Source organism: Candidatus Omnitrophota bacterium, from assembly GCA_028716165.1.
GTDB lineage: Bacteria > Omnitrophota > Gorgyraeia > JABMRG01 > JABMRG01 > JAQUQI01.
Genome location: JAQUQI010000002.1, coordinates 57672 through 115342, shown reverse-complemented (window position 1 = coordinate 115342; position 57671 = coordinate 57672). Strand labels below are relative to the sequence as shown.

Here is a 57671-nt window from a genome sequence, read left to right as displayed (position 1 = left end):
CGCCATAATACTTCCGGGCAATATGCCGTATTTTGAAGGCTTCAAGTTTGAAGAAGAAATGGACACCACGGAATCTATGGTCACAAACTTTCTGTTCATAAGAGGCATACGCTTTCCGTCATACAAATATAACAATACGGTCCAGTCTCTGGACGTGATGGAAGCAAGCCTCAAAAAGGCCGAGGATAAATTCAGGCAAAAATTACAGAAAAGAGAAGACGTGCATACCGGCCTTATTATGGGGCCCGAGGATTGCTGGCAATTCTCCGTTCTTATTTACATCTGCAATATGGCCGCGCGGTCGGCAGACAGAGACATCAAAAACATATTAGACGATATTGACAGAAAAAGAAGGTCATCATAAGGCGCATACCATGCAGACATTTAAGGCGATAAAGAAAAGAAGAAGCGTCAGGGAATACGCCAAAAAGGCCGTCCCCCGCGGGCTTTTAAAAAAGCTTGTTGACGCGGCCAGGTTCGCGCCCACTGCCAGAGGCGTTGAGCCGTGGGACTTTGTGATAATCCAACAGCAAAAAACACTTGATGAAATATCACGGCTCGCGCCAAACGGAGCATTTATCAAAAACGCCGCCGCCGCTATTGTAGTATTTTCGCAAGACACCAAATACTATATTGAAGACTGCTCCGCCGCCAGTGAGAATATACTGCTTATGGCATCTGATTCCGGCATAGGGGCCTGCTGGATAGCCGGAGATAAAAAAGACTATGCCGCTGTTATTGAACGCCTCTTGAACTGCCCAAAAGGCCATAAACTGGTAAGCATCATATCGCTGGGTATTCCGTCCAAAAAACAAGCCCCGGGCAAAAAGAAAAGAGCCCTTGACAGCGTTATCCATTGGGAAACGTTTTAATGGACACGGACAATTATGCCGCGTATCTGGAATTGAAAGAAAAAGAACATGAATCGTTATGCTTAAGGTGCGGCAGATGCTGCGGCATACCGGATGATCCGTGCGCGCACCTTGAAAAAATTGGCGAAAGTGTTTACGCGTGCAATACATACGCGAACAGGCTGGGCAGGCGCAAAACAATATCCGGAAAAGAGTTTACTTGCGTGCATATTAAAGAACTTATAAAAAAAGACGCTCTGCCCGAAAACTGCGCGTATTTGGAGAGAAGACAATGAGTTTACTCGCGGTAATATCTCTAATCGCCGGCATAATGCTTCCTTTCTGGAATATACCGCTTATCGCGCGCGTCATAAAAAGAAAGTCCGCGGAAGATATCAGCCTGTTATGGGGCGCGGGGGTATGGACATCATTACTGCTTATGCTCCCGCACGGACTTGTCACGGATGAAATAGTTTTGCGTTCTTTTACCATATCAAATTTTATATTGTTTACAATAACGTTTGCTATCGTGTTAATATACCGCAATCCGCGCCGAGGACGCGAAAAGAATGATTAAACTGATATTATTATCCGTCCTTTTGATTGCTCTGTTTCCTGCCGTGTCAGGCGCCGTGACATCGGGCTCGCAAGAAACATGGGAATCAATGCTTACAGGCATCAGGCGATACAGTTCTGACAGAAAGCTCAATGAAGAGTATGAGCAGTTGGTTAAGGACCATCCGACGGCATTGGTAAACGGTAAGGTCCATACAGGCGACGGGCTGTATATGGACATGGACATAACCGTATATAATTACCCCGGCGGGGCCAAGATGACACAGCTTGCGCCTGACACCATAGTTGTCCTGACCGGCCAGAAGCGGGAATTTGAAGCAAGCCTCTGGAAAGAGATAAAGTTTCTTTACACATCCCGCTACACGGAAACAGCCGTAGGAATTGAAAAGGCGTGGATTCCGGACTCGTGCCTGAAACATGAAAACAACGGGCCCCGCTGATGAAAACCGTAATCCTGGCATCAGGTTCAAAGAGGCGGTCTCAAATACTTTTTTCCTGCGGGATACGGCACAAAATTCATATTACCAATGCCGAAGAGGCCCATTGTCAAAACCGCCCGTTACGATGGAATGTGACGGAAAACGCCCGTAGAAAAGCCCTTGCCTGCGCTAAAATACACAAAAATAATATCATTATCGCGGCAGATACCCTTGTCATGTCGGGCAAAAAGCTCATAGGCAAGCCGGAGGGCAAAGAAGAGGCAAAAAAACTTTTCCGTGATTTCAGCGGTAAGAAACTGGCCATCTGCTCCGGAGTCTGCGTTTTGGATACGCCTTCCGGTAAAAAAGCGTGCGGGGCAGAAACAAGTTATTTATACGCCCAAAAGCTCCGGCAAGAAGAGCTTGTCAGGTATTTTAACGCCTTAAAACCATATGACAAGGCTGGAGGATTTTCAATAGAAGGCATAGGATCAATACTTTATGACGATATCAGGGGTTCGTATTTCAATATTTTAGGCCTGCCTATGGGGCTCTTGAACAAACTTTTTGAAAAGATAGGGCTTAATATTCTTGATTTCTGTAAAGCGCGCGGGCGCGGACTTCATTCATAGGCATGCCAGGCCCGCGTTTGTTCGCGGTTTAAAATAATTCATAACCGGCTGATTTAACTTTAATGTCAGCCGGTTTTTTAATATAATAATTCCGGAGGTGGTATTTATGACGGGTGATAAGAAACCAAAATTGCTTATGCTTTATGCCTCGGCAGGGGCAGGCCACATGCAGGCGGCAAAGGCCTTAAAAGCCGTATGCCTGGAAAACGGTTATACCGGCGCGGAGGCCATAGATATACTTGACTATACTCCGTCGTATTTTAAAAAATTCTATAAAGGCAGTTATCTTCAGATAGTAAAAAGAATACCGGAATTGTGGGGCTATCTTTATGACCGTTCTTATAAATTCAAAACGCCTACTATAACAACCCGCCTGCACCATGCTGTCGGCAATATGCATCTTGCCCCTTTGTTAAAATACGTAAAAGAGTTCAAGCCAGACGGTATCATATTCACGCATTTTTTGGGATGGGACGCGCTCGGAAGTTTAAAAAGCCTGAAACTGTTTGATATACCGTTTTTCTGCGTGGTAACCGATTTCGCCGTGCACGCCCTATGGATCAATAAACATGTTTATAAATACTACGTGGCAAGCGAGGGCGAAAAGAGGCTGTTAAGACTGCATAATATCGCGGAAAATAATATACTGATATCGGGCATACCTGTCAGCCCTTTGTTCGCGGCTGATTATAATAAGCAGGTCCTGCGCGAAAAATTGGGCATTGACCAGGAGGCGCCCTGCGCGCTTATGATAAGCGGCAGATATAACCTGCGCGGCTATGAACAACTGCTGGAATCTTTTAAGGATGTGGACGACTATTGCCATATAATAGTCCTGGCGGGAAAAAATAAATTACTTGAGCTTAAGATGAAACAAATTGCCAAGGGCTTAAAAAACAAAAAAATTTCCGTCTTCGGCATAGTTGACAATATGCATGAATTCATGGCAGCCTCTGATATCGTGATATCTAAGCCCGGCGGGCTTACCACATCCGAGGTTTTGGCAAGCAAGACTTTAATGGCTGTCATAGACCCTATACCCGGACAGGAACAAAGAAACTCCGATTATCTGCTTGAATCAGGCGTGGCCATAAGAATACACGATATGGAAACAGGCGGCAAAAAAATTGCCGACCTGCTCACCAATAAAAGAAGGCTGGCAATAATGCGCGGGCATTTAGAATACGTATCCAAACCCAGGGCGGCCTATGACATCATTAAAGACATAACCGCGGAGCTTGCCCTGCGATGAAGGCATTTTTCGCCATATGCGCGATTATCACAGCCCTTGCCATAGCTTTAGGCATTTATGCCTATGCCGAAAGGCAAAAATTGCTTAATGCCGGCCTGGACAGGATAATACGCGCGTCCATACCCAGCTATGCCCGGATACAGGAATTAAGCCTTGATATGCCAAATCGCTTGATTACTGCTAAAGGCCTTACGGTAGCCAATCCTTACGGGTTTAAAAACGATATTTTTCTACAGATAGAAAACATCAGTTTATCCTATGAGCAGACCGACAGCCGGAATATATTGAGCGGCATCACGCTAAAAAACATTAAGGCCTCGGGCGTAAAGGTGTTTCTTGAGAAAAACAGCTTAGGCCTGTTCAACGCCGCAAAAATGGAGGCTGTTTTAAATAGCAAAAACCACGGCAAGAGTGCCGTCGGAATATGGGCAAATATAACCGCCCGCGCGGCGGGCTTTTTTGCGCCTAAGATTGACATAAATCAGCTTTTGCGCCTGGAACCCGTCTTTGACATAGATAATGGCGCCGTTTTCTTTAACGATTATTTTATTGACAGCGAAGGCTATAGGGCCAGCGTGGAAAAGATAAGCGCGAAGGCAAGCGCGGTTTTAAAACGCGGGGGGCGTGATATAAGCTCAATTAATTTTGACGGGTCAGGCATTATAAACAACGAGCCGGGCCGGATACTATCGCTGTCGGCAATGTATGATTTTTCCAAATCTCATCCGGTATTAAACAATAATATAAATATAAAAAATGCCGATATAAAATCGTTCGGCCCTTATTATGATGAATTTTCTCCGTTCATATTTCACGCCGGCACAGTAAGCGGCAGGCTTGTGATCAATATTGATAATGAGCTCATAGATTCTTCAAATGAACTGGTATTTTCAAACCTTGAATTGGAAAATAAAAAAAACCACGGCTTCAACAGATTCTGGCCGTCCGGGGCGGATGACCTGTATAGTTATTTTTCTTCGGAACAAGGCGATATCCTTTTTGACTTTAAGGTAAAAGGCGCTATTGATAAGCCTGAATTTTACTTAGGCCCAAAAACAAAGCAGGCCCTGGCATACATGGTCATAGACAAAATAGCGGGCGTTATTTCGGGAAAGGACGAGGAGGCGGAAGGAGAACAGCCGAAGGAAGATGAATCCGTCTTGAGCCGTGTAATTAACGCCATAAAAGGCCTTTAACTTTTCGCGGGCGTTAATCAAGCGCGGGGCAGTTGTTTCGGCCGCATTAATTCGGGGGAATTAAATGAATCCGGTATTGGCAATCGGCATTATTGTTGTCGTCGGTTTTATTTGCGGCGAGCTGGCACAAAAGGCAGGCCTTCCAAGGGTCACGGGTTTTATATTGGCGGGCATATTGTTAAACCCGGACATAATGAAGTTTATGCCCCACGCGGCCGCGAAGGCGACTAATCTCGTCATAAACCTCGCTTTATGCTTCATAACGTTTTCCATCGGCGGGACACTGTCCCTGGCAAACCTTAAAAAGCTCGGAAAGGGCATACTCTGGATAACGATACTTGAAGCGCAGTTCGCTTTCCTTTTTGTCACATTCGGTTTCCTCGCGCTGACGCAATTGTTTTTAAAAGGGCCCGGCATAGGCTGGTTTAATACATATATACCTTTCAGCATACTGATAGGGTGTATAGCTTCGCCGACTGATCCTACGCCAGCGCTTGCCATAACGCATGAATACAATGCCAAAGGCGATGTTACGTCAACAATACTCGGCGTATCAGCACTGGATGACGCGGTCGGCATCATGAATTTCTGCATAGCCATGGTATTGGCAGGCACTTTTGCCATGCACACAAACTTCAGCCTGTATCAATCCATAGCGGTTCCTGCCGGCATAATCGCGGGTTCTGCGGGATTCGGAATACTCTTCGGGCTTTTTCTCAATGCCATATCCATATTCCTTGAGAAAAGGCCTGACGGCACTCTTATCGCCGCCCTTTTGGGCCTGTTAACGCTGTGCTTCGGGATCACGGAGTCATTAAAGCTTGACGCTTTGCTGGCAACAATGGTCATGGGAGTTGTCGCGGTGAATCTTAACCCGATACAGCAAAAGATATTCAAGGTCCTTGAGCAAAGCACGGAAGAGCTCATATTCCTGATGTTTTTCGTGGTAAGCGGCATGCAGTTGAACTTTTCCGTAATACCAACGGCCATGGTGCTGATAATATTTTTTGTCGCGTTCAGGATAATGGGAAAAACCGCCGGCACGCTTTGCGGAGCGGCCGCGGCCAAGGCAGGAACTAACGTAAAAAAATACACATCGGCAGGACTAATACCTTACGGCGGCATTGTAGTGGGCCTGGGGCTTTTAATGAAACAAGAACCGGCTTTTTCCGGATTCGCGGACATCATAATAGCCGTGGTAATCGGCGGCACCATACTCTCGGAAATAATCGGTTCAATTTTCGTCAAATTGTCACTTAAGGCGGCCGGGGAGATATCCTGATAATGGACAACTTCAGATACTGTTCTCCGACAACGGTATATTTCGGAAAAGGTCAGATAGAATCGCTTTCGCGCGAAATCATAAACAGGGGTTTTCGCAATGTCCTTATCGTAACGGGCAAGGCAAGCGCGAAAAAATACACCGCGTTTAAGGACGTCGTTTCGCAGATAAATAAAACCGGCATCCGTTATTCTGAACTTTCCGGCATAAGGCCAAACCCAAGGATAAAAACGGTCTATGAAGGCATACGGATATGCAGGCGTGATAACATAGACCTTGTCCTGGGCGTGGGAGGGGGCAGTGTAATTGACGCCTCAAAAACAATAGCGGCAGGGGCTGTCTATGACGGTGATTGCTGGGATTTTTTTGATAAATTGGCCCTGCCGCAAAAAACGCTTCCCACAGGCTGTGTCCTGACCCTCGCGGCCACGGGCACGGAAACAAACGGCAACGCGGTGATTACGCATGAAGAACGTCAGAAAAAATTGGCGCTATGCGCTGACATACTGCGCCCGGTATTCGCGATATTAGACCCTGTCTATACTTTTACGGTGGATGAATTTAATACTGCCGCCGGCATTGTTGACATTATGGCCCACGTTTTTGAGCAGTATTTCAGCCGCACCCCGGCATGCGACGTCCAGGACAGGCTCTGCGAAGGCATACTTAATGTGTGCATAAAATACGCTCCGGTAGTCATTAAAGAAAAACAAAACTACGATGCCAGGGCGAATATCATGTGGGCGGGAACACTGGCATTAAACGGCCTTCTCGGCGCCGGCAGGATAACAGACTGGTCGTCTCACGGCATAGAGCATGAGATAAGCGCTGTTTATGATATCAGCCATGGCGCGGGGCTGTCCGTCATAGTGCCAAACTGGATGCGGCACGTGCTTAGCAAGGAAACAGCCTGCAGGTTTGCCGATTACGGACGGAATATCTGGTCTGCTGAAACACGAAACAGCTTACCGGAGATAGCCAACTATGCCATTGATAGAACAAGAGAGTTTTTCAATTCGCTTGGCATGCCGTCTAATCTTCGGCAGATGGGTATTGATGAACGCGGACTTGAAGAAATGGCAAAGAACATAGCGGGTAGAAACGCTCATTTGGGTTCATTTGTGCCATTGGATCAAGACGATATATTATCCATACTCAAGACATCGCTATAAAAGCATTGCGTTCATTTTTTTTCATCAACATTGCTGATGGCGCTTGACAGACTACCGGCTTAGGGGTAAAATTACATTAAGGATCATTTACATAAATGCTTGTCCGCTGATGGCGCGGCCGTGACGCAAAACGATGAAACGACTGTTTTTGGCTCAAACTCTGGTAAGAATACCAAAATAAAAAATTTTTGGGAAAAACTGTTTTTTTTGTTGACAGAACCACTTCAATACAGTAAAATGATAATGAAAGTAAATAAGGCAGTAGAAATGTTTGTAGCCGCAAGGTAAAGAAACAGTTCGCCTTGCGGATTTTTAGTCTGTGCCATTATTTACTAGCATTAAATTCTTATGAAAGGAGGTTAGTGAGTAATGGCAAAAGGCAAAGTTAAATGGTTTAATAACCAAAAAGGCTATGGTTTCATTACTCCTGAAGACGGTAAGGACGTATTCGTTCATTACAGCGCTCTTCAGGGTGAGGGATACAAGTCGCTTGAAGAAGGCCAGGATGTTGAGTTTGAAATAGAACAAGGCCCAAAAGGCGAACAAGCCAAGAATGTGGTAAAGATATAACCGGGTAAAGTATTTCCGGTTTTGTAAAGACGGTTGCGCGGTTCAGGATACCCTGGACTAAACAGCCGTCTTTATTTTTTTGCTTGAAAGCGGGCCGTAATAGCGGTATATTATCAGGAAACACGAAGCAAATAAACGGAGGCAATATGTTCAGAGACAAGATAAAGGTGCTTGACTGCACTATCCGCGACGGCGGGCTCATCAATAACCACAATTTCAGCATAGATTTCGTAAAAAAAATCTACCACGCCCTTTCCGCGGCGGGCATTGATTACGTTGAACTTGGATACAAAAACTCAAGGAGGCTGTTTCCCGGTAATGAATACGGGTTATGGAAGTTCTGCGAGGATGAAATAATAGAACAGGTCATAGGCCTCGCGGGCAAAGGCTCAAAGATATCTGTCATGGTTGACGTCGGCAGGGTGGACCTTGATGATGTCAAGCCAAAAGACAAGAGCCCCGTTGACATGATACGCGTTGCCTGTTATGTAAAAGACATTGATAAGGCCATATTCATGGTCAACCATTTCGCCCAGAAAGGGTATGAAACCACTTTTAACATAATGGCCATATCCAGGGACCAGGGGGCGGCCCTGGATGAGGCGCTGGACCAGATTGAAGCTGAATCAAGCGCCGACGCGGTTTATATCGTTGACAGCTTCGGCGCGCTTTACCAGGAATCCACCGAAGACCTTGTAAAAAAATTTAAGGCACGGCTGAAAACCAAAGAAATCGGATTCCACGGGCATAACAACCAACAGCTTGCCTTTGCCAATACCATAGAGGCCATTATACATGATGCCAATTTCATGGATGCTACAATATACGGCATCGGAAGGGCCGCCGGCAACTGTCCGCTTGAATTGCTTGTGGGATTTCTGAAAAATCCCAAGTTTGACATCAGGCCGGTGCTTGACATAATATCCGAAGAATTCATCGCTCTCAAAAACACAATAGAGTGGGGCTATATTATCCCATATGCCATCGCCGGCATGTTTAACGAACACCCCAAGGCGGCTATGGCATTCAGGAAAACGCCCGAAAAAGACAATTACAGAAAATTTTACGAAGCGGTAAGAGACACGGCCGCTGATTAACACAAGGCCACATGGATATCGCGGTTTTTAAAAAATACCCTCTTTTGGGCATACTTCGGGGCATACATTACAGCGCGGTTGAACCGGTAATTGAGGCATCGGCCGCGGCGGGATTGCGGGCCATTGAAATTACAATGAACACGGCCGACGCGCCTCTTTTGATAAAGCACGCCCGCGATAAAGCCCGCGGCAGGTTATTTGTCGGAGCAGGAACGGTCCTGGATACGGGCGCGTTAAACGAGGCGGTGAAGGCGGGGGCAGAGTTCATAGTATCGCCATGCCTTATAAATGAGGTTTGCGATTATTGCGCCAAAAATTCAATACCTCATTTCCCGGGAGCGCTGACTCCCGCGGAGGTTTATGGCGCCTACAAGTCGGGATGCGCCATGGTAAAGGTCTTTCCCGCGAGAACCGTGGGCGCGGCATATTTTAATGACCTCAAAGGCCCTTTTAACCATATTGAACTGCTCGCCTGCGGCGGCATTAATAAAGATAATATAAAGCAGTATTTCGCCAGCGGGGCCTCCGCGGCTGCCTTCGGAGAAAGCATCTTCAAAAAAGACCTGATTGCCGCGGGTGATTTTAAAAAAATATTCTTGATGATAGAAGAACTATTCCGCGCGATAAAAGATTAGGCAAAACGGGCAAACCGCTCTTTTAGAGGTTGTTATGATAATCAGGATTATCGGATGGGCATGGCTTCTCTTAGGCATTGCGCTGTTTTTATTTCCGCAAATTTTACGCTGGCGTATCCAAAAAAAGAGCAAAAGAATAATAAGAAATTATCTGTTTGCCTTTACGGCTGTTTTGATAGCGGTATTCATAAAAATATGGTTAAAGGCTGACGGGGTATGGATTAAATTCATAATAATTATCTGCGTTCTCCTGATAGTTAAGCTTGCCTTTTTTGTAAAATCTAAATTTTCACAAAAGATATCCGGATTTATCCGAAAACAACCGGTTCTTTTTTTTAGGCTTATGGCGCTTGCGCAATCAGCCTGCGGGTTTTTTATGATACTTTACGCGTCATGATCCGTCGTCCTAAACAAAGGGCCCATATGAACGCCTACGAGGCTATATTAAACAGAAGGTCAATACGCAGTTTTGGCAATAAGCCGGTCGGCATAAAAAACCTGCGGCGCATGGTAAATGCCGCGAGACTGGCGCCAAGCGCGGGTAATATGCAAATACTGGAATTTATCATTGTCACATCGGCATCCTTGCGCGAAAAAATATTCAAACACCTGCAATGGGCAGGATATCTTAGCCCAAGGCTAAACCCCGGTCAAAAAGACAAGCCTAAAGCATACATCATAATACTCGTTAATTTATCCAAATTAGCCTTACCCGGCGCCAAAAACCTTGCGCCTGACCTGCGTGATATAGGAGCCGCGGCGGAAAATATCATGCTGACAGCGCAGGCGGATAATATAGCCAGCTGTTGGCTGGGAGCTATTGATAAAGAAAAATTAAGGCGCCTGTTCAAACTGCCCGGAGGCATAAACCTTGATTCTGTTATAGCCCTGGGCCAGGCCAATATGCCTTCAAAGCCGGTAAGATTCAACGGCTGTGTTAAATATTTTCTTGATAATAATAATGTCTTAAATGTCCCCAAAAGAAGCCTTAACAGCATAACACATTTAAATGGCTTTAAAGCGAAAACCTGAATTAACGGTAAATCATGAGAAAAAAAATCCAGTCAATAAAACCAAAAAGGGTGGAACTTTCAGCGCCCGCGGGCAACTGGTGCTGTCTTAGAACAGCCGTCACAGCCGGAGCTGACAGTGTTTATTTTGGGGTTAAAGGACTGAATATGAGGCAGGGGGCTGATAATTTTGATATACTTGAACTCAATAAGGTGATGGATTTTTTGCGTTCCAAAGATAAAAAAGGCTATCTTGCCCTTAATACAATAATTTTTGACCGTGAGATGGAGAAAGCCGAAAAGATCCTCATCCAGGCGAAAAAATGCGGTGTCCATGCCGTTATATGCTGGGACATGTCGCTTATTCCGATAGCAAATAACATAGGCCTTGACATACATCTGTCTACGCAGGCAGGCATTGCCAATAAAAACGCCCTGCGATACTATGCCCTGGCGGGCGCTAAACGAGTTGTCCTCGCAAGAGAGTGCGGCCTTGACAGCATAAGGGAGAGCGCTGATTTTATGGAAAAAGAGAAAATACCATGCCAAATAGAGGTATTCATACACGGCGCCATGTGTGTAAGCGTATCGGGCAGGTGTTTTTTGTCGGATGAAGCGTTCAAAAAATCGGCCAACAGAGGCCAATGCCTACAACCCTGCAGGCGCATGTTCTTTATCCAGGACATTGACAATGAAAGCAGTTACAGGATAGGCCCTGATTATCTGCTAAGCCCCAAGGACCTGTGCGTTATGCCTTTTTTTGAAAAAATGATGGAATCAGGAGCGGATGTATTCAAGATAGAAGGCAGAAACCGTTCTCCGGAATACGTCAAGGAGACAACTCTTTGCTATCGCGAGGCAATGGAGGCATATTATGGGCACCGGCTGGATGACGGATTGAAAGAAACACTTCTTAAACGCCTTAACTCAACATATAACAGAGGCCTGGACGCGGGGTTTTATCTTGGCAAACCCCGGGGATTGAACAATGGCCCGCGTAAAAGCAGTGAAAAGATATACGCCGGCAGGGTAATGCGTTTTTTTCCAAAGATAAGCGTAGCTGATGTCTTGATAGAAAAAGGCCCCCTTATAATCGGAGACAGGATACTGATATCGGGCAAACATACGCCCGCCGAATATTGCCTGATAGAAGAGATGCAGTCGGAAAAAAAGCCCCTGCATACAGCGTTAACAGGCCTGCGTGTGGGCATAAAGGTCCCCTTCAAAGCGCATAAAAATGATAAAGTATTTTCCATCAAAAGCCTTTAACTTAAAACACACAAGTATATAACCCGGCAAATACCCTTGACAATCCGCATACAATAATGTAAGCTGATATTCCATTTAATAAAAAAGGAGGAAAAAATGCCGTATGACAGCAGTTTAGACCAGCAGTTATTCACAAAATCATGCGAAACAGACAATGGCAGGTTAAGCGTAAGCGTTTATTCTTACAACAATGGGCCGAAAAAAATACAGATCTCAAGAGAGTCCAGGGACCAGCAGGATAATTTAAAATTCGCCAAATTAGGCAGAGTGTCAAAATCCGAGATGCAGTGCCTTTTGCCCATTATACAAGAAGCCCTTTCCAATATGGACTAAACTAAAACAGCCGGTAAGGCGCCGGCAGGTTGGCCATAATTCGTCAAAAAAACACAGGCGCGCGATAGACAAGGCAGGCAAATGGCCCGCAATAAAACATTTCTATACGGTAAAAATTCAGTTTATGAACGTTTGAGGGTCAATCCCAAATCCATTAAAGGCGTGTATGTGCAGGACAATTTTAATGGCCCTCATATAATCCAGCTTTTGAAGGCAAACGGGATACCTTACAGGGTAGTCCGTGAAAAAGAGCTTTCAAGGATAAAACACGCGGACAGACTGCAGGGAATTGTCGCCGAAGTGCCGGGTTTTGAATACACCCCCCTTGAGGCTATCGTAAACCCGGATAATCCCGTCAGGCCGTGTATATTATTCTTAGACGATATAAATGATCCCCATAACCTTGGCTCTATTTTAAGGATTACCGCCTGCCTTGGCGGTTTTGCCGTTGTCATTCCAGCTCATTCAAGCTGTCAGGTAAACGACACGGTTATACATGTCGCCTCGGGAGGAGAAAATTTCACGCCTGTGGCTGTCGTAAGCAATCTGTTCAATGCTATCACGAAAGCTAAATCAGCCGGTTATTGGATGGCGGCGGCGGTTGTAGAGGGCGGCCACGACATCACGAATTTCACGTTTCCCGTTCCGTTCGCGCTTGTGCTCGGTTCCGAAGGCAAAGGAATAAAACAGGCCATATTAAAACACATTGACCTGCTCATCACGCTAAACATGAAGGGCGAACCCCTTTCGCTTAATGTGGCCATGGCAAGCGCCATATTCTGCCACGAGATCTCTAAACAGGCGGCAGGCTCAAAATGACCCTGTCTTTGAAAAGAGGTCTCATAATAAAAACCTCATTAATCATTATACTCCTGGCATCCATATCAGCGGTATCTCTTCATTTCTTCAGGGAGTATAAAATAGAGAGGGGGCGGTGGTTACAGCTTGAAAAATCCATATTTGAAAAAAGTGAAAATTTCCGCGGACAGGCATGCATTGTTATAAAAGACTATAACCGGGGCTGGCAGATTAAGAGAAACCCCGAGATAAAAATTGCCGCCGCCAGTATTGTAAAAATCCCCATTATGGCGGCCATATTGTCCTGCCAGCAGGAAAAAGGTTTTTCATTATGCGATAAGGTAAAACTTAAAAGAAGCGATATAACAGGCGGTTCCGGCATCTTAAAAAATCAGCGTCCGGGAAAGGAATTCAGCGTAAAGGAACTTATAGAGATGATGGTCTCTATAAGTGATAATACCGCGACAAATATCCTGATAAAGCTTCTTGGTTTTGACTTTCTCAACTCATGGATGAAAGAGGCCGGATTAAAAAATACGAATATATCCAGATTGATGATGGATATGGCGTTAAGGGATAAGGGTATTGAAAATTATACTACGGCAGGCGATATCGCCTTAATGCTTGACAAAATATACCTAAACCGCCTCTCTGACAAGGATGCCTCTCTTGAATGCCTGCGCATATTAAAAACGCAAAAAACCCGCAACAGGATACCGGCAAAACTGCCCAAAGGCACGGTAGTAGCGCACAAGACAGGCCTTGAAAACGGCGTCTGCCATGACGCCGGTATAGTATTTACGGAAAAAGGCAATTTTCTCATATGTGTCCTTACCGGACACAAAAACAGAGATTCTTATAAATCACGAAAATTCATAGCGGCCCTGGCAGAGATGGTATACAAATATTATATGCCATAAAAAAACCGGGCAGGTAACTGCCATTTATATTACGCTTATGACGGAATTTTCTTGTAAATCGCGGAATACGAGGGTAAAATATCTTATAAAATTAAACCAAGGAGGGTGTATGTTTAAAAAAACCTTTGCTGTCGTTTGTATGCTGTTGTTCGGCATGGCTTCCTATGCCTTATCACAGAACGATTATACGAGCGAACTGGAGGCGGCAAAAAAAGAACTTGCCGAGCTTGAAGAAAAAATAACGGTATATAAGGAGAGGATCAAAGCGCTAACAAAGGAATTCAATGAAGCGGATATATCATTAAGGCAGGATCTTATATTATGCAAATCTCACATGGATGAAAAGACGTTTATCCGCGAGTCCAAAAGAAGGCAATCACAGTTAAAACAGGATTTCCACGTCAAATACGCGCCTGTCAGGCAGGAATACAATGGATTTAAAGAATCACACAAAAAATGCTCTAGATCCATAAAGGCCCTGAATAAAAGAATAGACCGCCTTGCCGGTGACCCCGGATACGAAGCATATAATGAAGAGATAAACGTATGCAGGGCGGATGTGCAGGCGGCGAAAGATAAATTGCACGCCGGTATTGCCGCGATATATGAAGACGCAAACAGCCAGATAGAACAGATTACCGATATGGCCAATAAAAGCAAATTAAAAAACCAGATACTCTCCGACGCCCAAGTCAAAGAACACGCGTTGAGAATGGAGTATCAGAAGGAAAAACAGGCTATTGAGGCCCGCATAGAACAGATAAGATCAAGCTACAAAAAAAGCAGGGCGGAATTCAGGATGAATCAACCACAAGAGGCGCCTTATGCCCCAGAAGAGGGCTGTGTTGAAGCCAAAAAGGCTGAACGCGCGAATAAAAAACCTTGCGCCAAAAAACAACCATGCTCTAATTTCTCGCCCGCCAATAATTAAACTGGTATTATTTATAGGCAAATTTATGAAACTTTTACGATATAGCCTGTGCAGAAAGCGCTATAGGGCTCAGATCAGAATAAGGCGCTGGTTTGCCGCGGTAAAAGGCATCGCGTTAAAAAGGAGGTCAGGAACATGATGAGATCAGGCAATCCCGCGCTTAGAGGGGATGTTTTCGGCCATTCGCCTGCGTTTGCAAAAACATCCGGAGTGATGACCATACAAGGAACAGTAAACAAGGCTTTTTTAATGGCCCTTATTGTTATTTTGTCAGCCAGCCTTGTATGGAACAGGCCCGCGGCCGCGGCCGCTTTCTTACTGCCTTCAGTCATTGCCGGATTAATAATAGCGATTATAACGGTATTTAAAAAAGAATACTCCGCTTATACGGCGCCTATATACGCCTTAACGCAGGGTATTGTATTGGGTTCTATATCCGCGTTTTTTGAAACAAGTTATCCGGGTATAGTAATACAGGCCGTAGGGCTGACTCTATCAACCCTGCTGTGCATGTTGATAGCTTATAAGACCGGTGCCATCAGGGCTACTGAAGGATTTAAGCTCGGGGTAATGGCGGCGACGGGCGGAATAGCGCTTTTTTACGCGGCGAGCCTGATTATGGGTTTTTTTGGGTTCAATATGGGGTTTATTTACAGCACCACCCCGATGGGAATAGTTTTTAGCGCTGTTGTTGTAGTTATAGCAGCGCTTAATCTTGTAATTGATTTTGACTTTATCCAAAAAGGCGCCGCGTATAATGCTCCGGGGTATATGGAGTGGTATAGCGCCTTTGCCTTGATGGTCACGTTAATATGGCTTTATCTTGAAATCTTGAGACTGCTCTCAAAAACGCGCAACAGATGGTAAAAGCTATGGAAAATATTTACCTGACACAACAAGGCTATACCAAGCTAAAAAATGAGCTTGAATATTTGAAAACAAAAAAAAGGCGCCAGCTGTCTGAAGAGATAGGCAAAGCCCGCGCTCTCGGAGATATAAGCGAAAACGCCGAATACGACGCGGCGAAAGACGCCCAGGGCATGAATGAGAAAAGGATATTTGAGCTGGAAAATCAATTGGCCAGGGCCAGGATAATTGACCAATCGCGCATATCCTCAAACGAAGCCCTTATCGGGGCCACTGTGACTGTTAAGGATATTGACACCGGCGAAAATGAATCCTATACCCTTGTTTCCGAAGCTGAATCCGATTTTTCAAAAGGAATGATATCGGTATCCTCACCCGTAGGCAAGGCCCTTCTTGGCAGAAAAAAAGACGAAACCGTTGAGATTAATGTGCCTGCTGGCACTTTAAAATACAAAATAATAAATATTGAAAGGAGGTGAACCTGTTATGAGAATTTTGTTAGCGTGTATTACTGTTACGTTTTGCTTCTGCGTAGGATATCTCCATGCCCAGACGGAAAACACACCTGCTCCGGCTGTTGAAGAGGCGCAGTCTTTTTATGCTTACGGTGAGGTATTGAGCGTTTCTCCTGAACAGATACTTATAAGAGAATTTGACTACGCGACAGGGGAAGATCAGGAAGTCGCCTACTATATTAACGAACAAACGTCCTTTGATTCGGTAGAATCAGTCCAGCAGATCACCCCCGGCAATCTTGTGGATATTGAATTCATTGTTTTAGAGGGCGGGAAAAACGTGGCGAAGGATATCTTTGTTGACCGTGTTGAAGAGTTTGAAGAACTTGAGTCTATGGAAGATTGATTTGAAATAATTGCTGGAGGCGCCAAAAATATAAGGAGGATATTTCTGTGTGCTGCGAGTCATGTATACGTTATGAAAAATGTTTAGAAGATGATCAGATAAAAGATGAATGCTGTCCCCGGTGCCCTGAATATAATGAATGTTCAAGCGCCGGCAAGGGCGAAAGTTCCGGCGGCGACAACTATGACGGCTATGACAAGGAAGACGAAAACTACTATTAACGACAACAGCGTTTGTAATCTCGGATAAACCGGCACTACCGCATTAAACCCGACCGCGCGGATTCGCTTTCAACACGGTCCGCGCGTTTATTTTTATTCTGCGCTTTCTAATATTTCCACTTAGACAAGCCCGCGGGAAAAACAGGCACATAAGATGAGCGATATAAAAACCAAATCCATAAAAATAATAGAAGAAAAGATGTCGCAGTTTGAAGAGTCCGGCATAAGGCATGGCATACTGGAATCCGCTAAAAATTTCAAGACCTCATGGATAAACCTGGCACAGGCCCTATACAGCGTGTGGAAAGATAAATTATACAAAGGATGGGGTTACGATAAGTTTGAAGTATATACAGCGAAAGAGATAGGCATACGTAAACAGACGGCCATCAAGCTGTTAAGGTCATATTCTTTTTTGGAAAAAGAAGACCCTCTTTATCTTAAAAAAGATTATAACGATGAAGCGGACACGGCGCTCTTGCCCAGCTATGAGTCGGTTGATGTCCTGCGCCTTGCCAGTAACAAAAAAAATCTAAACCGGGATGACTACGCGAAGATAAAAAGATCAGTGCTTGAAATGGGCAAAGACGCCGGTTCTGTCAAAAAAGACCTGACAGCTCTTATCAGACAACGTGAAGAGTTGGAGCCTGAAGAGGTGTGGCAGAAAAAACGGCTTACCCTGCTAAAGAGATTTTTGACAACGCTTAAAAGCCTTGTCAGCGAAGCCAGGACGTCAAATATACTTTCATCAAAGACAATAGATGATGTTCAAAAAACTATAGACAGAATGGAAGCGGAACTATTATAATAATAAACTACACGCGGAGGTTGTAATGGCAAAGGCTACGGCAAGGCATATCCTGGTTTCAAGCAAAGAGAAGTGCGAAGACCTGAAAAAACAGATAGAATCCGGCCAAAGTTTTGAAAAATTGGCCGGGCTTCATTCGGAATGTCCGTCAGGGCAGGACGGCGGAAATCTCGGCGAATTTGAACCCGGACAGATGGTTGAAGAATTTGACGAAATAGTATTCAGCAAGGAAATCGGCAAGGTTTATGGCCCAATAAAAACAGAATTCGGATACCATCTTATTGAAATAATCAGTAGAAGCGAATAACTACAGGAGCGCCCAATGGACCCTATGCAGGAGATACGCCTTAAAAAAACAAATATTGATAAATTTATAAAAGAAAAATGCGCTAATATTTCCGCTATCATAGGCAAGGGAAAGGCTATCAATGCTCTTTCGGGCGGAGTAGACAGCGCCGCCGTTACCATGCTCGGCCATAAAGCGATAGGCAAAAAACTCAAAACATATTTTATAGATAATGGCCTTATGCGCCGGGATGAGGCAAAAAAGGTAAAGGGAATTTTCAAGAAACTCGGCGTTGAGGTCAGTGTCATTGACGCCAAAAATACATTCTTATCCGCCCTTCGCGGCATAGATGACCCTGAATTAAAGAGAGAGGCCATATCGCAAACTTTTTATAAAGACGTCTTTGGAAAACTCGTAAGAAACAGTGAGGCCAGATTTCTCCTGCAGGGAACAATACTGACCGATATTGACGAAACCCGCGCCGGCATCAAAAGACAGCACAATGTATTTGAACAGCTTGGCATTGACCCGGAAAAAAATTTTGGCTATAAAATATTGGAGCCCCTTGCCTGCCTTCGCAAGGACAGCGTCAGGTATCTTGCAAAATCTCTCGGTTTGCCGGAAGACATATATGACCGCCCGCCGTTTCCGGGGCCCGCGCTTGCCGCCAGGATAATCGGAGAAGTAACTGACGAAAAGATTAAATTGGCTCGTGAAGCAACAGACATCCTTGAACAGGAATGCAAAGGAGTAAAGGCTTTTCAGTATATGGCTATACTTCACAAAGACAGAGTTACGGGCATAAGATATGGAAAGAGGGACTTTGGCAGACAGATAGAAATAAGGTGCTGGGACAGCAAGGACGCAAGAGAGGCCAAACCCACGAACCTGCCGTTTAAAATACTGCGTAAGATCGCCGACAGAATAACGTCTGAAGTCGGGGGCATTGTAAGCGTAACCTATAATATAACCACAAAACCTCCTTCAACCATAGAGGCTGTCTGATATAAACACCCCTGGCCACTGTATTATCTAATACTATACTGATGAAAATAGGTTACCCCTGCGTTAATAATACCTGCGGTTGCACCAGTAACGGGACATTCCGGTTAAAATCATACTCAAGGCAACTACACCGGGCAGTCATAGAGAAAAACCTGAAATGCCTGTTAAACATACTGAAGTTTAACGCACAACATGGTATAATGTTTTTCAGGATAGGTTCGGGGCTCGTGCCGTTTGCTTCGCATAAGGTGTGCCGGATTGATTGGCAATTGGATTTTAAGGCCGAATTTGACGAAATAAGCAGTTATATAAAATTAAACAATATGCGCGTCTGCATGCATCCGGACCAGTTCACGATAATTAACTGCCTTGACCCCGGAATATACGAAAAAAGTGCCGCCGAATTAGTTTACCATTCCGATCTTATGCGCAGTCTTGGGCTTGGGCGGCAGGCAAAAATACAAATTCACGTCGGCGGTATGTATAATGATAAAACCGCCAGCATAAAGCGATTTATAGCCAGATATAAAAAATTGCCGCAAACAATAAAAAAGCATCTGGTCATAGAAAATGATGACAGGCTTTTCAGTTTTAAAGACTGCATTACGATACACCGGGAAACGGGCATTCCTGTCGTTTTGGATATACTCCATCACTCATTGAACGGCGGCAAGGGGCCGGCGGAAGAGCTGATGCGGGATTTTGTTAAGACATGGCAAAAGCACGACGGACTGCCAGTCCTTGACTACAGCATTCAGAAGAAGGGGGCGAGAAAAGGGGCCCATGCTTTAAGTATATCGCAGGCCCATTTTAGCAGATTTTTGCTAAACACAAAACCCTATGATTTTGACATAATGCTTGAAATCAAAGACAAGGAAAAAAGCGCTTTAAAAGCGGTCGGAATAGCAAAACAGGACAAAAGATTTTATGAAAAAAATTGACATAAGAAATACAACCCTCCAGGATTTGGAAAAGGCCGTGATAAAAAAAGGATACCCCGCCTATAGGGCGAGGCAGGTATTCTTATGGCTTTTCCAAAAAGGAGCTGTCTCGTTTGACAAGATGACAGATATCCCAAAACCGCTAATACAGTATCTTGAAAATTACTTTTACATATCGCCTCTTCGCCAGCTGCAAAAATTAGTAAGCAGGGACTCAAGCATAAAAATAATCTTTCTGCTTGAAGACGGCTCCTGTATTGAGGCTGTCGTTATACAGTCCAGGTCAAGGAATACCATCTGCCTTTCAACACAGTCGGGCTGTAAGTTCAAGTGCGCCTTTTGCGCCAGCGGCATGAAAGGTTTTAAACGAAACCTGTCTGTGTCAGAAATATTAGGCCAGATACTGCATGTCCGGGACATCCTGCATATACAGGCGACCAACTATGTCTTTATGGGTATGGGCGAACCCCTTGATAATTATGACAATCTTATTCAGGCGATAAGGATAATGAACGATAAAAATGCTTTTAACATTGGCGCCAGAAGAATTACAATATCAACCTGCGGTATCGTGCCCGGCATAAAAAAACTTAGCGCGTTTAACTTGCAGGTCAACCTGTCATTGTCCCTGCACGCGGTGACGGATGAAAAGCGTTCAAGGATTATGCCTGTCAACAGGATTTTCCCGCTTGGTAAGCTCATAGAAGCCATGTCCGAATACGCGCGCAAATCAGGGAGGATAATTACCCTTGAATATATACTGATACCGGGTGTAAACGACTCAATTTCTGATGCTGAAGGACTCGCGCAGATAGCAGGAGAGCTTAAATCAAAAATCAACCTTATACCTTATAGCGAGGTTTTAGGGGCAAGATTTACGCCTCCAACGCCGCGCCAGCTTGATATGTTTATAAGCCAGGTAAAAAGGAGGCACGAATATATCACCATAAGGCAGTCCAGAGGCAGGGACATACAAGCGGCATGCGGCCAATTAGCGGCAAAACAAGCGGCGGACATCGCGTGTTCAGGTTGATAGTCTTTGACATTGACGGTACCATAACAAGGCATGTCAGCTCCTGGCAGATGATACACGAAAAGCTTGGTATGTGGGACAACCTTGCCTGCCGATGGCAGGAAAACTTTTTAAAAGGCAGGATAAGTTATGATGAATTCTGCCGCCTTGATGCCGCCTGCTGGAAGGGTATGCCAGAATCAAAAATATCGGCCATATTTTGGCCGGTCAGGTATGCAAAGAACGCGAAGGCGTGCCTAATTAAACTAAAAAAAATGGGGTTTAAATTAGCCGCGCTTTCAACCGGCCTGCAATATAGCGCCAACGCCATATCAAAAGATATAGATTTTGATTTTACCCTCACGAATATCCTGGCCTCGCGTAAAGGCATAATGACAGGCGGCGTCAGAATAAATATACGCCATGGAGCCAAAGCCGCGGCCTTAAAGCAAGTCAGAAAGCGTTTCGGGCTTAAAAAAAATGAGGTCATAAGCGTGGGAGACAGCGCGGGCGATATCCCGCTGGCAAAAAACTCCGGCTATTTTATAGCGTTCAACTCTCGCGACATGGCGCTTTCAGATATGGCTCATTACGATTGCAAGACAGGGGATTTCAAAGATATCTATAATAAGATCCTGGAGATAACAAGTAAAAAAACAAACAATTTTAAGGAGAGGCCATGTTTATAAAAAAACCTCTTGTAGTCTTTGACCTTGAAACAACAGGCACGTGGGTGGAAAAAGACAAGATCGTTGAGATCGGCATGGTTAAGCTTATGCCTGACGGAAACAGGCAGGGATATGTAAAACGCGTAAATCCCGGCATACCGATACCCGTCAATGTCACAAAGATAATCGGCATAACAAACAACGATGTTAAAGATGCCCCGGTTTTTAAAGATATATGTTCGGAGGTTTTGGAATTTATAGGCGATTGCGACCTCGGGGGTTTTAATATATACAGGTTTGACCTGCCGGTCCTTGAACGCGAGATAATTGAAGCGGGCATGAGCTTTCATTGGAAAGACCGCGGCATATATGACGCTCAAAAGATTTATCATATACATGAAAAAAGAGACCTTATGGCCGCTTATCAGCTCTACTGCGGCAAAGAGCTTACCAATGCCCATACAGCTTTAGGGGATGCCGAAGCTACTGTAGAAATACTAAGCGCGCAAATAATGAAATACGGCTCTGAAAGCGCGGGTATTGAATCGCTAAAGGATATTGATTACGAAACATCCAGTTACTATTATGACCCGGAGAAAAAGTTCTGCTGGTGGAACGGGGACCTTTACCCGTCCTTTGGAAAATACAGGCGCAAAAAACATATAAAGGCCATAGCGCAGAATGACCGCGGTTATCTGGAATGGCTTGCCGGCGCGGATTTTGGCGATGAAGTAAAATTACTGGCATTAAACGCTCTAAACGGGAAATTTCCCAAAGCGCCTGATAATATTTAACCTTAAAGAAAGGGGCGGGAATGAAGGGCTTTTTACCTGTTTTTATACCATTATTCGTAGCCGTTGACGCTATTGGGGTATTGCCGATATTTGCCTCGCTTACTGACGGGCTAAGCCGCGTTCAGAAACGAAAAATAATTATTCAGTCAATGATAACGGCATGCTGCCTGGCGATTGGTTTCATATTTTTAGGCAAAGCCACGTTCAGACTGCTAAATATCACCGTTTCAGATTTTATGATAGCAGGCGGCACAGTCCTTTTTTCAATTGCCATACTTGACATACTCAATCCTGAAAAAAATAGGCGCATACCGGGCAGTCAGCTTGGAGCGGTGCCTTTAGGCACGCCGCTTATAGCGGGCCCGGCCGTTCTTACAACATCGCTGGTAATGCTTGAGAATTACGGCATTAGCGCAACCTTATTATCGGTTATCATAAACATAGCGCTCGCCGGGACGATTTTCTTTTTTTCAGGCGCACTTATAAAAACACTCGGCGTGGCAGGATCCAGGGCTTTGTCCAAAATCATGAATCTTTTACTGGCGGCCATAGCGGTCATGATGATAAGAAAAGGCCTCATGGCGCTTTTAGCCTGACCGTCTGCTTTGATAAAAGTCAGGATTTCTTTTAAAAAACATGAATAACATTATTCAAAAACTACCTGACAGTTATAAATACGGCATCAATGAAGTCTTGGGGCTTTTTGCCGCCGTTGACGCTAAGATAAATGAGTTCGTAAAAATAACCGGCATACACTGCCCCCGGGGATGCGGATTTTGCTGTAACAGTATGAAAATAGAGACCACGGTATTGGAGATGCTTCCTATATCAGCCTGGCTTTGGGCAAACGGCAAAGCCGATGAAACCCTATCGTTATTATCAGCAAGGCAAGACAATGTTTGTGTTTTCTTTAAAAAAGACCCCAAAATAAGCCAAAATGGAAGCTGCGGCATATATCAATTAAGGCCATTGGTATGCAGGCTCTTTGGGTTTTTTACCACAAAAGATAAAAATAACAAGTATATATACGGCTCATGCAAGGTCATAAAAAATACATATCCTGAAACATACAAACAATGCCTGAAACTAATAGAGTCAGGCTATCACCCGTCCAGTATGACTGATTTTTCCATAAGGGTGCTGGCCCAAGGCACCGGCTTGGGCGGCAAGATGTTTAATATCAATATTGCGGCAAAAATCGCTCTTGAAAAAATCGGGCTCGCGCTATCACTTATCGAAACCCCTCCGGAGACGCCTAATCCGCAAGCGGCTTAAAGATTTAAATTGGGCATGAAAATGAAAATAAACATAAACAAAATTCATATAACCGCGCTTACAGCATTATGGCTTTTTTCCATTACCGGGCAGGCCGCGGCAATGGGTATCAAGAATCACGATATATCCGATATTATAACAGTCAGACGCGGTGAAAAATTTACTGTAACGCTTAATTCCAATCCCACTACAGGTTTCAGCTGGCAGTTTGCCAAAGAAATAGACGCGCATTTTTTAGAACTTGTTGACTCGCGCTATATAGGAACCGGCACAGGCCGGCTTATGGGAGCAGGCGGCAGGCAGGAATGGGTATTTAAAGCAATAAAACCCGGCAAGACAAGTATATCCCTTGAATACGCCAGGCCCTGGGAAAGGGACAAATCCTGCCAGGAAGCAAAGGATATAACGATCATTATCCGTTAAGAAGTGGCCCGGAAAAGACAATCGTATAGAGGCTGGTAAAGATATATTAATAATGGGCATATGCTCAAAATAAATAGGGGTTTAAATGCCGGCAAAAAAGGCGGGAAGGCCGTCAAAAACAAGATACATAAAGGCATGCCCAACGATAAGTCAATTCAGCCCGCGTGGTAAGGCCGGCAGGCCAAATGAGATAGAACTTGCCATAGACCAATATGAATCAATAAGACTGGCTGATTACAAGGCAATGCCGCATGCCGCATGCGGAAAGATCATGGGCATATCGCGTCAAACCTTTGAAAGAATATTAAGAAACGCCAGAAATAAAATCGCTGACGCGATAGTCAATGGCAAGATCATAAGAATTGAAGGCGGTAAGGTAAAAATTGGATAGCCAGGCCCGGCATTGCAATATAATATCAATCAATAAATATCTGATAATAACCAATCATAAACAGTTCAATAGGCATGTTTAAGCCATAAAGGCGCTATTCTAAACCTAATCTCAATGTCCTATAATATATCTTATGTTAACTATGCAATATGGCAAACCCTATCGCAAGTCATTATATGCCATAAGTTATAAGCTTATACATATTGGCTGTGGATAATACATAAGGAATCCTCCTAAAGTCCTTTAAAACAGCTCAAATACTATCAGATACTACCTAATCTTTTATCATTGGGCATAAAAATGAGTAAAATTCATTTTTCTTTTTTTATGCTCAAATACATATAAAACATCAGAGTTTTTGTGGATATTTTTTTTTTACGATTTTGGGGGTGTCTTGGAGGTTTTTTAGGGGTTAATTTGGCCCAGATTTAAAAGCGGAATATTAAGCCGCAGCCTTTGGGTTTCTCCTTTTACCAGGTTTTTTTGACGCCAGGACGGGCTGTTTCTGGGGTGTTTTTTAGGGCCTTTGCTTAGAGGATCTGATGATGCCAGATGCAGCTTATGCTTGCCATATTTTAGGGCAATTTCATCAATTATTTTTGAGGCCTTTTCTACCTTCTCTACCCTTATAGGGTCATCAAAAAGGTCCCTTTGACACTGGCCTTCAGGCAGGATATCTAATAAGACTACTCCAGATGCCCTATAGCTAAAATCCTGGCATAACTGGTCAAAAATACCCGCTAAAGCAATAGCAAATTCCATGGTTGATGATGTATGCCGGGTAAGAGTTACATGCAAACCAAATCCCTCAAAATCCTCTGTTTTAAGGAATACCAGAAGACGCCTTGCAATAAGCCCATGGCGCCTTAACTTGATACAGGCGGACTCAAGATTTCTGGTGATCTGGGCCCTGATAAACCCCTTATTTTTAGATGCCGGTGAAAAGGTCTTTGTCTTGCTAATAGACAGGTATTTTTCCTTTTTTTGGGTGCTAATTTGATAGACATAATGGCCCCTTAATTCACACCATAATTCCCTGCCAATCTTACCTAAAACGCTCTCTGCAAAATTTAGGGGTTTGTCTATAAAATCAAAGACATTCTTAAGCCCATAACGGCTTAAAAGTTCAACCGTATTATGGCCAAAACCACAGACCTCTAAAAGCGGTATTTCTTTTAGGAAATTAGCAATTTCATGGCCGGGCAATGCCACAAAACCGCAAGGTTTATTATAGCCAGAGCATATCTTTGCCAGGGTCTTTGAAGTACTAAGGCCTATAGAAACAGTAATATCAAGATCTTTTTGCACCTTTTTTTGGATCAAAAGGGCTATATTTTCATAACTGGTATGATACAAACGCCTCATACCAGTAATGTCACAAAAAGCCTCATCAATAGAATATTCCTCAACATCAGGGCTAAACTCTCTTAAAATAGCAAACATCCTTTCAGAATAAATGCTGTAAAGTTCATAATCGCTGGGTATTATAACAGCATCAGGTATGATGTTTTTGACCTCATGCAAGCGAATACCCCTTGAAACACCCCTGGCTTTTGCCTCATAGCTAGCGCAGGAGACTATACCCCTCTCCTTTCCTGTTATCACGGATTTTCCCTTTAGGGATGGGTTTCTGGCCTGTTCGCATGATGCAAAAAAGGCATCACAATCTACGTGCAATATGGCTTTTGGATAACTTTCAAGGGTTATGAATTCAGCCACGTTTTTATTTATATTTTCTTATATTTGCGATAACTACCCCGGCTATAGAAAGTTCTTGCCTGGGTATTATGGTAGGGTATTTTTGATTTGCCGCCTGCAAATAGACCTTTTTGTCTTTCTGCTTAAAATACTTTAATGTCCATTCGCCGTCAACCTGCGCGATAACAATATCGCCGTCTTTTGGCTGAAGGTTTTTCTGGATAAGCACAAGGTCATCCTGGTGGATGCCTGCATCTAACATGGAATCACCCTGTACTTTTACTAAAAAAGTTGCATTGGGATTTGATATAAGATATTCATCAAGGCTTACAACGTCTTGTAATTCTTCTTCAGCAGGGCTTGGAAACCCTGCCTGTATAGAGCCGAGTAAAGGCACTGCTATCATTGGCCTTTTTGGAATCAGTTTACCCCTGTTATCTTTTTCCAGGAATCCTGCATTTATAAGCGTTTGGACTCTTTTGAAAACAGCATTCTTTGAACTCAGATTAAAAACACCAAGCATCTCAGAATACGATGGCATGCGTTTTTTCTTAAAATAAAATGTCTTTATCTTCTCTAAATGTAACAGCAGTTTTTCTTTTTCCATAGCAGATACATTATAGTAAACGATTGTTCACCTGTCAATAAAAATATCATCCAACTTAACCCTTTGACATTTACCAGGCTTTTGCTATAATCATCCCATGTTAAAAATTGGCTCCTACACCCTAAAATCAAAACTCATCTTAGCCCCGTTATCAGGCTGTACAGACCTGCCCTTTAGAACAATATGCCGGGCTCATGACTGCAAGTTTGCCTTTTATGAAATGCTTGATGCTCATGGTTTAACCTATGGCCACAAAAAAACACTTGAAATGCTTGAATCCGATAAAAAAGATTCTCCAATTGGCGCCCAGATTCTAGGCTCAGACCCAGACCGATGCCTTGAAGCTGCAAACATAATTTTAGCCCATTCAAAACCTAAAATAATTGATTTAAACTTCGCCTGCCCTGCCAAAAAAGTCCTTAAAAAAAAGTGCGGATCCGCTCTTCTTGAAAATCCCAAACAGGCGGGCAAAATAGTCAAGAAACTGTCCTCTTCTCTTCATCTTCCTGTCACAGTCAAGGTAAGGGCAGGCTATAATACAAACGACGGCAAAGAAGGTATCCTGTTATCAAGGATATGTGAAGATAATGGCGTAAGCGCGGTATTTTTCCATGGCAGAAGCATGCGGCAGGGTTATTCCGGAAGGGTCAATTATGAGGCAATAAAACAGGCCAAAGAAGCCTTAAAAGTGCCTCTCCTTGGAAGCGGTGACGTATTTTCTGCCGAGTTGGCAAAGAATATGTTAGATAAAACCGGCTGTGACGGCGTATTGATAGCAAGAGGCGCCTTCGGCGCTCCATGGATCTTTGATCAAACGGAAATGTTTCTTAAAAACCCTTCCTCGCCTCCGGAACCTGTCTCTTATGAAATGATAGTGGATACGGCAAAAAAACACCTCCAAATCTTTAAGGGCTGGAAAGATAGAGACAAGCGGCATCAACACCCCATTCCCGCTAATAAGTGCCAAAGTAAAAACAAAGGGTCCGTTTCCTCCGGCCCTGCCCCTGAAAAATACTATATCGGCCACCTGCGCAAAGTGGCTATGTGGTATTCCAAGGGCCTGCCTTACTCCAAAAGAGCCCGCGAGGCTATATCATCCGCAAACAGTTTTAATGAAATTATAGAAATTCTTGACAGGCTTAAGAATGATTATGATATAAAGTGGTTAAAAAGGTGACATGCCTTGCAATCTCAATCCTGGGGCAGTGCGCATTATGATTTTTAAAACATCTATTATTTATTCAGGCCAGGCTTTGTAACATTTTCAGGATTGAAATATTTTGCCGCGGTAACGCGCGCGCGTTTTTTGAATTCGCGTCTTTGGCCAGGCGCTCAATAAGATAATCCCTAATACCCGCGCCCTGGTTGCCCGGCATCCGCACCAACCGGTCCAGGCCTTCAACAATTTCATCGTCTGTGTCAAAATTACTGAATATATAACGCAATATCAGAATGCCTATATCGGCTTTTGAATCCCGGGCAAATTGGACTATATTATCCAGTTCAAATTCGTTGCGCGCGCGGACAAACATCATGACAAAGCGGTCAAATTTCTCTTTGTCGCATATCACACTGCATATGATATTGAACATAAATTCTTCTTTTGAATCCGATGGGAATAGCTTAAAATAGAAACTAAGCTGCCGGGCTATATATGTGCCGTATCCCGCGTTATCGTATAATATACCGCTGTGTTTTTGAGCGGCGGCAAGTTTTCGTTTGAGGCTATCCCGTTCAAATTCGTTCAGTTGTTTATAAGGACTATGGGTAAAGAGGAAACCGGCGCCGGATAAGGGCCTGGATAATATGCCCAGTTGTTCCAGCAGTCTAAGCGCTGTCCTGATATCTGCCGCCACATACCGCAGGCCGCGTCCGTCAACATGCCAAAACCGACGGACATCCTGGACCGTTACGCACCCACTTGTATCATAAAAATGCTCTTCCAGTATGGCTAATACTTCCAATAAGGGATTGCGTTCTATTGTAACGGCCGGAGAGACAAAAACTGATGGCAGCTCACTTGCGCCGGCCAGATCTTCAACGCCGCGCGCTAAAGCGGCTGATACCGGCCTCAATAACCTTTCAAGGCCTATGGCACGCATAGAGCTGATAATGCCTTGCGCTTGGGCAGGGGCCGCGTGCGGGCTTAAAAACGTAAATATTACATATAAATATAAAATAATCATATAAACATTATACAATAAAATGACAAAAAAAACTAATTTATCTGCGCCGCGCGGCCGGCCCTTTTGCGGTCGGTTTCGCTCAAATGAATTTTTCTGATCCTTATAGACTTCGGGGTAATCTCAACCAGCTCGTCATCTTCAATAAACTCAAGGGCAAATTCAAGGCTTATCTGCCTCGGAGGGGTAAGGGCTATCGCTTCATCGCTTCCTGACGCGCGCATATTGGTCAGTTTTTTTTCGCGCAGGGCGTTTACTACCAGATCAACGCCTTTATTATTCACGCCTACTATCATACCTTCATATATCCTGTCTCCCGGGCGTATAAATATCTCACCGCGGTCTTGAAGGTTAAAAATAGCGTAAGCGACGGCATTTCCGGAGTTCTGGGAAATAAGAACACCGTTTTGGCGAAACGGTAATTCCCCTTTATAAGGTTGATATTCAAAAAAATTCTGATACATCACGCCGTTGCCGCGTGTCATCATTAAAAAATCGCTCCTAAACCCTACCAGCGCCCTTGAAGCGATAATAAATTCCATGCGGCAAGTTCCGGCTGACGTTATCTTTATCTCCCGCGTCTGCGCCTTACGGCAACCGAGCGCCTGCATGACAGCGCCCTGATATTCACTGTCAACTTCTATTACCACCTCTTCCACGGGTTCAAGTATACGGCCGTCAATCTTTTTCAGGATGACCTGCGGCTTTGATACCTCAATTTCATAACCCTCGCGGCGCATTGTTTCAATAAGTATGGCAAGATGGAGCTCCCCCCTGCCGGAAACCTTAAGCCTTTCCGTACCTGCCACATCCTCCACTTTAACGCCCACATTGATCATTGCTTCGTGCATCAGGCGTTGGCGTATATGCCTTGATGTCAGGAACCTGCCGCCGTCGGTGCCCGCAAGCGGGCTTGTATTATGAGAAAAATTCATGGATATGGTAGGTTCGTCTATTTTGATTGCCGGCAGGGCTTGCGGATTGTCCGCGCATGCCAGGGTCTCTCCCACTTCAACATTGTCAATACCGGAAATTAATACAATGTCGCCTGCCGAGGCCTCTTCAACTTCAACGCGGGCCAGGCCGCGGTATTTCATTATTCTGGTTACCTTGCCTCTTTCAATCACGCCATCGCGTTTAACAAGCGCTATACTGTCATTTATATGGACAGCGCCGCAGAATATCCTGCCTATGCCGATACGGCCTATATAAGAATCGTAATCAAGCATCGTTATCAGCATCTGAAAAGGCATTTCGGCATCGGCAACAGGGGGCAATATCCTGTGCAGTATTATTTCCAAGAGCGGCTTCATTGAATCCCTGGGATCGTCAAGGTCAAGGGCGGCATAACCTTCTTTGCCGGAGGCATAGACTATTGGAAAATCAAGTTGTTCGTCGGTAGCATTTAGCTCGCAGAAAAGGTCAAATACCATGTCCGCTACTTCATCAGGACGCACGTGCGGGCGGTCAAGCTTGTTTATCACAAGTATGGGTTTTAGGTGAAGCTCAAGAGATTTTTTAAGGACAAATTTAGTTTGAGGCATCGGGCCTTCAAAGGCGTCAACAAGCAGTAAGACGCCGTCAACCATCTTCAGTATGCGCTCAACCTCGCTTCCAAAATCGGCGTGGCCGGGCGTATCCACTAGATTAAACTGGACTCCCTTGTACTGAAGAGAGGCATTTTTAGACAATATGGTAATGCCCCTTTCTCTTTCAATAGGATTGGAATCCATTATAGCGGACTCACCTTCCTTGAACTTATAAGCGCCGGCATATTTCAGCAAGGCGTCAATCAGAGTGGTCTTACCATGGTCAACATGGGCTATAATAGCGAGGTTTCTTATGTCTTTTCTTCTTTTCTGATGAGTCATATTTTCGGCATAAATAAAAAAGGCGTATTTAAGCGCCTTTGATGAGTTGCACGTATGGCCAATTTCATGAATTCCTGTATTTTAACAAAACAACGTTATTTGTCAAGCAAAGAGCAAATCCTGTCCGCTTTCTTACCGGCATAAAAAACGCTGTGATAACAGGCAAAGAATTTTTACAGATACCCGTTAAAGGCTTTCCTGATTATTTTTGGAAATGCGCGCGAACAGTCCGTCTGAAAAATGCCCGCGGGTTTTATCCGTAGCGTGTTTATGAGTGTCAGAAACCGTCGGAGGGAGAAGACGATCCTTCCGCCTCCCAGCGGCTTTCGGATTCATTATATTTTAAAGCAACCCGCTCTTTCGTATATCCATAAGAAACGTCAACACGCGCCGACCTTCGGCCTATCATAACATCCGTAATAACCAATTCGTCAATATCGCATCCGTATTTACGCGAAACGTATTCTTTGGCAGCTTGTTCGGGCATGTATATTCCCGGGTCAGTTTCCTGCGCCATGATTATGTTTTGAAAAGAAAAAAATAAATAAACCGTTAATAAAGCAAGAGGCGCAAGTCTTGTCATTTTGATACCCCCGTTTGTCAGGATAAGAACATACTGTTAGTTGAAAAATTCGCTTCGGTAGTAAGGTTTATCCCCAGCCTGCGCAGGCCTGTTTCATCACCTGTAGTCGGTATATGCGTCATATGCATCTCGCAGCCGGATAAGCCCTTAAGATGTTTCATGCAGATCTTTGAGGTCGGATTAGTCGCAGCGCTTATGCTAAGCGCTATCAAGGCCTCTTCAAGGTCAAGGCTTGCCGTCTTTTCATCCGATATATCCTTTTTCAGCCTGGCTATTGATTTGATTATGCCCGGAGACAAGAGATGCACGCTATCGGGTATTTTGGCAAGCACTTTTATCGTATTCAATATAAGGCTTGACGTAGCGTGCATAAGAGATGAATTTTTCCCGGTAATAATGATCCCGTCCTTAAGCTCTATGGCGGCCCCGCAATAGATGCCCTCGTTTCCTTTGCCGGATTTCTCGGCCTCTTTCGCCGCCTTCTGGGCAAAAGACACGACGCGCCGGTCGGATAATTTGATCTTGAGCTTTTTCATAATAGCCTCAACGCGCTCAACAGCGTCTTTTTCCACGAGACCGAGTATGTATTCGCATGAATACCTGAAATAACGCCTTATTATCTCCTGCCTTGCCGCGTTCTCAACAATTTTATCGTTAATAATACCAAATCCCGCCCGGTTTACGCCCATATCGGTAGGGGATTTATACATCGCCTCCGTGCCGGTTATCTTTTCAAGTATCATTTTAAGGACAGGAAATATCTCAATGTCCCGGTTATAATTTACGCTCTCCTGCCCGTAATTTTTGAGGTGAAACGGGTCTATCTGGTTAAAATCTCCTATATCGGCAGTCGCGGACTCGTAGGCGACATTAACAGGATGCTCAAGAGGCAGGTTCCATATCGGAAATGTCTCAAACTTAGCATACCCGCTTTTTTTGCCCTTCTTGTAATCATGGTAAAGCTGGTTAAGGCAGGTGGCAAGCTTACCGCTGCCGGGGCCGGGGGCCGTCACAATAACAATAGGGTTTTTTGTTTCTATATACTTATTGGCGCCATAACCTTCGTCGCTTACTATCGTGTCCACATCCTTTGGATACCCTTTTATGGCACGGTGGGTATATACCCTTACCCCTCTTCTTTCAAGCTTGTTTTTAAATATCTTCGCGGCGGGCTGGTCATTAAACCGGGTGATCACGACAGCCAGTATATTAATACCCCAACCTTTCAGGTCGTCTATTACCTTGAGGATGTCGCTGTCATACGTAATTCCGAAATCCGCTCTTACCTTTCTCCTCTCTATGTCGCCCGAATATATGCAGAGTATGATATCCGCCTTGTCTTTAAGCTTATGCAAAAGCCTCATTTTCGCGTTAGGGTCAAAACCGGGTAAGACCCTTGACGCGTGATAATCAAACAGGAGCTTTCCGCCGAATTCCAAATAGAGCTTGCCGTTAAATCGCGCCACGCGTTCCACTATGGCATCCGTCTGCTCACGCAGATATTTCTCATTATCAAAACCAATTTTGCACAATGCCATGTTATCTGCCTTTTTCCAGTATATTTTTCGTAAATTTTCTCGGGATGCGCGTCGGATAATTCCGGGTAAAACAGGCCTTGCAAAAATTATCCCCGGCAAGAGGCATGGCCTTAAGCATGCCCTCCAGGCTAAGATAATGCAAGCTGTCAAGCCCGATAAAATCCCGTATTTTATCAACCGTCCGGCTGGCGGCTATAAGCTCTTTCTTCGTTGGAAAATCTATCCCATAATAACACGGCGATATAACGGGCGGACAGCTTATTCTCATATGCACCTCTTTGGCCCCTGCCCGGCGCAGGCTTTCAACGCGGCTGCGGCTTGTAGTGCCGCGCACTATGGAGTCCTCAACTATCACAACCCGTTTTCCTTTAAGCAAAGCCTTGATCGGATTAAGCTTTATCCGAACCCTGAAATCTCTGATATGCTGCGAGGGCTGGATAAAGGTCCTGCCGACATAATGGTTTCGTATCATCCCCGACTCAAAAGGCAGGCCGGATTCGGCGGCAAAACCTAAGGCCGCGTAATTGCCTGAATCAGGAAAGGGCATTACCATGTCAGCATCAACCGGCGCTTCTTTTGCCAACTGCATCCCAAGACGTTTTCTTACAAGATAAACATTTTTTGTAAAAATATCGCTGTCAGGCCTGGCAAAATATATAAACTCAAAGATACAGTGGGCGCGGCTCTTGCGGGCATCAAATGTCACGCTTGAAAGCCCGTTTCTGCCAATAAAAATTATCTCTGCCGGCTTGACATCGCGTATGTATTTGGCGCCTATGATATCAAACGCGCATGTCTCGCTTGAGAGAACATAAGAGCTGCCGAGCCTTCCTATGCATAAGGGCCTCATGCCCAATCTGTCGCGCGCGCCTATCAACACGCCGTCTACCAGCATTATAACAGAAAAAGCCCCTTCAAGCCTGGAAAAAACCTCTCCCAGGCTTTCTTTTAGCTTCTTACGGCGTAACCGGGCAAGCATATGGATAATAAGCTCCGAATCCATAGTCGTCTGAAAGACGGAACCTTTTTGCTCCATTTCCTCGCGCAGAGAATGAGCATTGGTAAAATTACCGTTATGCGCTATGGCTATATGGCCTTTACCGTGCCTTGCTAAAAACGGCTGGATATTACTGGCGCTGCTGGAGCCTGTAGTGGAATAACGGACATGGCCCAATGCCAAACTGCCTTTTAATTTTTGTATACTGCCTTTGTCAAAAACATCGTCAACAAGGCCCATACCCTGGCGCTGTATTATCCTGTTCTTGTTATAGGATAATATGCCGGCGCTTTCTTCGCCTCTATGCTGTAGAGCATAGAGGCCTAAATACGTCAATAACGACGCGTCCCTGTTTCCGTATACGCCGAATACACCGCACATGGTATTATTTATTCCAGTCTTGACCCAATAGCGTTACGCCATACATGGCTAAGTTTTGAAAGCTTCGCATTGATAACAGATCTGCCTTCAACCTTGATGTCCAAGGTATCCGAACCGACAACGCCTATTACAACGCAAGAAGTCTTATTTTTGGCGGCAATGGCCTTAAGCCTATCCAGGCCGGTTTTATCTAAACTTACTATTATTCTGGAAGGGGCTTCGCCGAATAAAAGCTCGTCTGTCCTCATGCCGGCTTTTTCCAGTTCCACGCAAGCTCCTAACATCAGTTTCCGATCAGATATGGCGGATTCCGCCAACGCAACGGCAAGGCCGCCCTCTGAAAGATCGTGGGCCGAATGTATTATCCCCTCGTCAATAGCGGAAAGCACGGTTTGATGAAGGCGTTTTTCAGCATTGATATCTATACGGGGATTGCCTCTCTTCATCGCGTGAACAAGATATAAATATTCACTTCCCGAAAGATCCGGCCTGTTGTCTCCTAAAAGAACGATTATATCGTCCTTTCTTTTAAAACTTTGCGTCACACATTTATCCGCGTCTTCTATTATGCCTACCATTCCTACCATAGGGCTCGGATCAATAGCGCCTTTCGGATTTTCATTATAAAAACTGACATTACCGCTGACTACAGGCGTATCCAGCGCCGCGCAGGCTTTGGAAAGGCCTTCCACGCATTTCTCAAACTGCCAATAATTTTCAGGTTTCATTGGGTTGCCGAAATTAAGCCCGTCGGTTATTGCCAAAGGCTTTGCCCCTGAACAGACTATATTCCTGGCAGCCTCTGCCACGTTCATCATGGCGCCATTGTAAGGATTTAGATAACAAAACCTGCCGTTACAATCAACACTTAAGGCAAGAGCCTTTTTGGTGCCTTTGACCTTTATCACAGCCGCGTCGGAACCGGCGCCGATAAGGACATCGTCTTTATCCACATAAGTAAATTTGGCATATGCCGATTCTTTACTGGCAATAGTCGGAGAATCCAGTAATTTGGACAAGACATCGTTCATGTTCCCGGGTTCGGCAACCTTTGACAAGTGGAGTTTTTGAGCTTCTTTTAAATATTTGGGTTCTTTGGATTTCCTGTCATATAGCGGAGCCTTTTTAGTAAGCGCGCTTATGGGCACCTGGCATACAACAACCCCGTTTTCTTTAACGCGCATAATCTTTTCTTTTATAACTTTGCCTATGGCAAAGGCGTTTATATTCCATTTCTTGAGCACAGCCATAGCCTCGTTTTCACTGCCGTTTTTAAGTATGGCAAGCATCCTCTCCTGCGACTCCGATAAAAGTATCTCATAAGCGGTCATATTCTTTTCCCGCTGGGGGACTAACGCGACGTCTATCTCAATACCGGTCCCGCTTCTTGAGGCCGTTTCGCATGAAGAACAAGTAAGGCCTGCCGCGCCCATATCCTGCATACCGGCAACAAGGCCTTTTTCTATAAGTTCCAGGCAGGCATGTCTTAATCGTTTTCCGAGTTCAGGATCACCTATGGCAACCCTGCCTGTATCGGAGGCTGAATCATCCGTTATTTCCTGCGAAGCAAAGCTGGCGCCGCCGACGCCGTCTCTACCCGTATCACCGCCGATATAATAAATGGGGTTTCCTATGCCGCAGGCCGCGCCGCGCATAATATCCTTGTGCTTAAGAATGCCTACACAAAAAGCGTTGACCAAAGGATTGCCTTCATATGATTTGTCAAAATAAGTGTCTCCTCCAACAGCGCTTACCTGGGATTTGTTGGCATAATGGGCAAGGCCCCTGATAACCTCTTTAAAAAGATATTTTACTTTTTTCGTGTCAAGATTGCCGAATCTTATGGCGCCTAATACGGCTACAGGCCTGGCGCCGGTAGTGAAAATATCCCTAAGGCAGCCTCCTATACCCGTTGCCGATGCCTCAAAAGGCTCAACCGCCGACGGATGGTTATGGGATTCCATCTTGAATGAAACACCGTACCCGTCCCCGATATCAACAATTCCCGAATTCTCTTCTCCGGCGCCTATCAATACCTGCTTTGATTTTTTGGGGAATTTCCTGAATTGCTTTCTTGAATTCTTATAACTGCAATGCTCCGACCACATCGCGGAAAAAACACCTAATTCGGTAACGTTTGGCGTCCTTTTCATCATTCTCTTTATATCAGCAAATTCATTTTTGCTTAAACCCAGTTCTTTTGCCAGCGCTAAATTTACCTTAACCTCTTTTTTCATTTTGTTCTCCCGTGTAGACTTGATTTTGCCGTTCCGGCCGTGCTGCGTTTTTTTAAAAAACTATTCCCATTCTATCGTACTTGGCGGTTTTGAAGATATGTCATACACCACCCTGTTTATGCCTTCCACTTCATTTATAATGCGGCTTGATACTTTCTGCAATACGTTGTCGGGCAACCTTGCCCAGTCAGCTGTCATAGCGTCATTGCTGGTAACAGCGCGCACGCATATAACATTTTTATAAGTTCTCTCGTCACCCATTACGCCTACCGTGTTGACAGGCAAAAAGACGCAAAAAGCCTGCCATAATTTTGAATATAATCCGGAACATTTTATTTCGTCTATCAGTATAGCGTCGGCCTTTCTTAACGTATCAAGCTTCGCCTTTGTGATATCTCCTATAATCCTGACGGCAAGGCCCGGGCCCGGGAAAGGATGCCTATAGACCAGTTCATCCGGCATACCAAGCTCTTTTCCCAAAAGCCTGACCTCATCTTTAAAAAGCTCTTTGAGCGGCTCTATAAGTTTGAATTTCATTTTGTTTGGCAGGCCGCCTACATTGTGATGTGTCTTGATGACGGCGGAAGGGCCTCCGGCTGCCGAACGAGATTCAATGATGTCCGGATATAAGGTCCCTTGCGCGAGAAATTTAATATCGCCAAAGGACCTTGCCTGTTTCTCAAACACATCAATAAAAACTTTTCCGATTATCTTGCGTTTTTTTTCAGGCTCTGTTACGCCTTTAAGGGCCTTTAAAAATACCCTTGTTGAATCAACGCATTTCAAGCCTATCCGGTAACTGCGTCTAAACCGTTTTTCAACAATAGCCGCTTCATTGCTGCGTAAGAGGCCGTTATCAATGAACACGGCCTTCAGCTTGCCGCCTATGGCCTTATGCAAAAGCAACGCCAAGACAGAGGAATCAACGCCTCCGCTTAAACCGCATAACACTTTTTCTCCATGGGTTTTTTCGCGTATGCTTTTGACGGCCTCTTGCGCGAATGACCCCATAGACCAGCGGCCATGGCAGGCGCATATGTCAAAAATAAAATTTTTCAAAATCTTTGCCCCGTCAACCGTATGGCCTACCTCCGGGTGGAACTGGACGGCATAAAGTTTCTTTCCGATATCCTGCATAACCGAAATACCGGAATTTCCTGTCTTTGCCGATAAGCTAAAACCCGCCGGCAGTCTTGTAATTTTATCGCCATGGCTCATCCATACAACACTATAAGGGCCAATACCGTTTAAAAGACCCCTGCTCTCAACAACGCGTAAACTCGCGCTGCCATATTCCCCGGCAGAGGCTTTGCCAACACAGCCTCCAAGCAATTTAGCCATAAGTTGAGCGCCGTAACATATGCCCAATACGGGTATGCCGAGAGAGAAAATATCTTTGTCGGGACATGGGCTGTTCTTTGATACGACACTGGCAGGCCCGCCGGACAGGATGAGGCCGTTGGGTTTTAGAAACCGTATTTTTTTAGCAGGCGTATTATAGGGCAGTATTTCCGAATACGCGCCGTTTTCCCTTATTCTGCGGGCTATCAGGCGGGTATATTGGGAACCAAAATCAAGAATAGCTATCCAGTCTTTTGCCATAGGAAATGGTGGAAATTTATATTATAAACACGAATTAAAAACAACTTTAATATGGATTTGACTACCGCGTAAAAAATCCATCTGCCGTGCCGTTTTATGCCTTTGCCGGCATATCTAAATCTTTGTAATAATCCTGTAGAGATTTCGGGAAGATCCTGCTTTTTTTTGCGGCATCTATACCTTCAATAGCTGCCGCTGCCGCCGCAAGCGTTGTGATATAAGGAACCTTGTATTGTATGGCCTTCATCCTTATATAACTGTCGTCATATTTTCCGGTCCGTCCGACGGGTGTATTAATTATAAGATGTATCTCTTTATTTTTAATAGCATCGGCAATATTGGGCCTGCCCTCATGGAGCTTTTTTAACACAATAGTGTCAATACCGTTCTCATTCAAAAACTCCGAGGTGCCTGATGTAGTCAATATACTAAAACCGATTTTTTTAAGTTTCCTGGCTACCGGCAAAAGTTTATGTTTGTCCTTATCGGCGACAGTCAACAAAACATTTCCTTCAAGCGGCAGTCTTGAGCCTGCCGCTTCTTCGGCCTTGAAAAATGCCAAGCCAAATGTGTCCGCTATGCCCATCACTTCGCCAGTAGCGCGCATCTCGGGGCCAAGGACAGGATCAACCTCGGGAAACATATTAAACGGAAAAACAGCTTCTTTTACGCCAAAATACGGTATGGCAGGCGTCTTTAAGCGCTTTTGTAAATCTTTTATACTACGGCCCAGCATAACCTGGGTAGCGATATTGGCCAATGGGACATTCTGTACTTTGGAAACAATAGGCACTGTCCTTGAGGCGCGGGGATTTGCTTCAAGTATATAAACCTTGTCCTTGCATATCGCGTATTGAATATTCATAAGCCCTATAACTTTAAGCGACCTGCCTATACGGCTCGTATATTCCCTTATAGTTTCAATATGTGATTTTTTTATAGTTTTGGTTGGTATGGCGCAGGCGGAATCGCCGGAATGCACACCCGCAAGCTCTATGTGTTCCATAACCGAGGCGACAAACGTTTCTTCGCCGTCACAAACCGCGTCAACTTCCGTTTCTATAGCTTCTTCAAGAAATCTGTCAATAAGCATGGGGTGTTCTGGGCTTACATTGATGGCCTCAAGAGCGTATCTACACAGCATTTCCTCATCGTAAACAATCTCCATGCCGCGTCCGCCAAGAACAAAAGAGGGCCTTATCATAAGCGGATAACCTATTCTTTTCGCGATGGCAAGAGCCTCGTCAAGAGACATGGCTGTCCCGCTTTCAGGCTGGGGGATATCAAGCTCTATTATCTTCTGCCTGAAGCTTTCCCTGTCTTCGGCGAATTTAATGCTTTCAGGCGTTGTCCCGGCTATCTTAACGCCGTTTTCCTTAAGCTCTTGAGCTATATTTAACGGCGTCTGGCCTCCGAATTGGACTATCACGCCTTGGGGTTTTTCCTTTTCATAAATACTAAGCACATCTTCCACGGTAAGCGGCTCAAAATAAAGTTTATCCGAGGTGTCATAGTCGGTTGACACGGTCTCGGGATTACAATTAACCATGACCGATTCGTATCCCGACTCCTTGAGCGCGAAAGCGGCATGGACACAGGTATAATCAAACTCAATACCCTGGCCTATTCTGTTAGGGCCGCCGCCTAATATCATAATCTTTTTCTTATTTGACGATACGGGGATATCGTCTTTCCCGTTATAAGTGGAATAATAATAATAAGCGTTTTTTACACCGCTTACGGCAATGGCCTCATACACCTGCCGTATACCAAGGGCTGTCCTTTTTTCTCTGATTTTAGACTCTTGCGCATTAAGGACCTTGGCCAGATATTTATCGGCAAAACCCCACTTTTTGGCTTTAACAAACATGTTTTTAGGCAGGTTGTCCAGCGTATATTTTGATATCTCATCTTCAAGCCCGGCCAACTCTTTGATCTCGTTTAAAAACCATTCATGGATATGCGTAAGCCTGTTTATCTCATCAACAGAAACGCCTTTCCGCAAAGCCTCATAGATCAAAAAGACACGCTCGCTTGACGGCATAGATAACATTTCAATTAATTTTTCTCTGGGTAATTCATTAAAATTTTTGACAAAACCCAAACCATGCCTGTTTATCTCAAGAGAGCGTATGGCCTTCTGGAAAGCCTCCTTAAAGGTCTTGCCTATGCTCATTACCTCTCCTACAGCCTTCATTTGGGTGCCCAGCACATCTTTGGCGCTGGGAAATTTTTCAAATGCCCATCTGGCAAATTTTATAACTACATAATCACCATCCGGCTTGTATTTATCAAGACTGCCATGCTTCCAATACGGTATCTCATCAAGGGTCAAACCGCAGGCAAGCTTAGTTGATATAAGCGCTATCGGAAAGCCTGTGGCTTTTGAGGCAAGCGCCGAAGAGCGCGACGTTCTCGGATTTATTTCTATAACCACTATTCTATCGTCCTGCCTGTTGTGGGCAAACTGGACGTTTGTCCCGCCTATGACATTAATAGCGTCAACAATTTTATAAGCCATCTCCTGCATGCGCGCCTGAAGCGCCTTCGGAACTGTAAGCATGGGCGCGGCGCAAAAACTATCGCCGGTATGGACGCCCATAGGGTCAATATTTTCAATAAAACACACGGTTATTTTTTGCCCGTTTTTATCGCGCACAACCTCAAGCTCAAGCTCCTCCCATCCAAGAACCGATTCCTCAACCAAAACCTGATTTACCAGGCTCGCCGCGAGGCCTCTGGCAGTAATCTCCCTTAGTTCTTCAACATTATAGGCTATGCCTCCGCCTGTGCCGCCTAACGTATAAGCAGGCCTTAAGACAACAGGATATTTAAGCCTTTCCGCTATCCTCTCCGCTTCCTCCACGGAATAACACGGTTCGGACGCGGCCATGGGTATACCTATATCGTTCATGGCTTGTTTAAAAGCTATTCTGTCCTCGCCGCGCTCTATGGCGTCAATCCTGACCCCTATTACCTCAACATTATATTTATCAAGGACCCCCGCTTTGTAAAGACTTGATGCAAGATTTAAACCCGTCTGGCCGCCGAGATTTGGCAGTAGGGCGTCGGGCCTTTCTTTTTCAATTATCTTTTTGATTGTCTCAACCGTAAGAGGTTCAATATAGGTCTTGTCCGCTGTCGCGGGGTCTGTCATTATTGTGGCGGGGTTAGAGTTTACCAGAACAACTTCATAGCCCTGTTCTTTCAGGGCCTTACAGGCCTGTGTCCCTGAATAGTCAAATTCGCAGGCCTGGCCTATTATTATAGGGCCTGAACCGATTATAAGTATCTTATGCAGGTCTTTTCTTTTCGGCATGGGAATCCTTGTATATATGCACTAAGCGGTAATTATAACATAGGTAAAAATATCTGGCAAACTTTTTCTACCTATTCGCTTCTATTCGCGCTATTCGTGCCGTCTATGGCAAATACCTTTAAACAACACCTTGTTCAAGCACGGAGTTGGCAACCTTGACAAAACCGGCTATGTTCGCGCCAAAGACATAATTATCGGGCTGGCCGTATTGGGCGGCCGCTTTCCTGACCGAACTATGTATTGATTTCATTATAAGCTTTAATCTGGCATCAACTTCGTCTCTTGTCCAGGCCAGCCTTTGTGAATTCTGGCTCATTTCAAGGCCTGACGTCGCGACACCACCCGCGTTGGCGGCTTTACCGGGGCCGTATAATATGCCTGCCTTGATAAATTTACGGACAGCTTCAGGCATTGTTGGCATATTGGCGCCTTCAACCACAAGAAAACATCCGTTCTTCAGCAAGGCCTGCGCGTCATCTTTGTCTATCTCGTTCTGTGTCGCCGCGGGAAAGACCGCCTGGCATTTTATGCCCCATGGCTTTTTGCCTTCATAATAATCAACTCCGTATTTGGCGGCATATTCTTTAATACGCCCGCGCCTGACATTTTTAAGCTCCATAACATAGCGCAGTTTTTCTTCGGTTATACCTTTGGGATCGTATATAAAACCCGAAGAATCCGAAAGAGTGACGGGCTTTGCTCCAAATTGATTAAGTTTTTCAACCGTATATTGGGCAACGTTCCCGGAACCCGACACGACGCACACCTTGCCTTTTAAAGAATCCTTTCTCGTATCAAGCATTTCCTGGGCGAAATAAACAGCGCCGTATCCTGTAGCCTCGGGCCTTATCAATGACCCGCCCCAATTCAGGGATTTACCGGTAAGAACACCTGTAAATTCATTTTTGAGTCTTTTGTATTGGCCGAAGAAAAAACCTATTTCGCGGGCGCCTACACCTATATCGCCCGCGGGCACGTCCGTATCAGGGCCTATATGCCTAAAAAGCTCCGTCATAAATGACTGGCAAAAACGCATAACCTCATTATCTGTTTTTCCTTTGGGATCAAAATCAGAACCCCCTTTGGCGCCGCCCATCGGAAGGGTGGTAAGAGAATTTTTAAAAACCTGTTCAAAGGCAAGGAATTTAAGCAATCCTAAATACACTGTGGGATGAAGCCTAAGGCCTCCTTTATAGGGGCCTATAGCGCTGTTAAATTGCACGCGGAAACCCCTGTTTACCTGTATATCGCCTTTATCATCAAGCCAGGGGACACGGAATATTATGACCCTTTCAGGCTCCGTTATGCGTTCAAGTATCTTTGCTTTCTCGTATACGGGATTACGCTCAAGAACAGGCTCCAGACTTGACAAAACCTCTTCAACCGCCTGGTGGAATTCCGGCTCATTTGGATTGCGTTTTTTTACCTGATCAATAACCTTTGCCACATACGCAGACATTTTTTAAACCTCCGTTTTTTATCCCGATTTTTCACGAAATCTTTTTATTATGGCGGCGGCCGCCTTTTTTGCCATACCCATGGCTTCAATTACAGTCCCTTCTCCGCCGACGACATCGCCGCCGGCATAAACCGCATCAATTGATGTCATCATTGTCGCGGGATCAACTATTATATCGGAATATTTATCTATCTTTAATTCCGGCGTAGCCTGTATAAGAACTTGATTGGCCATAAGGCCTACCGCTATTACAGCCTGGTCACAGGCAAGAGTAAACTCACTGCCTTCAACCGGCACAGGCCTGGGCCGGCCGCTTTTATCGGGCTCTCCGAGACGGCACCTGCGGCATTTAATAAACTTCACATTCCCCCTTGCTCCGTCTCCTATAAATTCAACGGGCTGGACGAGAAAATCAAAACGTATACCTTCTTCCCTGGCGTGATGTATCTCAAGCCTGCGTGCAGGCATCTCATTTTCCGTCCTCCTGTATAATACGCTGACATCGGCTGGCATACCGTTTAACTTTTGCAATCTCAAGGCCACCCTGGCCGCGTCCATAGCAGTATTCCCTCCGCCGATGATAATAATATGCGGGCCGATATTAACAGGGGTATGGTAGTCCGGGAATTTATAGGCGCCCATCAGATTGACCCTTGTCAAAAACTCATTGGCAGAATAAACATTGCATAAGTTCTCGCCGGGTATATTAAGAAACGACGGCACGCCGGCGCCAAGGCCAAGAAACACGGCATCAAAACCCTGTTCAAAAAGTTCATCTATCGTCAGTGTTTTACCGATGATAATATTACACCGCAATTCAACCCCTAATTTTTTAAGATAGTTGATCTCAAAATCAAGGACATCTTGAGGAAGCCTGAATGGCGGTATGCCGTACCTTAAAACTCCGCCGGGTTTATGCAGGGCCTCAAAAATGGTTACCTTGACACCCATCCTTGCAAGCTCTCCCGCGCAGGATAGGCCTGCCGGGCCGGAGCCTATTACAGCGGCTTTGAAATGGGACAGGCCTTCATCTTTACGCGCGCGCAAGTCAATATTATTCTTAAGCCCGAAATCCGCGGCGAAACGTTCCAGAAAATGTATATTTATGGCCTTGTCCGAGGCAAAAGGTTCACCTTTTTTTGTGAATACGCAAGACTTCCTGCATTGATATTCGGCCGGGCATACCCTGCCGCATATGGAAGGGAAATTGTTCTTTTCTCTGATGGTAAGATACGCGGACTTATAATCTTTGTTAACAATTTCAGTAATAAATTTCTTTATGTCTATTCCCACAGGGCAGCCCTGACTGCATGAAGGGTTCTTGCACTGCAGGCACCTTGAGGCCTCATTAAGGGCCTGCTCTTCAGAATAAACGGACACGACCTCATCAAAACCCTTGGACCTGGTTTGAGCGTCTGTCTCAATTGGCTTTACTGGCTCTTTCTTCATTTTTACCACAGGTGTTTTTTAATATCTGATATATTATACCGTATAAACGCTATCTGCCCAGACGGCATATGTGCTCTTCTTTGTCCGCATACGCGCGCGACCTGTTAATCAATTCATCCCAATCCACAAGATGAGCGTCAAACTCCGGGCCGTCAACGCAACTGAATTTGACCTGGCCGCCAATCTTGACCCTGCATCCTCCGCACATGCCTGTAGCATCAACCATTAACGCGTTTAGAGAAACAATGGTCTTTACGCCAAATTTTTTGGTGATATCTGAAACCGATTTCATCATCGGGACAGGGCCTACGGCATAAACCAGGCATGGCTTTGCGGCTGTATGGGCCGAATTTAATACCTCCGTCAAAATTCCCGTCACAAAACCTTTCATTCCGTATGAACCGTCATCAGTGGCAATATGCAGGATATCGGATACCGGGCCGATCTTTTCCTCCAATATTAAAAGCTCTTTTGTTTTCGCGCCCAGAATAACAGTGATGTGATTACCGGCCTTTTTCATGGCCGCGGCTATAGGATATAATTCGGCTATACCAAGGCCGCCTCCTACCAAAACTATATTACCGTATTTTTTTACCGGTGTGGCATGGCCCATAGGGCCGGCTACAGCATACACGTGTTCACCTTCGCTCATTGCCGATAATAGCCTTGTGCTAAAACCTATCTCCTGGATGATCAGAGTAATAGCGCCTGATAGAGGGTCCTTATCCACAACAGTCAAAGGTATCCTTTCACCCTGCTCTTTTGCCATGACCACGACAAATTGACCAGGCATAATCTTTGCCGCGATTAAAGGCGCGTGGACAACAAGCATAGTTATCTTCGTCCCAAGGCATTTGGCTATAGTATCTTTTTTAAGTATTTTCATAGAAATTATTTTATAAAATTTACGCTTAAACTTAGGATATAAAAAATAAGTGTCTTTTTTGTCCGGCAATCATTGCCGTAAAAAAAGACACCTTTGTCGTACATACAAGGTAATATAGCATAAAACGAAATTATGTCAATACTATTTTTTGCCAAATATCCTTAAGGCCCGGATTATCAACAAAGTTAAGAACGTTTTCCGTAAACCGCTCACCGGTAATACCGGTGCTCCTTCCCGTTACAAGCATTTTTTTATCATTACCGCAGACGTCAAGGGCCATGTCTATTCTTTCAGCAGGCGCTGGATAACCGATATGCCTTAAAAGCATGGCACAAGCGCGGATCATGGAGCTGGGGTCGGCATATTTCTGCCTGCCTTCTTCAACCATCCTCGGCGCGCTGCCGTGTATTGCTTCAAACATTGACCAGCGCGTCCCGATATTGGCGCTGCCGGCTGTTCCGACCCCGCCTTGCAGCTGGGCCGCTTCATCAGTTAGTATGTCCCCGTAAAGGTTAGGCAGGACTATTACCCTGAAATCACTTCTTCTTTCCGGGTCTATAAGCTTGGCGGACATAATATCCACATACCACTCATCCAATTTGATCTTGGGATATTCTTTTGCTATCTCGCCCGCTGTCCTGGAAAAGCGGCCGTCCGTTGTCTTGATCACGTTTGACTTTGTTACCACTGTAACACGGCCTATATTATTCTTATGGGCATATTCAAAAGCCATCCTGATAATCCTTTCCGAACCCTGGCGTGTCGCCACGCTAAAATCCATACTTATATCATCAGTAATATCAAAACCCCTGGAACCGAGCACATAAGCGCCTTCCGTATTTTCGCGGAAAAAAATCCAGTCTATTTTTTCCTTAGGTATCCTGACCGGACGCACATTGGCAAACAGATCAAGCTGTCTTCTGATAGCGACATTAGCGCTTTCTATATTAGGCCATTTGCCTCCGGCTTGAGGCGTTGTGGTAGGGCCTTTCAGTATTACGTGGCAATTCTTGAGTTCGTCAAGAACATTATCAGGTATAGCCTTATTATGCTTTGCCCTGTTCTCTATAGTAAGATCATGTATTTCTCTAAAAGAGATTTTTTTATCGCGGGCCTCATCGCGTAATACATGCGCCAGAATCGCCCGCGCGTGTTTTGATATCTCAAGGCCTATGCCGTCACCGGGGCATATGCCGATGATAATCGGCGACAACGTTGAATAATCAAGCCTTTGCCCGGGATTCTTCATCCTTTCTACGCGTTCCATCTGCTCTCTAACGATAGCGGCAAATTTTTCTTTAGCTTTTTCAACAGCATCATTACGCATAATAAGGTTTCCTTTTAAAGAATGGCCAAATAGCGGTCAAGTTCATGTTTTGTGACCTGTTTCTTATATTCGTCCCATTCATCTTTTTTATTTCTTACAAAATACTCAAATACCTTGTCTCCGAGGGCAGCCCTGACAAGAGAGCTGTTTTCAGTTATCTTCACGGCATCGTAAAGGTCATCGGGCAGGGATTCTATGCCCTGGGCCTTTCTTTCGCTTTCAGTCATATTATATATGTTATTAGTGACCTGTTTCGGAAGTTTATATTTTTTCCTGATGCCCTCAAGGCCGGCCGCGAGCATAACGGAAAACGCCAGATAAGGATTGCACGCCGGGTCGGGGTTTCTCATCTCAATCCTTGTCGCCGTTTCTTTGCCGGGTTTATACATAGGCACACGTATCAACGCGGACCTGTTCCTGTGCGCCCATGATACATAAACAGGCGCTTCATACCCGGGCACAAGCCTTTTATAAGAATTGACCCATTGGCATGAAACGGAACATATCTCTCTGGCATGCAATAAAAGCCCGGCAATAAAATACTTGGCCGTGTCCGAAAGATGATATTTGTCGTTTTTGTCAAAAAAAGCGTTTTTCTTTCCCTTAAACAGCGACATATGCGTATGCATGCCGCTGCCATTAATACCGTAAACAGGTTTCGGCATAAAAGTCGCGTACATATTCTGCTGCATTGCCACTTCTTTTACGATCATGCGGTATGTCATAACGTTATCAGCCATGAGCAGGGCTTCGTTATAACGAAGGTCTATCTCGTGTTGAGACGAAGCCACTTCATGATGCCAGTATTCTACCTCAATACCCATTTTTTCAAGGGCAAGGACAGTCCTGCGGCGCAGGTCCTGGCCTATGTCCATAGGCGTCAAATCAAAATATCCGCCTTTATCAAGTATTTCCGTGCCTTTGGCGTTCCTGAAATAAAAATACTCAAGCTCGGGGCCTACATTAAACGTGTAACCCATTTTTTTGGCTTCGGCGATATTCCTTTTCAAAACATAACGCGGGTCTCCTTCAAAGGGTTTGCCCCCGGGTTCAACCACATCGCAAAACATCCGCGCCACAGGCCCTTCCTGCGTGGGCCAGGGCATGACCTGAAAAGTAGAGATATCGGGTTTTACAACCATGTCGGATTCTTCTATGCGGGAAAAACCTTCTATTGATGAACCGTCAAAACCCATGCCCTCGTCCAGGGCGTGGGGTAATTCCTGCACGGGGATATCAAAGCTTTTTAAGAACCCCAGGACATCCGTAAACCACAAACGCAAAAAAGCTATTCTTTTCTTTTTGGTTACCTCCAATATCTCCTGCTTGGTCATATGTATTCTCCTTGATTTTTATACGTTATAATCCAAAAATACCTTTGCATACCCCGAACGGGTCCTTTTGGCCCGGCCTACGTCAAACCCGGCGCAGATAAGAGATCAAAATATCTCCCTTTCCTCACTATAAGACAAATCAAGAAAATTGCGTAGCTTTTTACTGCGTATAGGGTGACGGAGTTTGCGCAGGGCCTTGGCCTCTATCTGCCTTACCCTTTCCCTGGTAACGTGAAATATAGTGCCTACCTCTTCCAGCGTCCTGGGATAACCATCGCCTATACCAAACCTTAATTTCAATACCTGTTTTTCCCTGTCCGTCAACGTGTCAAGGACACCGTCCATCTGTTCTTTTAACATTGAATAAGCGGTGGCGCTGGCAGGCGACATGGCTCTCTTGTCTTCTATAAAATCGCCGAAATGCGTATCGCCTTCATCCCCGACCGGAGTCTGCAGTGATATCGGTTCCTGGGCTATTTTTAAAATGCCTCTTACTTTCTCAACGGAAAGGTCCATATGGCGGGCTATCTCTTCCGGCGTAGGTTCCCTGCCCGTCTCCTGCACAAGCGATCTGGACACTCTGACAAGCCTGTTTATGGTTTCCGTCATATGCACAGGTATCCTTATGGTCCGGGCCTGATCGGCAATTGAACGCGTAATAGCCTGGCGTATCCACCATGTCGCGTATGTTGAAAATTTATAACCTCTCTTATACTCAAATTTATCAACAGCTTTCATAAGGCCTATGTTGCCTTCCTGTATAAGGTCCAAAAATGAAAGGCCCCTGTTGGTATATTTTTTGGCGATTGAAACCACAAGCCTTAAATTCGCCTCCACAAGGACTTTTTTTGTCTTCTGGAAATTCGCCTCTCTTTTTTTTATGTTGAATATAAGCTGTCTGATCTTGTCCTGGCTGAAACCGAATTCTTTTTCTATTTTTTTTATATTTTTATTATAGGCCGAAACCTGCGCAAATCTTCGCAGCCTCTTAAGCCTGGCCGCTTCTTTCTGTATCCTCTCAATCTGTTCCGCGTGGATCTTGATCCGGGAACTCATTTCCTCTATAAACGTGGTAACAAGTCCGAATTTGCACAGGAGCTCTTTTACGGTCTTTTGACTTTTTGTCCTTTTTAATTTTTCCAGAAGTTTCGCGATACGCGTAACGGGTTTTATCTTGGCAGGGGCCAGATCTTCTTTTACATAGTCTTCCGGATTCAATTGTTCGCTGACGATTTTTTGCGCCAACTCCTTAACATACTCAACGCTCAATTTGCAATCAAATATAACGTCCCGGAAACCGTTTTCAGCTTCTTCTATTTTTTTGGCCAGGCTTATCTCGTCTTCTCTTGAAAGAAGAGGTATCTGGCCCATCTGACGAAGATACATCCTGACAGGATCATCCATGGGGCCGTCCGACCTGGGGGAAAGCGCGGGCGCGGCGGCCTTGTTTTTTTCACGGGCCGATTCCGAATCAAGGAGCTCAATGTGTTCCCTGTCAAGGGTTGAGAGTATCTCGTCTATGTCCTCGGATGATGTTACGTCTTCTGGTAATATCTGATTTATCTCGTCAAAGGTAAGATAGCCTTTGGACTTGCCAAGGCTTATGAGCTCTTTAATTTTTGCCGCTGAAATAGCTCTCTGCGCCAAGTCCGGTCCGGCCTCCGATTTCCCGCGAGAAGGCACAGATACCGTTTCCCCCCTGCCGCGCGGATGGGGCCCGGCGTCAGTTTCCGGCTTTATCTTTTTCTTTTTTTTACCGCCTATAAAACGTTTTTTCTTTTTCACCGTTTTTTTTCTGGACATTAAATCCTCTCGTTCTTTAACGCGTCAAACTGTTTTATAAGCCTCATGCGCCCGGCATCGTCTCCTTTGGCTTCAGCCTGTCCTATCATCAGAGTCAGGGTCTGCCTCTTGCGCGCTAAGCAATCCCGTTTCACGCGGACAACGCAGTCGTGAAGCGTCTTACGCCTGTCAATAAGTTTTTCAGATTCCTCAAAGGCTTCGCAAATTATACTGCCGAGCCTTTCATTTCCTACCCGTTCAATCACCTTACGCCCGTTAGGTATCTTTTTCTCGTCAAGCAGGCAGTATATAACATCCACTATTCCGCGTATGTCCTCGTTGGCAAACTCTTCCCTGTCAAGCACTGTCCTGACGTTGCGGGCTATTGCTTCATCTTCCATCATAAGGCTGATAATTATCTTTTCAGCCGGGGGTATGCTGTTCGCGGGCTGTTCACTTTTTATTTGTTCGGTAAAAGAATAATCGGATTTTATTTTTGATAATTCATCAAGCAAAACATTTTCCTGCACAAAAAGCGCCCTTGACAGTCTTTTTATATAGTCGGACCTTAGCACGCTGTTTTCTACTTTCTTTATTGTCGGAAGCATCTGCGAAGCTATGCGGGCCTTGTCCTCGGATTTTGCCGGATCGTACCTATTAAGCAATAATCCCAGCTTGTAGTCAAAAAGATCGGGGGCGCCTTCTATGACGTTTACAAGCTTTTCAGCGCCATACTGCCGGACATAACTATCGGGGTCAGAGCCTTTATCCAGAGTGGCAACTTTTACAAAAAGCCCTTCGGAAACAAGCATGTCCAGCCCCCTCAACGACGCTGCTTCACCGGCGGCATCGGCATCATATACTATGACCGCGTTATTCGTAAACTTTTTTATAAGCCTTATTTGTTCAACGGTAAGGGCTGTTCCCAGTGTGGCCGCGATGTTTTTTATACCGTTCTGGAATGGAAGTATGAGGTCTAAATACCCTTCTACAATAATTATATAATCCTTCTTCCTGATCTCGTCTATGGCAAGGTTCAAACCGTATAGATGCCTGCCTTTAACGTAAAGCTGGCTTTCGGGAGAGTTCATATACTTAGGCAGTGAATCATCAAGTATCCTGCCGCCAAAAGCCACAATCCTTGAACGCGCATCAAATATCGGGAAAATGACCCTGGCTCTGAACCTGTCATAAAAACCATTATTCTTGCCTGGCATAATCAGCCCGGCCTTTTCAAGGACCGATTCTGAAACGCCCTTGGATGCGGCATATTTCAATAAGCCATCCCATTCAGCGGGGGCATAACCAATCTTAAAAGATCCGACCGATACGGCGTTAAGCCCGCGCTGGGCCAGGTATTTCCTGCCGGAAGCGGCCTTTGGCGAGCCTAATAAAACCGCATTATAATAATCCGCGGCAAGCTGATTCGCATTATACAACCCAGATAAAGATTTTCCCTCCGGCAGGCCGTGTTTATAATTGCCTTTTACGCCGGAGATATCAATGCCCGCCTTATCGGCTAACAGCCTCAAAGCCTCCATGAATTCAAGGCTTTCGTGTTTCATAACGAAAGATATCATGTCGCCGCCGGCACCGCAGCCAAAACAATGGTATATGCCTTTAACGGGGCTTACTACAAATGACGGGGTCTTCTCGTGGTGGAACGGACAGCACGCCTTAAAATTGCTTCCCGCCCGTTTTAGCGGTATATAAGACCCGATTATGTCAGCTATATTAAGCTTTGAATGTATCTGTTCAACAACAGTTTCTAAATCCTTGGCCATCCTTTAACCCGGTATTTACCGCGGCCTATCTTTTTACCCTTATAAAACCTGAACATGGGATAATATTTATCTCCTGGCCGCGGGTTATGGAATCAAGGAGTATATTAAGACCAAGGCTGTCGCTTGAAATATGGCCCGCGATAAGGATATTCAGTTTGTGCTTTTTAGCCTTCTTAAAATTGTCCTCGCTCATGTGCATAGAGATTATGGTCTTAACGCCGGCTTTAACAAGCTCCGGAAATATTTTTTTTGAGCCGCCTGTGCCGCCTGTCATCTCCACAATTACCTTTCCGCAGGGGTTTGACAGCTTGCCTAGTATAAGACGCGGCCCGGTGCCGGTTTTTATAGCGTATTTGTATTCAGGCTCTTCCGATATGAGATCAACAATAGCCTGGACGGTCTTTGGCTTGTTTTTAGAGATCAGGTTCTGGAGATACTCCGATACGCAGTTATCGGCAACGGTATGAGCGCACATAAAAGGAATGCCTAAAATCGCCGCTGTATCCACAGGGCGCATAATATTAGCGGAATGAGTCCGCCTGCTGACTTCTTCTATCCTTTCATCAAGTAACTTCTTAGCCTTTTTTCTGGATACACCCACATTCTCTAACAGGTCAAGCTGAACATCCATAACCTTATGCAATGCCGACAAAGCAAAACCTTCGGGATGATGAGAAAGTACCATATCTATAGCCTTGCCTTTGCTTTTAAGCATTTCGGCAAACAGTATCTCCTGGGATTCCATATCAATTCCCGCAAGGATATTTTTTATCTCCTGGCCGGGTTTGCCAAATAATATCCTGGTATCCGCGTAAGGGTTGGCAAGCCTTTCCATGTCAAAGTTATCCTTACCGGAAGGCCCCAGCGCGTCGTATTCTTTTTTAACGGACAATAAAAAATCCCTGACGCCTTTTTCGCCCCGCGGGTCACGCCTTATACCTTCAATAACGGCACTGTCATAAAAATCCTTTAACTTCAATTTTCCTCTCCTTATTATATTTTACCAACAGGTCTATTTGTGTATTTAGTCGTTTCTTTCGGCGAGATCAAATATCGCGGTACCCGAGGTCTCTTCAGGCAGCCAAAATGTAAGGGATACATACGCGCTTTCAACAGTTTTGACCAGGAACCTGCCTGTGAAGGATTTTTCTTCTATCGCATCTTTCAAATAATCGCTTGGAATAAGTCCTAAGGCCGCTACAATCATGCCCGACAATATTACTCCCCTGCCAAAACCTATCACTCCGCCGCCTAACCTTTCAAGCTGCGGTATAAACTGCACATTCATTATTTTTAACAATAACGCGAAACCGTATTTGAATATCAGCCTGATGAGCTGAACAATCACAATAAAACATAAAAATTGCGAAAGCCAGACAGGCAATTTAAAATTCATAACAAGGACGTCCGCCGTCCGGCTATACCACATTACCCCGCAGATAAGGCTTGCTAAGATGCCAAAAAAATTGAACAATTCCGCGGTAAGGCCAAGTTTGACCCCCATATACACAGCCCTCAAGGTCACAATCAGCACTATTATGTCAAGCCAATTAATACTTTTTAATATATCCATATAGTTTTATATAAAATATCAGTAAAATATATCACATAAAGTGTTAAAAGTCAAGGGCATTAGCTTTCCATATCAAGCCAAAATTAAAATGTCCGGTTTTTAACGCTATCAGTGGGTATATCAAGAAAAAATCCGGCATATTCCTTGTTTGCATAAGCGGCAATAAAAGCGTCAACTATCACGGGGTCAAAAAAGCTCCCGCTTTTTTCCTTAAGCTTTTCTATGGCCTGCTGTCTGGTAACAGGCTCGCCTTCCAGATAGGTTGAAGTCATAATGTCAAAGCCATTGCAAACCGCTATAATGCGGGACGCCATGGGTATAGCATTGCCTTTTAATCCGTCGGGATAGCCTGTGCCGTCAAAGTTTTCATGATGGTGCCGTATAACATCAAAGCTGTCTCCTATTTCTTTAATGGGCTTTAAGATATTTTGGCCTATAGTAACATGCTCTTTGAATTTTTCCTTTTCTTCGTCTGTCAGGGCCGAACGTTTTTTTAGTATCCTGTCCGGTATACCTATCTTGCCCACATCATGTAAAAGTGACGCGATATGAAGCGTCTCGTAAAAAGAATCATTAAAGTTAATATACGGCAAAAGTTTTTCAAGTTCCTTGGCCGTAGCCATCGCGTAATTGCTTAATCTGCGGGTATGGGCATAGGTATACCCGTCCTTGGAATCAATAGCAAAGCTAAATGCCGAGGCCGCGTCCAAAAACAACGCGTGCTCTTCTTTATATAAAGCGTCTAATTTATATATTCTTTCCGTAAGCTCTTCATACATGCGCGCGTTCTCAAAGGCAATAGCCGCATTATTGGCCAGGGTGGATAAAAGTGAAAAATCATCGCTCGTATAGATATTGCCCGATAGCTTAGGGCCAAGCACTATAAAACCGATCATCTGGCCTCTTAAAAAACTCGGAACGCATAATACGGCACCGGTCTTTTCCATGGTCACCCGGATATGGTCAAGAGTCTTTTTAAGAATAATCCTCTGCGGAAAAATCCTGTCGCCCTGGATCCAGCTTAAAACACTTTCATAACTTATAGGCTCTCTTTTTTCCATAAGCCATTTAACAAGAGGGTTGTCGGCATCCACTCTTTCCAGGGTCTGCTGGCCTTTAAAACCTCTGCGGACTTCCCTGATATATGAATTCAGCGTTTTATTGAAAATATAAGCCGAACTGCCGGTTATCCTTACTTCTTTTGATATAAACCTTACCATAAGGTTCAGGAGTTTTCTTGTATCGGTTATAAGCGTCATACCTTTGGCGACGTTTCTTAAAACCAGCATATAGTCGTATCCGCGCTGGTATAAAAACGCGTCGGTAAATCCGGCAAGAAATTTTTCTAACGGCCTTATAAAAACTGTCAAAATAAAAACCGCGGCCACAGGCAGTATCCATCTGTTCACATTAAAAGAAGCTGATAAATGTCTTTGCAGGATAAAAACAAACGCTACAAAACTGCCGACACTCGCTCCATAGAGAATTGAAAATATCAGCGTCCTTCTCCTTATGACCTCAACACCCATAAGGCGTACCACATACGTTGCTATAGCAACAAAGAGATTGGCAAGAGCGACAAAGTATAAGGCCATAGGCCCTATTATGGGAATAGATACACCGTAAACCGTAAAAAACATTAAACTGCCGCCGCTTAGGCCGCATATGCCGGCTATCGTGACATACTTCATTTGGCGTTTGCCTATATCGCTTAACCTGCCGATAGACCTGCCCATGAGATAATGCGCGTAAGCGGGGAACCCGGCAAAAAACAACATAAATACGGGATGAAGCACGCCGGGATCATTAAAATTCAGGCCCAGCTTGAACGATATACTTTTAACGATTAACGGTGAAAAACTCAACCCGGAAAAAATAACCGCCAGAATATAACCGGCAGACAGGACCCTTTTGATCTTTTCTGTCAACCCCATAAGTTTTATAATAAAATGAAAATAAAATATGGGCACAAAGGAAACCCCTATATAAGAGGCCCTGGCGAAAAACAGGGTATAGTCTTTATCATTAAACAAGCAGAACAATAAAGTGCACAATGAAAATTCCGCGATGGAAAGCATTAACAGGTAGTAACTTCTCACAACCTCGCCCCTTCTGCCTCTAAAATAGATCAGGCTTCCCAGCAGAAGGGTAATAAGAAGCGTAAACACGGAACCTGCTATATAATGCAGCTTGTAATAACACATATTTAACCTAAGGTTTTAAAAACACCACGGCCGCGGTTTGTTTCAAACTCCGCGGCTGACGGACTGTTATTCTATCTTACCCTGTTCAAATGCTTTTAAAAAAGCCGCTACCACATAAGGGTCAAACTGCGCCGACGCGTTTCTTTGTATTTCGTCTCTTGCCGTCAAAAACGGGAGGCCTTTCCTATAAGGCCTGTCGCTTGTCATGGCATCATAAGTGTCGGCAACGGAAATAATCCTTGCCATCAGAGGTATCTCATCCGACTTAAGCCCTTCGGGGTAGCCTTTGCCGTCATATCTTTCATGATGATATTTGATGCCTCCGATAAGGTTTCTTAGCCCGGCAATATGAGATACAATTTCCGCCCCCAATACGGGGTGTTTCTCTATCTCTTTTCTCTCTTCGGGCGTAAGCTGCGCCGGTTTATGCAATATATCATCGGGTACGCCTATCTTTCCTATATCATGCAAGACCCCTGTTATTTGCAGCCTATGCCTGAAGAAAGCATCTTTATCTATCTCATCCATAGCTCCCATAAAATCAAGTATCACCAGGCTTATATTTGTGACCCTTTGCGAATGGCCGTGGGTATAAGGATCTCTGGCATCTATTGCCGCGGCAAACGCCACGGATGAATGCATAAACAGCCTGTGCTCTCTCTTGTAAAGGTTCTCAAGCTCAAAAGCCCTTCTGTCTATCTCAAAATAGAGTTGTGAATTTTTGAGAGCAATGGCCGCTTCATTGGATAGAGCGCTGAATAAATCTATATCATCCTGGGAAAAAAAATCTCCGTTTTTTTTCTCTCCAAGTATAAGCACGCCTAAAAGCTCGTTTCTAAAAAAACAAGGCACGCTCAAGGCCGCGCGTTGATTAAGCATAGTGTCCCTTATCTGGGCCAGATCGGACTTAAGCACGCCGGGCATGTATTTCTGGTTAAAATTGTTTATCCATTTCTGAACATCATCAAGGCCAAGCGGTTTTTTCTTCTCGCAAAGCCATGTTATCAGAGCGTTTTCGGGCTTTAAGCTTGCCGGAGAGCTCCCCATATCCCCTCTTGAAGCCTTCAGAACGTACGAAGCGGATCCGCTTTCAAAGAGAAAAACAGCAGTATTAACAAGCTTGAGCTTAGCTGATATTATATGCACTATCAGGCTCAACAATTTCTTTGGGTCACGGATCTTAGACATGCCTTCAGCGGCGTCCTGAAGGGTCTTTTGATATTCATACTTTCTGCGAAATAATATCCTACCGGCAACATTGTATATAATTTTTTCAATTGGGCGGATAACAAACGTGACAAGTAAGAGTGATAATGCCGGGACGATCCAACGGTTATCGCCTATATAAGGCTTGAGGAATTGTTCGCCCGCTATAATCGCCAGCATAAACAGGCCTATTGAAAAACCGAATATACCCGCGAATATTGCCGTCTCGCGGATTATGATTTCAATGTCCAAAAATCTATGCTTAACAATAACATAAGCAGCCATAAGCGTAAAAAGTGGCAATAAAAAAATACCATTAATCATGACTGGCAAATCAAACATTGGTAAAAAAGTATCTGACCCCCCTATAAACGCTACGATAGAAGCAACTATTACATACTTGAACTGCATTTTTCGTAAAGCAGAAAAACTCTTATAATGTTTCATAATAAGAATAATTGAATATATAATAAAACCAGTTAAATACAATATATATAAAAAATACACAGATCCAGCAGTAGCATAATAATTAAAACTATATTTTGGAACAACATCAGAAATTAATAAACGTGTCCCATAATTAAACAAAATAAAACAAGTTGAAATAATATACATGGAAATAAGTAAACTTTTTTTATAGTCAACAATATGCAACAAAGAACAAATAAAATTAAAATAAAGTGGGGGGATTAAAAAAACTCCTATATGTAAAAATCTTACCCAAAAAAAAGCTTCGCAGCTGTTAGTCGAATTAACCATATTAGCTAATCCAAGACACCATATTGCGACAGCAAATGAAACACCTGAATATGTCCTATTCTGCAGGCATCTTCTGTCTTTTAATAGAACAAATGTGCCGATAATGATATTAATCAATGACGCTGTAATAGCTGATATTGCAAAATATGGCATAATTTTAAAATTGAGTTTTAACAAACCATTTAGATAAAGCAATTAGCGTTATTATTGGTGGCAGGCCTAACGCTTCTGGTAATACACTAGCATCACATACATATAACCCTTTCACCCCTGTTTGCAAATTACAATCAACAACTTCCCCAATAGCAGAAGTACCGCCAGGATGCGCGCCTCGCAATATAGTTGTATTAATCGTCCTTTTATCAATAGGCATATGGTTTAAAATATCCTTAGCAAT

The 57671-nt window shown here is 44.5% G+C and carries 58 protein-coding genes (2 of these 58 cut by a window edge); 36 read left to right on the top strand and 22 right to left on the bottom strand.

Annotated elements, in window-relative coordinates; translation table 11 throughout:
• The 35 genes from PHV77_02010 to PHV77_01840 form a co-directional block, all read left to right on the top strand.
• Nucleotides 1-364 carry the 3' portion of a hypothetical protein gene (locus PHV77_02010; GenBank protein MDD5504071.1) on the top strand. The gene continues 167 nt to the left of window position 1, outside the view, so 364 of the gene's 531 nt are visible here — the last part of the coding sequence; the start codon falls outside the window, past its left edge; its stop codon occupies nt 362-364.
• Nucleotides 365-374: 10 nt separating this feature from the next.
• Entirely contained in the window at nt 375-872 is a 498-nt protein-coding gene (locus PHV77_02005; protein ID MDD5504070.1) for a nitroreductase family protein, read from the top strand.
• Nucleotides 872-1147 carry a hypothetical protein gene (locus tag PHV77_02000; GenBank protein MDD5504069.1) on the top strand — a complete coding sequence of 92 codons (276 nt, stop codon included), beginning with the start codon at nt 872-874 and terminating at the stop codon, nt 1145-1147. The genes PHV77_02005 and PHV77_02000 overlap by 1 nt, the downstream gene beginning before the upstream one ends.
• Complete coding sequence (locus tag PHV77_01995) at nt 1144-1428, top strand: hypothetical protein (GenBank protein ID MDD5504068.1); 285 nt, start codon at nt 1144-1146, stop codon at nt 1426-1428. The genes PHV77_02000 and PHV77_01995 overlap by 4 nt, the downstream gene beginning before the upstream one ends.
• Nucleotides 1421-1867, top strand: coding sequence for a hypothetical protein (locus tag PHV77_01990; protein MDD5504067.1), 447 nt, complete (start codon nt 1421-1423; stop codon nt 1865-1867). Before PHV77_01995 ends, PHV77_01990 begins: the two co-directional genes overlap by 8 nt.
• The gene (locus tag PHV77_01985) at nt 1867-2478 is read left to right on the top strand and encodes a Maf family protein (protein ID MDD5504066.1); all 612 of its coding nucleotides are present in this window, start codon (nt 1867-1869) and stop codon (nt 2476-2478) included. Before PHV77_01990 ends, PHV77_01985 begins: the two co-directional genes overlap by 1 nt.
• A 106-nt stretch (nt 2479-2584) precedes the next feature.
• On the top strand, nt 2585-3730 hold the full coding sequence (locus tag PHV77_01980; protein MDD5504065.1) for a glycosyltransferase: 1146 nt from the start codon (nt 2585-2587) through the stop codon (nt 3728-3730).
• Entirely contained in the window at nt 3727-4926 is a 1200-nt protein-coding gene (locus PHV77_01975; GenBank protein MDD5504064.1) for a DUF748 domain-containing protein, read from the top strand. Before PHV77_01980 ends, PHV77_01975 begins: the two co-directional genes overlap by 4 nt.
• A 64-nt stretch (nt 4927-4990) precedes the next feature.
• Complete coding sequence (locus tag PHV77_01970; protein MDD5504063.1) at nt 4991-6208, top strand: cation:proton antiporter; 1218 nt, start codon at nt 4991-4993, stop codon at nt 6206-6208.
• Between the two features lie 2 nt (nt 6209-6210).
• Nucleotides 6211-7380: an iron-containing alcohol dehydrogenase gene (locus tag PHV77_01965; protein MDD5504062.1), complete on the top strand. Its 1170-nt coding sequence runs from the start codon at nt 6211-6213 to the stop codon at nt 7378-7380.
• A 369-nt stretch (nt 7381-7749) separates the two neighbouring features.
• Nucleotides 7750-7950, top strand: coding sequence for a cold-shock protein (locus tag PHV77_01960; protein ID MDD5504061.1), 201 nt, complete (start codon nt 7750-7752; stop codon nt 7948-7950).
• Between the two features lie 146 nt (nt 7951-8096).
• Nucleotides 8097-9047: an aldolase catalytic domain-containing protein gene (locus tag PHV77_01955; GenBank protein MDD5504060.1), complete on the top strand. Its 951-nt coding sequence runs from the start codon at nt 8097-8099 to the stop codon at nt 9045-9047.
• 11 nt (nt 9048-9058) lie between these two features.
• Nucleotides 9059-9682 (top strand): bifunctional 4-hydroxy-2-oxoglutarate aldolase/2-dehydro-3-deoxy-phosphogluconate aldolase, encoded by a 624-nt coding sequence (locus PHV77_01950; GenBank protein ID MDD5504059.1) that lies wholly within the window; start codon nt 9059-9061, stop codon nt 9680-9682.
• 34 nt (nt 9683-9716) lie between these two features.
• Nucleotides 9717-10079 carry a hypothetical protein gene (locus PHV77_01945; protein MDD5504058.1) on the top strand — a complete coding sequence of 121 codons (363 nt, stop codon included), beginning with the start codon at nt 9717-9719 and terminating at the stop codon, nt 10077-10079.
• Between the two features lie 26 nt (nt 10080-10105).
• Nucleotides 10106-10714, top strand: coding sequence for a nitroreductase family protein (locus tag PHV77_01940; protein ID MDD5504057.1), 609 nt, complete (start codon nt 10106-10108; stop codon nt 10712-10714).
• Between the two features lie 14 nt (nt 10715-10728).
• The gene (locus tag PHV77_01935; protein MDD5504056.1) at nt 10729-11961 is read left to right on the top strand and encodes a U32 family peptidase; all 1233 of its coding nucleotides are present in this window, start codon (nt 10729-10731) and stop codon (nt 11959-11961) included.
• Between the two features lie 96 nt (nt 11962-12057).
• Complete coding sequence (locus PHV77_01930; protein MDD5504055.1) at nt 12058-12294, top strand: hypothetical protein; 237 nt, start codon at nt 12058-12060, stop codon at nt 12292-12294.
• Nucleotides 12295-12375: 81 nt separating this feature from the next.
• Nucleotides 12376-13113 (top strand): RNA methyltransferase, encoded by a 738-nt coding sequence (locus PHV77_01925; GenBank protein MDD5504054.1) that lies wholly within the window; start codon nt 12376-12378, stop codon nt 13111-13113.
• Entirely contained in the window at nt 13110-14012 is a 903-nt protein-coding gene (locus PHV77_01920; protein MDD5504053.1) for a class A beta-lactamase-related serine hydrolase, read from the top strand. Before PHV77_01925 ends, PHV77_01920 begins: the two co-directional genes overlap by 4 nt.
• A gap of 109 nt (nt 14013-14121) precedes the next feature.
• Nucleotides 14122-14943 carry a hypothetical protein gene (locus PHV77_01915; protein ID MDD5504052.1) on the top strand — a complete coding sequence of 274 codons (822 nt, stop codon included), beginning with the start codon at nt 14122-14124 and terminating at the stop codon, nt 14941-14943.
• Between the two features lie 135 nt (nt 14944-15078).
• Nucleotides 15079-15810 carry a Bax inhibitor-1/YccA family protein gene (locus PHV77_01910; protein ID MDD5504051.1) on the top strand — a complete coding sequence of 244 codons (732 nt, stop codon included), beginning with the start codon at nt 15079-15081 and terminating at the stop codon, nt 15808-15810.
• Nucleotides 15811-15815: 5 nt separating this feature from the next.
• Nucleotides 15816-16289 (top strand): transcription elongation factor GreA, encoded by a 474-nt coding sequence (greA, locus tag PHV77_01905; protein ID MDD5504050.1) that lies wholly within the window; start codon nt 15816-15818, stop codon nt 16287-16289.
• A 7-nt stretch (nt 16290-16296) separates the two neighbouring features.
• The gene (locus PHV77_01900) at nt 16297-16671 is read left to right on the top strand and encodes a hypothetical protein (GenBank protein ID MDD5504049.1); all 375 of its coding nucleotides are present in this window, start codon (nt 16297-16299) and stop codon (nt 16669-16671) included.
• Nucleotides 16672-16718: 47 nt separating this feature from the next.
• The gene (locus PHV77_01895; GenBank protein MDD5504048.1) at nt 16719-16892 is read left to right on the top strand and encodes a hypothetical protein; all 174 of its coding nucleotides are present in this window, start codon (nt 16719-16721) and stop codon (nt 16890-16892) included.
• Nucleotides 16893-17046: 154 nt separating this feature from the next.
• Nucleotides 17047-17700: a hypothetical protein gene (locus PHV77_01890; GenBank protein MDD5504047.1), complete on the top strand. Its 654-nt coding sequence runs from the start codon at nt 17047-17049 to the stop codon at nt 17698-17700.
• Nucleotides 17701-17725: 25 nt separating this feature from the next.
• Complete coding sequence (locus tag PHV77_01885; GenBank protein ID MDD5504046.1) at nt 17726-18007, top strand: peptidylprolyl isomerase; 282 nt, start codon at nt 17726-17728, stop codon at nt 18005-18007.
• 15 nt (nt 18008-18022) lie between these two features.
• Nucleotides 18023-18991, top strand: a complete 969-nt coding sequence (locus PHV77_01880) for a 7-cyano-7-deazaguanine synthase (protein ID MDD5504045.1) — start codon at nt 18023-18025, stop codon at nt 18989-18991.
• A 41-nt stretch (nt 18992-19032) separates the two neighbouring features.
• A complete protein-coding gene (uvsE, locus tag PHV77_01875) occupies nt 19033-19932 on the top strand; it encodes a UV DNA damage repair endonuclease UvsE (protein ID MDD5504044.1) in 900 nt (299 codons plus the stop codon).
• On the top strand, nt 19919-20965 hold the full coding sequence (gene rlmN, locus PHV77_01870; GenBank protein MDD5504043.1) for a 23S rRNA (adenine(2503)-C(2))-methyltransferase RlmN: 1047 nt from the start codon (nt 19919-19921) through the stop codon (nt 20963-20965). Before uvsE ends, rlmN begins: the two co-directional genes overlap by 14 nt.
• On the top strand, nt 20953-21633 hold the full coding sequence (locus tag PHV77_01865; protein MDD5504042.1) for an HAD-IB family phosphatase: 681 nt from the start codon (nt 20953-20955) through the stop codon (nt 21631-21633). Before rlmN ends, PHV77_01865 begins: the two co-directional genes overlap by 13 nt.
• A complete protein-coding gene (locus tag PHV77_01860) occupies nt 21624-22406 on the top strand; it encodes a 3'-5' exonuclease (GenBank protein ID MDD5504041.1) in 783 nt (260 codons plus the stop codon). Before PHV77_01865 ends, PHV77_01860 begins: the two co-directional genes overlap by 10 nt.
• Before the next feature lie 20 nt (nt 22407-22426).
• Nucleotides 22427-23002 carry a MarC family protein gene (locus tag PHV77_01855; GenBank protein ID MDD5504040.1) on the top strand — a complete coding sequence of 192 codons (576 nt, stop codon included), beginning with the start codon at nt 22427-22429 and terminating at the stop codon, nt 23000-23002.
• A 40-nt stretch (nt 23003-23042) separates the two neighbouring features.
• Nucleotides 23043-23681 (top strand): YkgJ family cysteine cluster protein, encoded by a 639-nt coding sequence (locus PHV77_01850; GenBank protein MDD5504039.1) that lies wholly within the window; start codon nt 23043-23045, stop codon nt 23679-23681.
• Between the two features lie 15 nt (nt 23682-23696).
• Nucleotides 23697-24104, top strand: a complete 408-nt coding sequence (locus PHV77_01845) for a protease inhibitor I42 family protein (protein ID MDD5504038.1) — start codon at nt 23697-23699, stop codon at nt 24102-24104.
• An 85-nt stretch (nt 24105-24189) separates the two neighbouring features.
• Nucleotides 24190-24495 (top strand): DUF134 domain-containing protein, encoded by a 306-nt coding sequence (locus PHV77_01840; protein ID MDD5504037.1) that lies wholly within the window; start codon nt 24190-24192, stop codon nt 24493-24495.
• Nucleotides 24496-24900: 405 nt separating this feature from the next.
• On the opposite strand, the gene PHV77_01835 is transcribed toward PHV77_01840, so the two are convergent.
• Nucleotides 24901-26214 (bottom strand): DNA polymerase IV, encoded by a 1314-nt coding sequence (locus PHV77_01835; GenBank protein ID MDD5504036.1) that lies wholly within the window; start codon nt 26212-26214, stop codon nt 24901-24903.
• A gap of 4 nt (nt 26215-26218) precedes the next feature.
• On the bottom strand, nt 26219-26800 hold the full coding sequence (lexA, locus tag PHV77_01830) for a transcriptional repressor LexA (protein ID MDD5504035.1): 582 nt from the start codon (nt 26798-26800) through the stop codon (nt 26219-26221).
• 97 nt (nt 26801-26897) lie between these two features.
• On the opposite strand from lexA, the gene PHV77_01825 reads away from it, so the two are divergent.
• Nucleotides 26898-27977, top strand: coding sequence for a tRNA-dihydrouridine synthase (locus PHV77_01825; protein MDD5504034.1), 1080 nt, complete (start codon nt 26898-26900; stop codon nt 27975-27977).
• Between the two features lie 64 nt (nt 27978-28041).
• Here the strand turns inward: PHV77_01825 and PHV77_01820 are convergent, their stop codons facing one another.
• From PHV77_01820 to PHV77_01725, 20 genes are all read right to left on the bottom strand, one after another.
• A complete protein-coding gene (locus tag PHV77_01820; protein MDD5504033.1) occupies nt 28042-28986 on the bottom strand; it encodes a hypothetical protein in 945 nt (314 codons plus the stop codon).
• A gap of 32 nt (nt 28987-29018) precedes the next feature.
• On the bottom strand, nt 29019-30854 hold the full coding sequence (gene typA / locus PHV77_01815; protein MDD5504032.1) for a translational GTPase TypA: 1836 nt from the start codon (nt 30852-30854) through the stop codon (nt 29019-29021).
• Between the two features lie 277 nt (nt 30855-31131).
• The gene (locus PHV77_01810) at nt 31132-31437 is read right to left on the bottom strand and encodes a hypothetical protein (protein MDD5504031.1); all 306 of its coding nucleotides are present in this window, start codon (nt 31435-31437) and stop codon (nt 31132-31134) included.
• A 17-nt stretch (nt 31438-31454) separates the two neighbouring features.
• Nucleotides 31455-32975 (bottom strand): DUF1846 domain-containing protein, encoded by a 1521-nt coding sequence (locus PHV77_01805; GenBank protein MDD5504030.1) that lies wholly within the window; start codon nt 32973-32975, stop codon nt 31455-31457.
• Between the two features lies 1 nt (nt 32976).
• Nucleotides 32977-34353, bottom strand: coding sequence for an amidophosphoribosyltransferase (gene purF, locus PHV77_01800; GenBank protein ID MDD5504029.1), 1377 nt, complete (start codon nt 34351-34353; stop codon nt 32977-32979).
• Between the two features lie 8 nt (nt 34354-34361).
• Nucleotides 34362-36590 carry a phosphoribosylformylglycinamidine synthase subunit PurL gene (purL, locus tag PHV77_01795; protein ID MDD5504028.1) on the bottom strand — a complete coding sequence of 743 codons (2229 nt, stop codon included), beginning with the start codon at nt 36588-36590 and terminating at the stop codon, nt 34362-34364.
• A 60-nt stretch (nt 36591-36650) separates the two neighbouring features.
• Entirely contained in the window at nt 36651-38192 is a 1542-nt protein-coding gene (guaA, locus tag PHV77_01790) for a glutamine-hydrolyzing GMP synthase (protein ID MDD5504027.1), read from the bottom strand.
• Nucleotides 38193-38286: 94 nt separating this feature from the next.
• Entirely contained in the window at nt 38287-41511 is a 3225-nt protein-coding gene (carB, locus tag PHV77_01785; protein MDD5504026.1) for a carbamoyl-phosphate synthase large subunit, read from the bottom strand.
• A 118-nt stretch (nt 41512-41629) separates the two neighbouring features.
• On the bottom strand, nt 41630-42970 hold the full coding sequence (gene gdhA, locus PHV77_01780) for an NADP-specific glutamate dehydrogenase (protein MDD5504025.1): 1341 nt from the start codon (nt 42968-42970) through the stop codon (nt 41630-41632).
• A gap of 18 nt (nt 42971-42988) precedes the next feature.
• On the bottom strand, nt 42989-44419 hold the full coding sequence (gene gltA, locus PHV77_01775; protein ID MDD5504024.1) for an NADPH-dependent glutamate synthase: 1431 nt from the start codon (nt 44417-44419) through the stop codon (nt 42989-42991).
• Nucleotides 44420-44468: 49 nt separating this feature from the next.
• Entirely contained in the window at nt 44469-45305 is an 837-nt protein-coding gene (locus tag PHV77_01770; protein MDD5504023.1) for a sulfide/dihydroorotate dehydrogenase-like FAD/NAD-binding protein, read from the bottom strand.
• 130 nt (nt 45306-45435) lie between these two features.
• Nucleotides 45436-46632 carry an isocitrate/isopropylmalate family dehydrogenase gene (locus PHV77_01765; protein ID MDD5504022.1) on the bottom strand — a complete coding sequence of 399 codons (1197 nt, stop codon included), beginning with the start codon at nt 46630-46632 and terminating at the stop codon, nt 45436-45438.
• Nucleotides 46633-46646: 14 nt separating this feature from the next.
• Nucleotides 46647-47966, bottom strand: a complete 1320-nt coding sequence (locus tag PHV77_01760) for a glutamine synthetase family protein (protein MDD5504021.1) — start codon at nt 47964-47966, stop codon at nt 46647-46649.
• Nucleotides 47967-48071: 105 nt separating this feature from the next.
• On the bottom strand, nt 48072-49769 hold the full coding sequence (gene rpoD / locus PHV77_01755; GenBank protein ID MDD5504020.1) for an RNA polymerase sigma factor RpoD: 1698 nt from the start codon (nt 49767-49769) through the stop codon (nt 48072-48074).
• A complete protein-coding gene (gene dnaG, locus PHV77_01750; protein ID MDD5504019.1) occupies nt 49769-51532 on the bottom strand; it encodes a DNA primase in 1764 nt (587 codons plus the stop codon). Before dnaG ends, rpoD begins: the two co-directional genes overlap by 1 nt.
• Nucleotides 51533-51557: 25 nt before the next feature.
• Nucleotides 51558-52511: an NGG1p interacting factor NIF3 gene (locus PHV77_01745; GenBank protein MDD5504018.1), complete on the bottom strand. Its 954-nt coding sequence runs from the start codon at nt 52509-52511 to the stop codon at nt 51558-51560.
• Nucleotides 52512-52556: 45 nt separating this feature from the next.
• Nucleotides 52557-53105 carry a CvpA family protein gene (locus PHV77_01740; protein ID MDD5504017.1) on the bottom strand — a complete coding sequence of 183 codons (549 nt, stop codon included), beginning with the start codon at nt 53103-53105 and terminating at the stop codon, nt 52557-52559.
• A gap of 83 nt (nt 53106-53188) precedes the next feature.
• Entirely contained in the window at nt 53189-55309 is a 2121-nt protein-coding gene (locus PHV77_01735) for an HD domain-containing protein (protein MDD5504016.1), read from the bottom strand.
• Between the two features lie 66 nt (nt 55310-55375).
• The gene (locus PHV77_01730) at nt 55376-57427 is read right to left on the bottom strand and encodes an HD domain-containing protein (GenBank protein MDD5504015.1); all 2052 of its coding nucleotides are present in this window, start codon (nt 57425-57427) and stop codon (nt 55376-55378) included.
• 4 nt (nt 57428-57431) lie between these two features.
• Nucleotides 57432-57671 carry the final stretch of an FAD-dependent oxidoreductase gene (locus PHV77_01725; protein ID MDD5504014.1) on the bottom strand. 1038 nt of this gene lie beyond the right edge of the window, so the window shows 240 of its 1278 coding nt (coding positions 1039-1278); its start codon lies off the right edge, out of view; the stop codon is at nt 57432-57434.

Coding starts and splice junctions, on each gene's coding strand:
- PHV77_02005 (MDD5504070.1), top strand. CDS start 375: ATGCAGACATTTAAGGCGATAAAGAAAAGAAGAAGCGTCAGGGAATAC.
- PHV77_02000 (MDD5504069.1), top strand. CDS start 872: ATGGACACGGACAATTATGCCGCGTATCTGGAATTGAAAGAAAAAGAA.
- PHV77_01995 (MDD5504068.1), top strand. CDS start 1,144: ATGAGTTTACTCGCGGTAATATCTCTAATCGCCGGCATAATGCTTCCT.
- PHV77_01990 (MDD5504067.1), top strand. CDS start 1,421: ATGATTAAACTGATATTATTATCCGTCCTTTTGATTGCTCTGTTTCCT.
- PHV77_01985 (MDD5504066.1), top strand. CDS start 1,867: ATGAAAACCGTAATCCTGGCATCAGGTTCAAAGAGGCGGTCTCAAATA.
- PHV77_01980 (MDD5504065.1), top strand. CDS start 2,585: ATGACGGGTGATAAGAAACCAAAATTGCTTATGCTTTATGCCTCGGCA.
- PHV77_01975 (MDD5504064.1), top strand. CDS start 3,727: ATGAAGGCATTTTTCGCCATATGCGCGATTATCACAGCCCTTGCCATA.
- PHV77_01970 (MDD5504063.1), top strand. CDS start 4,991: ATGAATCCGGTATTGGCAATCGGCATTATTGTTGTCGTCGGTTTTATT.
- PHV77_01965 (MDD5504062.1), top strand. CDS start 6,211: ATGGACAACTTCAGATACTGTTCTCCGACAACGGTATATTTCGGAAAA.
- PHV77_01960 (MDD5504061.1), top strand. CDS start 7,750: ATGGCAAAAGGCAAAGTTAAATGGTTTAATAACCAAAAAGGCTATGGT.
- PHV77_01955 (MDD5504060.1), top strand. CDS start 8,097: ATGTTCAGAGACAAGATAAAGGTGCTTGACTGCACTATCCGCGACGGC.
- PHV77_01950 (MDD5504059.1), top strand. CDS start 9,059: ATGGATATCGCGGTTTTTAAAAAATACCCTCTTTTGGGCATACTTCGG.
- PHV77_01945 (MDD5504058.1), top strand. CDS start 9,717: ATGATAATCAGGATTATCGGATGGGCATGGCTTCTCTTAGGCATTGCG.
- PHV77_01940 (MDD5504057.1), top strand. CDS start 10,106: ATGAACGCCTACGAGGCTATATTAAACAGAAGGTCAATACGCAGTTTT.
- PHV77_01935 (MDD5504056.1), top strand. CDS start 10,729: ATGAGAAAAAAAATCCAGTCAATAAAACCAAAAAGGGTGGAACTTTCA.
- PHV77_01930 (MDD5504055.1), top strand. CDS start 12,058: ATGCCGTATGACAGCAGTTTAGACCAGCAGTTATTCACAAAATCATGC.
- PHV77_01925 (MDD5504054.1), top strand. CDS start 12,376: ATGGCCCGCAATAAAACATTTCTATACGGTAAAAATTCAGTTTATGAA.
- PHV77_01920 (MDD5504053.1), top strand. CDS start 13,110: ATGACCCTGTCTTTGAAAAGAGGTCTCATAATAAAAACCTCATTAATC.
- PHV77_01915 (MDD5504052.1), top strand. CDS start 14,122: ATGTTTAAAAAAACCTTTGCTGTCGTTTGTATGCTGTTGTTCGGCATG.
- PHV77_01910 (MDD5504051.1), top strand. CDS start 15,079: ATGATGAGATCAGGCAATCCCGCGCTTAGAGGGGATGTTTTCGGCCAT.
- greA (MDD5504050.1), top strand. CDS start 15,816: ATGGAAAATATTTACCTGACACAACAAGGCTATACCAAGCTAAAAAAT.
- PHV77_01900 (MDD5504049.1), top strand. CDS start 16,297: ATGAGAATTTTGTTAGCGTGTATTACTGTTACGTTTTGCTTCTGCGTA.
- PHV77_01890 (MDD5504047.1), top strand. CDS start 17,047: ATGAGCGATATAAAAACCAAATCCATAAAAATAATAGAAGAAAAGATG.
- PHV77_01885 (MDD5504046.1), top strand. CDS start 17,726: ATGGCAAAGGCTACGGCAAGGCATATCCTGGTTTCAAGCAAAGAGAAG.
- PHV77_01880 (MDD5504045.1), top strand. CDS start 18,023: ATGGACCCTATGCAGGAGATACGCCTTAAAAAAACAAATATTGATAAA.
- uvsE (MDD5504044.1), top strand. CDS start 19,033: ATGAAAATAGGTTACCCCTGCGTTAATAATACCTGCGGTTGCACCAGT.
- rlmN (MDD5504043.1), top strand. CDS start 19,919: ATGAAAAAAATTGACATAAGAAATACAACCCTCCAGGATTTGGAAAAG.
- PHV77_01860 (MDD5504041.1), top strand. CDS start 21,624: ATGTTTATAAAAAAACCTCTTGTAGTCTTTGACCTTGAAACAACAGGC.
- PHV77_01855 (MDD5504040.1), top strand. CDS start 22,427: ATGAAGGGCTTTTTACCTGTTTTTATACCATTATTCGTAGCCGTTGAC.
- PHV77_01850 (MDD5504039.1), top strand. CDS start 23,043: ATGAATAACATTATTCAAAAACTACCTGACAGTTATAAATACGGCATC.
- PHV77_01845 (MDD5504038.1), top strand. CDS start 23,697: ATGAAAATGAAAATAAACATAAACAAAATTCATATAACCGCGCTTACA.
- PHV77_01840 (MDD5504037.1), top strand. CDS start 24,190: ATGCCGGCAAAAAAGGCGGGAAGGCCGTCAAAAACAAGATACATAAAG.
- lexA (MDD5504035.1), bottom strand. CDS start 26,800: ATGGAAAAAGAAAAACTGCTGTTACATTTAGAGAAGATAAAGACATTT.
- PHV77_01825 (MDD5504034.1), top strand. CDS start 26,898: ATGTTAAAAATTGGCTCCTACACCCTAAAATCAAAACTCATCTTAGCC.
- PHV77_01820 (MDD5504033.1), bottom strand. CDS start 28,986: ATGATTATTTTATATTTATATGTAATATTTACGTTTTTAAGCCCGCAC.
- typA (MDD5504032.1), bottom strand. CDS start 30,854: ATGACTCATCAGAAAAGAAGAAAAGACATAAGAAACCTCGCTATTATA.
- PHV77_01810 (MDD5504031.1), bottom strand. CDS start 31,437: ATGACAAGACTTGCGCCTCTTGCTTTATTAACGGTTTATTTATTTTTT.
- PHV77_01805 (MDD5504030.1), bottom strand. CDS start 32,975: ATGGCATTGTGCAAAATTGGTTTTGATAATGAGAAATATCTGCGTGAG.
- purF (MDD5504029.1), bottom strand. CDS start 34,353: ATGTGCGGTGTATTCGGCGTATACGGAAACAGGGACGCGTCGTTATTG.
- purL (MDD5504028.1), bottom strand. CDS start 36,590: ATGAAAAAAGAGGTTAAGGTAAATTTAGCGCTGGCAAAAGAACTGGGT.
- guaA (MDD5504027.1), bottom strand. CDS start 38,192: ATGGCAAAAGACTGGATAGCTATTCTTGATTTTGGTTCCCAATATACC.
- carB (MDD5504026.1), bottom strand. CDS start 41,511: ATGCCGAAAAGAAAAGACCTGCATAAGATACTTATAATCGGTTCAGGC.
- gdhA (MDD5504025.1), bottom strand. CDS start 42,970: ATGTCTGCGTATGTGGCAAAGGTTATTGATCAGGTAAAAAAACGCAAT.
- gltA (MDD5504024.1), bottom strand. CDS start 44,419: ATGAAGAAAGAGCCAGTAAAGCCAATTGAGACAGACGCTCAAACCAGG.
- PHV77_01770 (MDD5504023.1), bottom strand. CDS start 45,305: ATGAAAATACTTAAAAAAGATACTATAGCCAAATGCCTTGGGACGAAG.
- PHV77_01765 (MDD5504022.1), bottom strand. CDS start 46,632: ATGCGTAATGATGCTGTTGAAAAAGCTAAAGAAAAATTTGCCGCTATC.
- PHV77_01760 (MDD5504021.1), bottom strand. CDS start 47,966: ATGACCAAGCAGGAGATATTGGAGGTAACCAAAAAGAAAAGAATAGCT.
- rpoD (MDD5504020.1), bottom strand. CDS start 49,769: ATGTCCAGAAAAAAAACGGTGAAAAAGAAAAAACGTTTTATAGGCGGT.
- dnaG (MDD5504019.1), bottom strand. CDS start 51,532: ATGGCCAAGGATTTAGAAACTGTTGTTGAACAGATACATTCAAAGCTT.
- PHV77_01740 (MDD5504017.1), bottom strand. CDS start 53,105: ATGGATATATTAAAAAGTATTAATTGGCTTGACATAATAGTGCTGATT.
- PHV77_01735 (MDD5504016.1), bottom strand. CDS start 55,309: ATGTGTTATTACAAGCTGCATTATATAGCAGGTTCCGTGTTTACGCTT.
- PHV77_01730 (MDD5504015.1), bottom strand. CDS start 57,427: ATGCCATATTTTGCAATATCAGCTATTACAGCGTCATTGATTAATATC.